56 protein-coding genes and 1 riboswitch (1 of these 57 running past the window's edge) are annotated in these 56,961 nt (G+C 44.3%); of the genes, 20 read left to right on the top strand and 36 right to left on the bottom strand.

Features of this window, described 5'->3' with window-relative positions:
- The 4 genes from HW45_RS12350 to HW45_RS12335 all read left to right on the top strand — a co-directional run.
- Positions 1–245, top strand: partial view of a dihydroxyacetone kinase subunit DhaK gene (locus HW45_RS12350; RefSeq protein WP_038227193.1) — the 3' end only. Its footprint begins 1,378 nt before the window's first position; the window shows 245 of its 1,623 coding nt (coding positions 1,379–1,623); its start codon lies beyond the left edge, outside the window; its stop codon occupies positions 243–245.
- An 86-nt stretch (positions 246–331) separates the two neighbouring features.
- On the top strand, positions 332–1,630 hold the full coding sequence (locus HW45_RS12345; RefSeq protein ID WP_051868036.1) for an MFS transporter: 1,299 nt from the start codon (positions 332–334) through the stop codon (positions 1,628–1,630).
- Positions 1,631–1,645: 15 nt separating this feature from the next.
- Positions 1,646–2,794, top strand: coding sequence for a zinc-binding dehydrogenase (locus HW45_RS12340; RefSeq protein WP_038227192.1), 1,149 nt, complete (start codon positions 1,646–1,648; stop codon positions 2,792–2,794).
- A gap of 52 nt (positions 2,795–2,846) precedes the next feature.
- A complete protein-coding gene (locus HW45_RS12335) occupies positions 2,847–3,674 on the top strand; it encodes a hypothetical protein (protein ID WP_038227191.1) in 828 nt (275 codons plus the stop codon).
- Between the two features lie 95 nt (positions 3,675–3,769).
- Here HW45_RS12335 and HW45_RS12330 read toward each other — a convergent pair whose 3' ends face one another.
- The 3 genes from HW45_RS12330 to HW45_RS28800 all read right to left on the bottom strand — a co-directional run bounded on the left by HW45_RS12330 (position 3,770) and on the right by HW45_RS28800 (position 5,572).
- On the bottom strand, positions 3,770–4,123 hold the full coding sequence (locus tag HW45_RS12330; RefSeq protein ID WP_038227190.1) for a RidA family protein: 354 nt from the start codon (positions 4,121–4,123) through the stop codon (positions 3,770–3,772).
- Positions 4,124–4,166: 43 nt separating this feature from the next.
- On the bottom strand, positions 4,167–5,354 hold the full coding sequence (locus HW45_RS12325; protein WP_038227189.1) for a hypothetical protein: 1,188 nt from the start codon (positions 5,352–5,354) through the stop codon (positions 4,167–4,169).
- A gap of 62 nt (positions 5,355–5,416) precedes the next feature.
- The gene (locus HW45_RS28800; protein WP_006074668.1) at positions 5,417–5,572 is read right to left on the bottom strand and encodes a DUF3012 domain-containing protein; all 156 of its coding nucleotides are present in this window, start codon (positions 5,570–5,572) and stop codon (positions 5,417–5,419) included.
- A 175-nt stretch (positions 5,573–5,747) separates the two neighbouring features.
- Here HW45_RS28800 and HW45_RS12320 point away from each other — a divergent pair, with 175 nt between their 5' ends.
- The 4 genes from HW45_RS12320 to HW45_RS29740 all read left to right on the top strand — a co-directional run bounded on the left by HW45_RS12320 (position 5,748) and on the right by HW45_RS29740 (position 8,990).
- Positions 5,748–6,335, top strand: coding sequence for a TetR/AcrR family transcriptional regulator (locus HW45_RS12320; protein WP_038227188.1), 588 nt, complete (start codon positions 5,748–5,750; stop codon positions 6,333–6,335).
- Positions 6,336–6,430: 95 nt separating this feature from the next.
- On the top strand, positions 6,431–7,462 hold the full coding sequence (locus tag HW45_RS12315; protein WP_038227187.1) for an NADP-dependent oxidoreductase: 1,032 nt from the start codon (positions 6,431–6,433) through the stop codon (positions 7,460–7,462).
- Between the two features lie 116 nt (positions 7,463–7,578).
- Positions 7,579–8,415 (top strand): MaoC family dehydratase, encoded by an 837-nt coding sequence (locus HW45_RS12310; RefSeq protein ID WP_038227186.1) that lies wholly within the window; start codon positions 7,579–7,581, stop codon positions 8,413–8,415.
- Between the two features lie 107 nt (positions 8,416–8,522).
- Positions 8,523–8,990, top strand: coding sequence for a hypothetical protein (locus HW45_RS29740; RefSeq protein WP_197498262.1), 468 nt, complete (start codon positions 8,523–8,525; stop codon positions 8,988–8,990).
- A gap of 54 nt (positions 8,991–9,044) precedes the next feature.
- Here the strand turns inward: HW45_RS29740 and artM are convergent, their stop codons facing one another.
- The 6 genes from artM to HW45_RS12275 all read right to left on the bottom strand — a co-directional run bounded on the left by artM (position 9,045) and on the right by HW45_RS12275 (position 13,517).
- Entirely contained in the window at positions 9,045–9,716 is a 672-nt protein-coding gene (gene artM / locus HW45_RS12300) for an arginine ABC transporter permease ArtM (RefSeq protein WP_006074674.1), read from the bottom strand.
- Positions 9,713–10,405 carry an arginine ABC transporter permease ArtQ gene (artQ, locus tag HW45_RS12295; RefSeq protein ID WP_038227185.1) on the bottom strand — a complete coding sequence of 231 codons (693 nt, stop codon included), beginning with the start codon at positions 10,403–10,405 and terminating at the stop codon, positions 9,713–9,715. The genes artM and artQ overlap by 4 nt, the downstream gene beginning before the upstream one ends.
- 1 nt (position 10,406) lies before the next feature.
- A complete protein-coding gene (locus HW45_RS12290) occupies positions 10,407–11,138 on the bottom strand; it encodes an arginine ABC transporter substrate-binding protein (protein WP_038227184.1) in 732 nt (243 codons plus the stop codon).
- A 48-nt stretch (positions 11,139–11,186) separates the two neighbouring features.
- Positions 11,187–11,915: an arginine ABC transporter ATP-binding protein ArtP gene (gene artP, locus HW45_RS12285; protein ID WP_038227183.1), complete on the bottom strand. Its 729-nt coding sequence runs from the start codon at positions 11,913–11,915 to the stop codon at positions 11,187–11,189.
- Positions 11,916–12,132: 217 nt separating this feature from the next.
- Positions 12,133–12,465 (bottom strand): DUF5329 family protein, encoded by a 333-nt coding sequence (locus HW45_RS12280; RefSeq protein ID WP_038227182.1) that lies wholly within the window; start codon positions 12,463–12,465, stop codon positions 12,133–12,135.
- The gene (locus tag HW45_RS12275; protein WP_051868035.1) at positions 12,462–13,517 is read right to left on the bottom strand and encodes an MBL fold metallo-hydrolase; all 1,056 of its coding nucleotides are present in this window, start codon (positions 13,515–13,517) and stop codon (positions 12,462–12,464) included. The genes HW45_RS12280 and HW45_RS12275 overlap by 4 nt, the downstream gene beginning before the upstream one ends.
- 154 nt (positions 13,518–13,671) lie before the next feature.
- Here HW45_RS12275 and HW45_RS12270 point away from each other — a divergent pair, with 154 nt between their 5' ends.
- Complete coding sequence (locus HW45_RS12270) at positions 13,672–14,283, top strand: TetR/AcrR family transcriptional regulator (protein ID WP_038227180.1); 612 nt, start codon at positions 13,672–13,674, stop codon at positions 14,281–14,283.
- Between the two features lie 12 nt (positions 14,284–14,295).
- Here HW45_RS12270 and HW45_RS12265 read toward each other — a convergent pair whose 3' ends face one another.
- From HW45_RS12265 to HW45_RS12255, 3 genes are all read right to left on the bottom strand, one after another.
- Positions 14,296–15,150, bottom strand: a complete 855-nt coding sequence (locus HW45_RS12265; RefSeq protein ID WP_038227179.1) for a hypothetical protein — start codon at positions 15,148–15,150, stop codon at positions 14,296–14,298.
- A gap of 6 nt (positions 15,151–15,156) precedes the next feature.
- Positions 15,157–15,891, bottom strand: coding sequence for an IclR family transcriptional regulator (locus tag HW45_RS12260; protein WP_038227178.1), 735 nt, complete (start codon positions 15,889–15,891; stop codon positions 15,157–15,159).
- 474 nt (positions 15,892–16,365) lie between these two features.
- Positions 16,366–16,935 (bottom strand): porin family protein, encoded by a 570-nt coding sequence (locus HW45_RS12255; protein WP_038227177.1) that lies wholly within the window; start codon positions 16,933–16,935, stop codon positions 16,366–16,368.
- A 372-nt stretch (positions 16,936–17,307) separates the two neighbouring features.
- Here HW45_RS12255 and add point away from each other — a divergent pair, with 372 nt between their 5' ends.
- Positions 17,308–18,297: an adenosine deaminase gene (gene add / locus HW45_RS12250; protein WP_038227770.1), complete on the top strand. Its 990-nt coding sequence runs from the start codon at positions 17,308–17,310 to the stop codon at positions 18,295–18,297.
- Positions 18,298–18,366: 69 nt separating this feature from the next.
- Here the strand turns inward: add and HW45_RS12245 are convergent, their stop codons facing one another.
- The 7 genes from HW45_RS12245 to HW45_RS12215 all read right to left on the bottom strand — a co-directional run bounded on the left by HW45_RS12245 (position 18,367) and on the right by HW45_RS12215 (position 26,642).
- A complete protein-coding gene (locus HW45_RS12245) occupies positions 18,367–20,541 on the bottom strand; it encodes a TonB-dependent receptor (RefSeq protein ID WP_038227176.1) in 2,175 nt (724 codons plus the stop codon).
- A gap of 115 nt (positions 20,542–20,656) precedes the next feature.
- On the bottom strand, positions 20,657–21,421 hold the full coding sequence (gene fecE / locus HW45_RS12240; protein WP_038227175.1) for a Fe(3+) dicitrate ABC transporter ATP-binding protein FecE: 765 nt from the start codon (positions 21,419–21,421) through the stop codon (positions 20,657–20,659).
- Positions 21,421–22,386, bottom strand: a complete 966-nt coding sequence (locus HW45_RS12235) for an iron chelate uptake ABC transporter family permease subunit (protein ID WP_038227174.1) — start codon at positions 22,384–22,386, stop codon at positions 21,421–21,423. The genes fecE and HW45_RS12235 overlap by 1 nt, the downstream gene beginning before the upstream one ends.
- On the bottom strand, positions 22,383–23,381 hold the full coding sequence (locus HW45_RS12230) for a FecCD family ABC transporter permease (protein WP_051868033.1): 999 nt from the start codon (positions 23,379–23,381) through the stop codon (positions 22,383–22,385). The genes HW45_RS12235 and HW45_RS12230 overlap by 4 nt, the downstream gene beginning before the upstream one ends.
- 6 nt (positions 23,382–23,387) lie before the next feature.
- A complete protein-coding gene (locus HW45_RS12225; protein WP_443083038.1) occupies positions 23,388–24,371 on the bottom strand; it encodes a Fe(3+) dicitrate ABC transporter substrate-binding protein in 984 nt (327 codons plus the stop codon).
- A 95-nt stretch (positions 24,372–24,466) separates the two neighbouring features.
- Positions 24,467–24,949, bottom strand: a complete 483-nt coding sequence (locus tag HW45_RS12220; protein WP_006074613.1) for a hypothetical protein — start codon at positions 24,947–24,949, stop codon at positions 24,467–24,469.
- 10 nt (positions 24,950–24,959) lie between these two features.
- Positions 24,960–26,642: an LruC domain-containing protein gene (locus HW45_RS12215; RefSeq protein WP_038227172.1), complete on the bottom strand. Its 1,683-nt coding sequence runs from the start codon at positions 26,640–26,642 to the stop codon at positions 24,960–24,962.
- Between the two features lie 260 nt (positions 26,643–26,902).
- Here HW45_RS12215 and HW45_RS12210 point away from each other — a divergent pair, with 260 nt between their 5' ends.
- A complete protein-coding gene (locus tag HW45_RS12210; RefSeq protein ID WP_051868031.1) occupies positions 26,903–27,481 on the top strand; it encodes a YceI family protein in 579 nt (192 codons plus the stop codon).
- 59 nt (positions 27,482–27,540) lie between these two features.
- On the opposite strand, the gene HW45_RS12205 is transcribed toward HW45_RS12210, so the two are convergent.
- The 6 genes from HW45_RS12205 to HW45_RS12180 all read right to left on the bottom strand — a co-directional run bounded on the left by HW45_RS12205 (position 27,541) and on the right by HW45_RS12180 (position 35,353).
- A complete protein-coding gene (locus HW45_RS12205) occupies positions 27,541–29,157 on the bottom strand; it encodes a methyl-accepting chemotaxis protein (protein WP_038227171.1) in 1,617 nt (538 codons plus the stop codon).
- 395 nt (positions 29,158–29,552) lie between these two features.
- Positions 29,553–32,063 carry a PAS domain-containing hybrid sensor histidine kinase/response regulator gene (locus HW45_RS12200; RefSeq protein ID WP_051868027.1) on the bottom strand — a complete coding sequence of 837 codons (2,511 nt, stop codon included), beginning with the start codon at positions 32,061–32,063 and terminating at the stop codon, positions 29,553–29,555.
- Between the two features lie 137 nt (positions 32,064–32,200).
- The gene (locus HW45_RS12195) at positions 32,201–32,494 is read right to left on the bottom strand and encodes an ArsR/SmtB family transcription factor (protein ID WP_006074618.1); all 294 of its coding nucleotides are present in this window, start codon (positions 32,492–32,494) and stop codon (positions 32,201–32,203) included.
- Positions 32,495–32,547: 53 nt separating this feature from the next.
- On the bottom strand, positions 32,548–33,291 hold the full coding sequence (locus HW45_RS12190; RefSeq protein WP_051868129.1) for a phosphatase PAP2 family protein: 744 nt from the start codon (positions 33,289–33,291) through the stop codon (positions 32,548–32,550).
- Positions 33,292–33,444: 153 nt separating this feature from the next.
- Complete coding sequence (locus tag HW45_RS12185; RefSeq protein WP_051868128.1) at positions 33,445–33,840, bottom strand: DUF2850 domain-containing protein; 396 nt, start codon at positions 33,838–33,840, stop codon at positions 33,445–33,447.
- A gap of 199 nt (positions 33,841–34,039) precedes the next feature.
- Positions 34,040–35,353, bottom strand: a complete 1,314-nt coding sequence (locus HW45_RS12180) for an ABC1 kinase family protein (RefSeq protein WP_038227170.1) — start codon at positions 35,351–35,353, stop codon at positions 34,040–34,042.
- Positions 35,354–35,485: 132 nt separating this feature from the next.
- Between HW45_RS12180 and ppnP the strand changes: the two genes are divergently transcribed.
- Positions 35,486–35,767 (top strand): pyrimidine/purine nucleoside phosphorylase, encoded by a 282-nt coding sequence (ppnP, locus tag HW45_RS12175; protein WP_038227169.1) that lies wholly within the window; start codon positions 35,486–35,488, stop codon positions 35,765–35,767.
- Positions 35,768–35,912: 145 nt separating this feature from the next.
- Here ppnP and HW45_RS12170 read toward each other — a convergent pair whose 3' ends face one another.
- Positions 35,913–36,761 (bottom strand): pirin family protein, encoded by an 849-nt coding sequence (locus HW45_RS12170; protein WP_038227168.1) that lies wholly within the window; start codon positions 36,759–36,761, stop codon positions 35,913–35,915.
- 260 nt (positions 36,762–37,021) lie between these two features.
- On the opposite strand from HW45_RS12170, the gene HW45_RS12165 reads away from it, so the two are divergent.
- The 5 genes from HW45_RS12165 to mepA all read left to right on the top strand — a co-directional run bounded on the left by HW45_RS12165 (position 37,022) and on the right by mepA (position 42,738).
- Positions 37,022–37,918, top strand: a complete 897-nt coding sequence (locus HW45_RS12165; RefSeq protein WP_038227167.1) for an ROK family protein — start codon at positions 37,022–37,024, stop codon at positions 37,916–37,918.
- A gap of 24 nt (positions 37,919–37,942) precedes the next feature.
- A complete protein-coding gene (locus tag HW45_RS12160; RefSeq protein ID WP_038227166.1) occupies positions 37,943–38,845 on the top strand; it encodes an ROK family protein in 903 nt (300 codons plus the stop codon).
- Between the two features lie 4 nt (positions 38,846–38,849).
- Positions 38,850–40,247: a glycoside hydrolase family 1 protein gene (locus HW45_RS12155; RefSeq protein WP_038227165.1), complete on the top strand. Its 1,398-nt coding sequence runs from the start codon at positions 38,850–38,852 to the stop codon at positions 40,245–40,247.
- A gap of 92 nt (positions 40,248–40,339) precedes the next feature.
- Positions 40,340–40,439: riboswitch (purine riboswitch) on the top strand.
- A 94-nt stretch (positions 40,440–40,533) separates the two neighbouring features.
- Positions 40,534–41,541 (top strand): adenosine deaminase, encoded by a 1,008-nt coding sequence (locus HW45_RS12150; RefSeq protein ID WP_038227164.1) that lies wholly within the window; start codon positions 40,534–40,536, stop codon positions 41,539–41,541.
- A 360-nt stretch (positions 41,542–41,901) separates the two neighbouring features.
- Positions 41,902–42,738: a penicillin-insensitive murein endopeptidase gene (mepA, locus tag HW45_RS12145; protein ID WP_038227764.1), complete on the top strand. Its 837-nt coding sequence runs from the start codon at positions 41,902–41,904 to the stop codon at positions 42,736–42,738.
- A 111-nt stretch (positions 42,739–42,849) separates the two neighbouring features.
- Here mepA and HW45_RS12140 read toward each other — a convergent pair whose 3' ends face one another.
- Positions 42,850–43,191 (bottom strand): helix-turn-helix domain-containing protein, encoded by a 342-nt coding sequence (locus tag HW45_RS12140; protein ID WP_038227163.1) that lies wholly within the window; start codon positions 43,189–43,191, stop codon positions 42,850–42,852.
- 468 nt (positions 43,192–43,659) lie between these two features.
- Between HW45_RS12140 and HW45_RS12135 the strand changes: the two genes are divergently transcribed.
- Positions 43,660–44,727 carry a GGDEF domain-containing protein gene (locus HW45_RS12135; RefSeq protein ID WP_231892960.1) on the top strand — a complete coding sequence of 356 codons (1,068 nt, stop codon included), beginning with the start codon at positions 43,660–43,662 and terminating at the stop codon, positions 44,725–44,727.
- A gap of 46 nt (positions 44,728–44,773) precedes the next feature.
- On the opposite strand, the gene HW45_RS12130 is transcribed toward HW45_RS12135, so the two are convergent.
- The 5 genes from HW45_RS12130 to HW45_RS12110 form a co-directional block, all read right to left on the bottom strand.
- A complete protein-coding gene (locus HW45_RS12130; RefSeq protein ID WP_038227162.1) occupies positions 44,774–47,647 on the bottom strand; it encodes an FAD-binding and (Fe-S)-binding domain-containing protein in 2,874 nt (957 codons plus the stop codon).
- 17 nt (positions 47,648–47,664) lie between these two features.
- Positions 47,665–48,330 (bottom strand): LutC/YkgG family protein, encoded by a 666-nt coding sequence (locus HW45_RS12125; RefSeq protein ID WP_038227161.1) that lies wholly within the window; start codon positions 48,328–48,330, stop codon positions 47,665–47,667.
- Between the two features lie 14 nt (positions 48,331–48,344).
- Entirely contained in the window at positions 48,345–49,778 is a 1,434-nt protein-coding gene (locus HW45_RS12120; protein WP_038227160.1) for a LutB/LldF family L-lactate oxidation iron-sulfur protein, read from the bottom strand.
- Positions 49,778–50,533 carry a (Fe-S)-binding protein gene (locus tag HW45_RS12115; protein WP_038227159.1) on the bottom strand — a complete coding sequence of 252 codons (756 nt, stop codon included), beginning with the start codon at positions 50,531–50,533 and terminating at the stop codon, positions 49,778–49,780. Before HW45_RS12115 ends, HW45_RS12120 begins: the two co-directional genes overlap by 1 nt.
- A 152-nt stretch (positions 50,534–50,685) precedes the next feature.
- Positions 50,686–52,377 carry an L-lactate permease gene (locus tag HW45_RS12110; RefSeq protein WP_038227158.1) on the bottom strand — a complete coding sequence of 564 codons (1,692 nt, stop codon included), beginning with the start codon at positions 52,375–52,377 and terminating at the stop codon, positions 50,686–50,688.
- Between the two features lie 168 nt (positions 52,378–52,545).
- Between HW45_RS12110 and HW45_RS12105 the strand changes: the two genes are divergently transcribed.
- On the top strand, positions 52,546–53,445 hold the full coding sequence (locus tag HW45_RS12105; RefSeq protein WP_006074638.1) for a LysR family transcriptional regulator: 900 nt from the start codon (positions 52,546–52,548) through the stop codon (positions 53,443–53,445).
- 35 nt (positions 53,446–53,480) lie between these two features.
- On the opposite strand, the gene HW45_RS12100 is transcribed toward HW45_RS12105, so the two are convergent.
- The 3 genes from HW45_RS12100 to HW45_RS12090 all read right to left on the bottom strand — a co-directional run bounded on the left by HW45_RS12100 (position 53,481) and on the right by HW45_RS12090 (position 56,022).
- Positions 53,481–55,085 carry an SgrR family transcriptional regulator gene (locus HW45_RS12100; protein ID WP_038227157.1) on the bottom strand — a complete coding sequence of 535 codons (1,605 nt, stop codon included), beginning with the start codon at positions 55,083–55,085 and terminating at the stop codon, positions 53,481–53,483.
- 7 nt (positions 55,086–55,092) lie between these two features.
- Positions 55,093–55,305, bottom strand: coding sequence for a hypothetical protein (locus HW45_RS12095; RefSeq protein ID WP_038227156.1), 213 nt, complete (start codon positions 55,303–55,305; stop codon positions 55,093–55,095).
- A 114-nt stretch (positions 55,306–55,419) separates the two neighbouring features.
- Positions 55,420–56,022 carry a hypothetical protein gene (locus HW45_RS12090; protein ID WP_038227155.1) on the bottom strand — a complete coding sequence of 201 codons (603 nt, stop codon included), beginning with the start codon at positions 56,020–56,022 and terminating at the stop codon, positions 55,420–55,422.
- 44 nt (positions 56,023–56,066) lie between these two features.
- Between HW45_RS12090 and HW45_RS12085 the strand changes: the two genes are divergently transcribed.
- Positions 56,067–56,357, top strand: a complete 291-nt coding sequence (locus HW45_RS12085) for a YnjH family protein (RefSeq protein WP_038227154.1) — start codon at positions 56,067–56,069, stop codon at positions 56,355–56,357.
- Positions 56,358–56,385: 28 nt separating this feature from the next.
- On the opposite strand, the gene HW45_RS12080 is transcribed toward HW45_RS12085, so the two are convergent.
- On the bottom strand, positions 56,386–56,685 hold the full coding sequence (locus HW45_RS12080; RefSeq protein WP_006074643.1) for a YfcZ/YiiS family protein: 300 nt from the start codon (positions 56,683–56,685) through the stop codon (positions 56,386–56,388).
- Positions 56,686–56,961: the final 276 nt, after the last annotated feature.

Below are 56,961 nucleotides of genomic sequence, written 5' to 3'. Positions count from 1 at the left end.
TGATGAAATATGGCGGAGCCAAACCAGGTGACCGCACCATGATTGATGCCCTTTACCCCGCTTTAAATCAGTGGGTAGAGCAAGGGTTCGATGCAGCAATTAAAGCAGCAAAAGCGGGCGCAGAAGCGACCGCTAATATGACAAATGCTAACGCTGGCCGTTCTTCATATCTGAATAGCGACAGCTTATCAGGAACCAAAGATCCTGGCGCATTTGCGGTCGAAACAGTATTTAACCAATTCTAATAATAAGTTAACTCCAATCCAATAATAAACGCGTCAATTAGTGCTGACTAATTGACGCTCATAACCGATGAACAAAAGGTAATAATATGAACAAGTCCAATTTGGCGCGATATTTCCAATTCGCGCTCGTAATATTAGCCGCCGGGGCAGTATTCCCCTTGGTTTATTTAAAAGCGCAATATCAAGAAACAATTCTTGAAGTGTTCCAAATGAGTGTTACCGACCTAAACAATATTTACTCCATTCTTGGTTTGGTATTTATCGCAGGTTATTTCCCTAGTGGTGTATTGAGCGATAAGTTCAGTGCTAAATCATTACTGGTCGTAAGTTGCTTAGGTACTGCAGCAGGTGGTTTTTGGTTTGCTCAAACACCTGAATTTGGTGGCGTAGTAGGGTGCTTTATTGTTTGGGGTATCTTCGCGGTACTTACTTTTTGGTCAGCTCATATGAAGCTCACCAAAATGCTGTCAACACCTGAAGAAGAAGGTCGTTTCTTTGGCTTCTTGGATGGAGGACGCGGTCTAGTCGAGGCAGCTCTGGGTAGTATCGCTCTAGCTCTGTTCACGACGACACTTGGTGAAAGTGTTGCGCTGGCAGATAAAGAGACAGCTCTGAAGTCTGTTATCTACATGTATGTGATTGCGTTAGTCGCTATTGCAGTGCTGGTGGCTTTGTTTGTAAAGCCAGCGGAAGATCGCAATGTAGAAGCTGGGGAAAACGAAAAATTCCGTATGGCTGATGTATCTAAAATCATCCGCAATAAGTTCGTCTGGCTCCAAGGTTTGATTATTTTCTGTGGCTACACGGTTTTCTGGTCAACTTATTACTACGGTGGTCACCTTCAGACAAACCTTGGAATGAGTGCCGTTACGGTAGGTTCAATGATGGTAGGTGTGCTTTGGATGCGTCCAATTGGCGGCTTCTTAGGCGGTTACCTAGCAGATAAAATTGGCAAAGCGACAACGGTCGCGTCTGGCTCAATCCTAGCTTGTATATGCTTATTTTCGCTAGCCATGGTTCCCAACTCTGCGGGCACTACAGTTATCGGCGGCCTAGTGCTTCTAACGGCGGTGTTTGTCTATGTTATTCGCGGCACATACTGGTCTTTACTTGGTCAGGCAAAAATCCCAACAGCACTTACTGGTACCGCAATCGGTGTTATCAGCCTAATTGGCTATCTACCAGACATTTTTATTCCTCAAATGAACAGTGTCCTATGGAGCATGTTCGGCAACGAAGGCGGCTATCGCGCTTACTTTGTGGTCACTGTTATCTTTGGCGTTATTGGCGCTGTCATCGCAATTGCGTTCAATAACATGACTAAGAAAGCAGAAGTCCAATCCAAAACTACACAAGCTCGCAGCGTTGAGCTGCCATCATCATGATTAGAGAGAAAACACATGAAAGTTAATTTACATATCAATAAAGACAAGAATCGTTTTGAAGTTAAAGAAGGCGACAAAACAATGAAGGCAGTGGTCACTATGGGCAATGGTGGCTACGAGATGCTGGAATACAAAGATGTTCCTATGCCGGTTATCAGTGAAGGCGAAGTGCTTATTAAAGTACTTGCAGCTGGCGTGAATAATACCGAAATCAACACGCGACTGGGTTGGTATTCACAGAAGGTGACACAAGGCACGAACAACCTATCTGATGATGAGCATGAGATTGGTGATGCGGCTGAAGAGAAAGACGGTGGCTGGAACGCAGAAACGCCATTCCCATTTATTCAAGGCACGGACTGCGCAGGTCTGGTCGTAGAAGCCAAGGATGAAGCCGACCAACACTTGGTTGGGAAACGTGTACTTATTCGCGCATGTATTCGTCACGAAGGCTTCGATTCAAAAGAGAATATCTGGATGGCTTCTGATTTTGATGGCGCGTTTGCTCAGTACGTGAAAATAACGGCAACGGAAGTCTTCCCTGTGGAATGCGACTGGAGTGATGCTGAGCTAGGCACAATTCCGTGTGCGTATGGCACGTCTGAAAACATGGTGCAACGTTCTGGTGTGAAAGCAGGTGACCGCGTTTATGTGGCGGGTGCTTCTGGTGGTGTTGGTTCTGCTGTAGTGCAGCTTGCGAAACGTCGCGGTGCGTATGTCATTGGTGCTGCCGAAGGCGAAGACAAAATTGAACGTGTACGTTCATATGGTGCGGATGAAGTGATTGATTTTGGCCGACATGCGCTTGAAGTTCTTGGTGAAATGTCGGTAGACGTCATTATAGATAATGTTGCAGGCGAAAACTTCGCAAATAACCTAAAAATGCTGAAACGTGGTGGCCGCTATGCATCTTCAGGTGCGATTGCTGGACCTTTGGTAGAACTTGATTTTCGCACCATGTATCTACGAGACCTAACGCTTATCGGTTGTACTGGTTGGGATGAACCTGTGTTTCCAAGTTTGATCGAAGCGATTGAAAAAGGTGAGATCAAACCCGCGCTCTCTAAAACATTCCCGCTTTCTCACATCGTTGAAGCTCAAGAGGAACTTCAGAGTCGCAAACATGTAGGTAAGCTTGTTCTTATCCCTGACCACGAAGATTAATTTATTCAGGCCGGGGCTCTCAATGCTTCGGCCTTTTTGAGAGGAAATCAAGATGTCTATTTTTGAGAAAGTTCACGAGCTCAAGCACCCAACTTTGACTAAGGAGAACTGGGGTGAAGAGCAGCCGCTTGTGCGATTCAATTTTCTTGGTAAAGAGCTGGATATTAGTCAGCCTTCATCAACATTCTGGGTATATTTACTTGGTGTGATCGTTACGCTAGTTGGTGTTCAATTCCTTGTTATGCAAGATGGTCAAATGTCCCGTATTTGGTGGGGTATTTCGATGATCCTTTGGGGTGTTGGCGCGATCATCGCTGGTACCAGTTATCAAGCATTTGGTTATGAGCTTAAGGCCAAACACAGAGAAGAGTGCTCTTGGACGACATGGTGGGAAGTAATCTATCTTATCTTCCAACAAGTTAGTATGAATGCAATGACGGTTGCAATTGCCTACACCTCAATACCTCCTGAGTCAATTTGGTTCGATATCTTCATTTGGTATGCCGCATTAATGACGGTTGGTTACACCATTATTACGTTCTGGGGAGCGTTTACCGCAACTAAGTCGGTCATCACGTTTGAGTTTATGATGTTCGCATCTTTGCCAAGCTTCATCGCTTTCATTTTCATCAATACTGTTAGCTACATCAAAACGGGCGCGACTTACGATTTGTTATGCATGATTTCATGGGCGCTCATTTATGCCTCTTACTACTTCTATGATAAGTACTGGAAAATGGGTATCGGTGAGGTTCTTTGGAAACAGAAGAAAATATGGTTCTCTGAGAATGATGTGCTTCATGTCATCCTTGTCGTCTGGTCGCTGGTTATGATTGCTGTTCCGTTCTATACATTGGATTACGCTAACTTGATTCAATAATCAGCTTGGTATACGACTAAACTAAAAACGCCTGATGAACGTCATCAGGCGTTTTTGCCAACTATGTTTATTTGAGCATTCAAATTCGAGCCAAGTTACTGACGCTCAGCTGCAACAAATGCAATCTCAACTAGCAAATTAGGGTCAGCGAGTTCTACTTTCACACATGCTCGACTTGGTGCAGTGCCTTCAGCAAACCATTCATCCCATACTTCGTTAAATGCATCAAAATTGGCAAAGTCAGTAAGAAAGATGGTGGCGGATAGAATGCGTGATTTATCGCTGTTCATTTGCGTTAACATCTGTTCTGCTTGTTCGAAAATCTGTTGTGTCTGACCTTTTATGTCGGCAGAGGTGTCCGCTTCTGCGACTTCCACAAAGTGACCGATTCCATTAAATACAGTGATATCAGACCAACGTTTACTTGGGTTTATTCTATTGATTGTCATGGTTTTTTCTCATATCAAAAAGGCGTTGTATTGTACTTTAAAGTTACAAGTAGGCTAAGCTAATTTCCTGCCACTTATCGTTTCCAATAATACCGGTGACTTGGTTTACAAAGGCATCCGGAAGGTTGAAGTCGTTGCCTGTTTGTAACAATGGGATGAGTGTATCGAGAGAGCTTTGATTCGCTTGTAGTTGCTCGTCGAGCGTTTGCCAGAACGCGGGACCTTTAACATAAAACAACGGGTAATATTGCATGTCGTTCTCGATGGATACTTTTTTACCCGCTTCTATCAATCCTACATTTCCAAGGTGCTGAAACTCTTTCGATGCCTTTTCCCAGTTTTTGACGGGCGAAGGCTTGTTGCTTAAGTCGGTAAATTGTAGGGATTTGATAGCGTAATATTCAGCTAACCCCTCTTCTGCCCATACGGGTAATGAGCGAGACCCCATGAAATGAATGGACTCATGGGCTGTCACTTTTGCAAGATGAAACATACTGTCCTTGGCAAAAGCCCCCTTGTCAGTGAGCACATTGCTTAAGAGGATATTGTATCCAGCCGCACCTGAAACATTGCGTTGGCTTTTATCTTTAGAGAAATAGATGAGCTGCCACTGATGCGGTTGTTTGTCGTTAAAGACGGAGCTCAGATAATCTAATTGTTGCGTCAAGTTTTGAAACCATGAACTGTTAGATTTAAGCAGTGGCAAGGCATTACTTTTCACTACGACGGTAGAAGAACCGATATTCATACGCTCATAAGGCATACCCCAAACCACAAAAAGAGGCGGCTGATCTGAGTTAGGCATTGCGCTGCAGACGTTGTTTGGGTCGCAAACTTCAATGTCTTGCCCTTGAATGGTGGGCAGTGAGTTCCATTCGCTCAAAAAGTGCCAGCCTTCATTTGGCTCATAGGTATTAACTTGTTGTGCAGGTTCGAATTCGTCAGATGTTTTTGCTTCAAATCTGACAATCCAGGATATTTGGCGACAGGAAATAGGAGAGTCAAAACTGACGGTTGAACTTTGTCCATTGTTGGAGAGGCAGCGGATGTCAGAGAGATCTGACGAGCTGGTGGTTCGTGGCTTGGAAAGTTGGAATGTTCCAATGTCAGAGGTCTCCGCCTGAATCGTGACTTGCTTTGGGTCGGCGTCGTGAGTAGTTATTTGATACTTAACTGCGGCATGAGTAGAGAAGGAGAGCCACGCTAAGGTGACAATAAGTGAACGTATCATTTTGAAGTCCCATTGTTTTTTTAATGGGACTATCTAAGGCTATTTTGGTTCAGTTAGATTGACTAAAAGATACAATGTTTAGCGTAATCACTCGCTTCGTTCGCTGTCCAGTCGCCTTTTGGTTTTTCTTTCATGTCTTTACACCACGCTTCGCTGCCGACTTCAGTACAAGCCATCAGCGGCAAAGTGAGCAAAAACATCAATACAATTTTCTTCATCATTCCCTCGTTTTTCTGAAGATGCCAGATTGAAAGGGATTGTAACTCAAAAAACAAAGGTAAGTCATGCTTGGGTCACTGTGGTTGCAGTAACAATACGTTTGTACCGAACTGTGAAAGATGATTACATTACAAATCACTAGACGACTGGTCTAATTGTTTGTATGGTAGCGGTATGAATGCAAAAACAAACGAAACAAGACAGCATATCCTTGATGTGGGGTATCAGTTAATACTATCGAAAGGCTTTACTGCGGTGGGTTTGTCGGAGTTATTGAAAGCAGCAGATGTACCGAAAGGGTCTTTTTATCATTACTTTAAGTCTAAAGAGCACTTCGGAGAAGTTTTGATTGCCTCTTATTTTGAAGGCTATATGGAACGTATTGAAGCTCTGTTCTGTAGTGAAAACGGCACCGGTTATGAACGTTTAATGAGCTATTTTAATCGTTGGCTTGATGTTGAATCAGGACGCTGCAATGCCCATAAGTGCTTAGTAGTTAAATTAGGTGCTGAAGTCTCTGATTTGTCTGAAACCATGCGTTCGGAGCTACTGACTGGAGCGGAGCGAATCGTTGCAGCAATTGCAAAGTGTATTGAGTTAGGTACCGAGGATGGCTCTATTGCTGTTCAAGATAGCTTAAGCACTGCCAGTACCCTCTACCAACAATGGTTAGGTGCAAGTCTGCTGAGTAAGCTCAGCCAAGACACGGCACAGTTAAGGGTAGCACTATCAATGACCGAGCAGCTGTTAAAGCATAAGTAATTAATTTATAGCCTGTTTATACAACAGGTTTTTTTATCAAACAAAACTAGACGACTGGTCTAATATTAAGAGCAAAGGAACAAAAGGGAATCAAGATGTCACAAGAAAATAACCGAAGAATTGTCTTAGCTTCACGCCCTGTGGGTGCACCAGTAAACGAGAACTTCCGTTTGGAGTCGACGGTAATTCCTGAGCCAAAAGGTGGGGAGATGTTACTAAGAGCGATTTATTTGTCTCTTGACCCTTACATGCGAGGTCGAATGAGTGCTGCAGAGTCATATGCGGATCCGGTTGCCTTAGATGAGGTCATGGTGGGCGCAACGGTTTGTCAGGTTGAGCAATCAAACCATGAAAACTTTGAGCAAGGTGAGTGGGTTCTGGCTTATACAGGATGGCAAGATTACGCCATATCTAATGGCGAAGGGCTAGTGAAACTGGGTAAGAACCCAAGTCATCCTTCATTTGCACTTGGTATAATGGGTATGCCTGGTTTTACCGCTTACATGGGCCTTTTGGATATTGGTCAACCTAAAGCGGGTGACACTGTGGTTGTGGCTGCCGCAACTGGGCCAGTTGGTGCAACGGTAGGTCAAATCGCGAAACTGAACGGTTGCAAAGTCGTCGGCATAGCGGGCGGCGCTGAGAAGTGCCAGCACGCAAAAGAGGTACTAGGTTTTGATGAGTGTTTAGACCATAAATCAGATGACTTGGCGCATCAACTCGCTGAAGCTTGTGGTAATGGCATCGATGTCTATTTCGAAAACGTTGGTGGTAAAGTATTCGATGCGGTGTTGCCGTTGTTAAATACGGGGGCGCGCATCCCTGTATGTGGCTTGATTTCTCAATACAATGCAACGTCATTACCTGAAGGGCCTGATCGCATGTCAATGTTGGTAGCAACTTTGCTGATTAAGCGAATCAAGATGCAAGGCTTCATCATTTTTGATGACTACGCACACCGTTATGATGAGTTTGCATCTCAGATGGGACAATGGCTTGCAGAAGGTAAAATCAAGTATAAAGAACACCTAGTTGATGGTTTTGAAAATACACCAGAAGCTTTTATGGGCTTATTGGAAGGTAAAAACTTCGGTAAACTGGTTATCAAGATGAACGAGCCGAAATAATCATTCGGCAATCAGGTATGGCATCTAGCGCCTCTCATATTGGAGGCGCTATTTCATTGGAGCAAGACAAGGTAAACTAGGCTCAATCAGTAACTGCCACGTTTACGGTACTTTCAATGCACATTGATGCTTCTCGCTCCAGTCGATATTCCACTCTACTATTCAAAGCCTTACTGAAACGGATTGATTTCGATGCTATTACTTGTATTGGGCCGCTATCGCTAACCAATTCAAACTTCCATTTTGATACAGAAAAGCTTCAGCGTTATAAGGACTATTTCGGCTTTAGCAAAGGCTCCGTACCATTACCGTTTCTATTTGTTGCCACTCAAAATGAGCAATTGCAACTGTTCACTCATCCAAATACTTCTATTCGCCCTCTAGGGTTAGTTCATACCTATATAGAGTTTGAGCAGTTTGATGCGCTCGACGGTGAACAAAGTTACGAGTTTCAATTGGATTTACAAGCAGAGCGAAAAACTGACCGTGGATTGAGTTTTGAATTGCATGGAGCTTTTTATCGCTCAGGGCAGATGATTGCGAGGTATCGATCTGGTTACTTGATGCCGACTAAACGAAAAAACGTGAGATCCAAAAATACTCCTCCTGTGCTGTCGACTCCGTTGCCTGAGCTATCCACGTTTACTGTTAGTGTCAGCCAAGCACGCGAGTACGCAAAACTATCGGGAGACTATAATCCAATTCATCTAGCTCGATGGTCAGCTAAACTGTTTGGATTTAATAGGCCGATCATTCATGGGATGTATATGGTGGCTAAACTTTTGACAACTGGAGCCGATTCAACCGCTCTTCGTAATGTGGGTTTTGCATTCAAGAAGCCGATTTTAATGCCAACGGAAGTACAAGTGGTTCAAGATAAAGAACAAATCTTATGTATTAACAGCGAAGGAAAATACTTTATTGAAATGGTGCTTAACAAGACATGTAAATAGTCAATGTTAGTATTGATAGTAGCGACATTAACATACAATAACAGACAATAAACCGAGTAGACTTTTTGTAGCATAGCGTTCCCCATGTTGTATTCGGAAAAACTGGTATGGTACGCCGCATTGTGTTGCTCATTGTTCTTATCGCAACTAGCTTTACTGTGTTTGCGATAGAAAAATCTGTCAAAGAAGAAAATCATAAGGCTGATGAATGGAAAGGTGATGTTGACGTTACGTTTGCGGGTTGGACTGAGCACTTAACGTCTACGGGCAGAAACCAAGATAACTACATCGTTGGTGTTCGATACAAAAGATGGGAAGCATTTACGCTACTAAACAGTTTTGATACGCGTTCGTATATCTTGTCTTACCACCCTCAGTTCGACTGGACGCCTTGGGCAAAAGTTGGCATAAGATTGGGGGGGATTACAGGATACACAAAAGAGCAGAACAGCGTACAGCTTGGTGGCATCACTCCCGTTGTTGCTCCGACTCTAACATTACATTATAAGCATTTGGGATTTGAAACTGCCCTGTTTACAGATGTGTTGGTATTCTCTCTGAAAGTCATGATTTAAGTGGAGCGCTTGCTCCACTTTTTCAGGTGATATTCTTTTTCAGCGCCAGTGGATTTAGCGTGCCGCTTCAAAAGCCAGAGCTTTTTTCTCAACTTGTCTAAAGATCAAAGTAAGAATGCCATTTACCCCAAGATAGAAAAGCCCTGCCACGCTAAAGACGACGAGTGTATCGTAAGTTTGAGCATTGATACGCTGTGCGTAGCCCATGATATCCATGATAGTGATGGTACTGGCCAGCGATGTGCCTTTAAATACTAAGATTACTTCATTCGAGTAAGCAGGGATCGCTCGGCGAATCGCAAACGGAAGCAAGACACGTAGCGTTGCTTTCATATCCATCCCTAGTGCACGACATGCCTGCCATTGACCTGATGGAATAGCATTGAACGCGCCTTTAAATAGTTGAGTACTGTACGCCGCGGTGTTAAGTGCAAGGGCAAGCATGGCACAGAACCAAGGTTGGCTTAGCCATGTCCACAAAAAACTTTCTCTAATGACTTCAAACTGCCCCGGTCCGTAGTAGACCAGAAAGATCTGAACCAATAGCGGTGTACCAGTAAAAAGAGTGATGATACCACGCGTTAGCCAGTGAACTACTGGCGTTCGAAGAATCAAGCTAAGTGTCATCAGCAACGCAAGTAGGCAGCCTACGATTAGTGCTACAACAGTAAGCTGTAGGCTTGTTTGCAAGCCATCGACCATTTGCCAAACATGTTGTTGATTCATGCTGTGACTCCTTTGCTACCGACGGCCATTTCTTTTGAGGAGAACTTTTTATCTAGTACTTTTACTGCTTTTTGAGTAATCAATGTGATGACAAGATAAATCGCCGCTGCGGTCGCATACCAAGTAAACGCTTCATGTGTCGCCGCAGAGGTTAATTGTGCTTGTTTCATTAAGTCTGTAACGCCAATTAGTGAGACTAAAGCAGTATCTTTTAATAGTACGAGCCACTGATTGGTGAGTCCGGGTAGGGCATGCTTAACCGCTTGTGGCAGCACTATTCTAAAGAAAACACGTGCACGACTTAGGCCTAATGCACTGCCAGCTTCTCGCTGGCCACTGGGTACTGCCTTTAGTGCTCCACGAATGGTTTGTGCTGCATAAGAGGCAAAAATCAACGAGAGTGCGATGACACCTGCTAAGAACGGGCTAACCTCAATGAAATCTCCCGTAATCAAAAACAAGACTTGTGTAGAACCAAAGAAGATAAACAGAACGACTAGAAGTTCTGGCAAGCCACGAATAATGGTGACAATTGCCGTGGTTGGCCAAGAGATGATTTTGTGACGAGACATTTCGCCACCAGCAAAAATGATCGCCAGTACTAAGCCAACCAAAAGGCTGACGAAAGCAAGTTGGATGGTTACCCAACTTGCCTGTACGAGTGACGCTGAGTAACCCGTTAAACCCATATTAATTCCCGAAGTACTTATCGAAGATAGCTTGGTATTCGCCGTTTTCTTTTACTGTTTTAAGTGCTGCATTTAGCTGGTCAACCAATGCTTGGTTGTCTTTGTTTACAGCGATGCCGAAGCCATTACCAAAGTATTTTTGGTTAGTGATTTGGTCACCAACATAAGCCAGTTTGCCATCTTTCTTAAACCATTCTGCGACAACTGCCGTGTCGCCGAATACGGAATCAATACGACCATTTTGCATATCGATGAACGCATCTTGGTAACTGCCATAAGGTACGGCTGTTACGCCTGGCATTTGCTCTAAAAGGTAGCTTTGGTGTGTTGAACCGTTTTGAACACCTACACGCTTTCCTTCTAATACTGCTTGTGATGCAACCTTACCTGTCATCGCTACGAAAGCCGCTGAGTTGTCGTAATAAGCATTGGTAAAGCTTACCTGCTGCTGACGGGCTTCAGTAATGTCGATACCAGAAATCGCTGCGTCGTAGCGTTTGAACTTAAGTGCAGGAATTAAGCTATCAAAGGCTTGGTTATGGAAGCTACATTTGGCTTCAATCTGTGTACATAGCGCGTTAGCAAGGTCGACATCAAAACCTTGGATCTGGTTATTTTCATCGACATATTCGAATGGTGCGTAAGTCGCTTCCATTGCAAATTTGATTTCTTGTTGTGCCATTGCGCCGGTAGAAGCCAGACCAATCAGTGAAGCAAGTAACATTTTTTTCATAATAATTCTCCATGTCAGATTGCGATGAAACGCAATCTCCATTGTTATTCAGTGTGTTAAGTAGTCAGCAAAAGCTTGAGTAGCAGGTTTTTTAAATGCGTCTTTTGTCCCATGTTCGATGACTCGGCCTTTTTCGAGATAAAGAACATGACTGGCAATTTTTTTAGCAAAATCAACTTCATGTGTAACCACCACTTGGGTGATGCCCGTTTCGCTCAACTCATTGATAATATTGACGATCTGAGTTGTGATCTCAGGATCAAGCGCCGCTGTTGGTTCGTCAAAGAGCAAGACTTCAGGTTTCATCATCAATGCTCTTGCAATAGCAACACGCTGTTGCTGACCACCTGATAGTTGTAGTGGCCACGCATCGGCTTTATCAGCGAGTTGAAGTGTAGAAAGCATTTTTAAGGCTTCTTGTGTGGCTTGCTCTTTCGAGACGCCTGCAACCTTAGTGGGTGCTTCAATTAAGTTCTCCATTACCGTCATATGCGGCCAAAGGTTGTACTGTTGGAAAACCATCCCGACTTGCTTGCGAAGCGCTAGACCTTGTTTTTCAGATACTTGATGATCGAAATCGTAGTTATTATTCGCAATACTGAGCGCACCGCCATCTGCCATTTCCAGCAAATTTAACAAGCGAAGTAGAGAGCTTTTACCAGCACCACTCGGACCTAAGAGAACCAAGGTTTCCCCCTTGCCGCAATGAAAGCTGACATCGTGCAAAACTTGCGTCGTGCCGTAGAACTTATTGAGGTTGTTTGCTTGAATACCCATGCTGATTTACTGCATTAAAAATCATTGTGTGAACTATACTATCAGAGGTGTTATTTATGCAATAAAAATGTATAAAAATTTTAATTGTTAAAATTATGTATCGATTTTTGGTTGAAAATTAGACATCTCTATTGTGTGGGTCAGGGTGAATATCAGGGAGGAGGGGCATAAGAAAGGCGCTTGGTTTTCAACCAAACGCCTAGGCATCAAAAGAATGTTACTTCAGTTTTAATTGTTGAGTTAGCCAGTCAACACTTGTAGTTTGTTTACCTTGGCAGATAACGTAGTAGGGTGTGCCGGTGAACCAACTTTTCGACGCTACTTCTTCAACAAATATCTGAATAGAGGCTACATCATCCTTAGCGTAGTTCCACTTTCGGGTTAAGTGTTCTGCTGCTTCTTTACCGTTATGGCTATCACCGTTACGTATAAAGTCGCAATCAGATTGTCGCATTTGATTGATCAGGTATTGTACATCTTCCTCAGTATTGGCGAAGGCGTTGGAGCCTATCAGCAGTCCACCTATCAGAAGTGAGTGAATTAGCTTCATTGATTCCACCATTGCTTAATTGGCATTGGATTGTGAATTTCCAAACGCTGTCCAATTTCTGGCGAGACCATAGTGACCCCGCGTTCCTGGCTTATCTCAAGGGCTCTGTTCATCGGTTCATGCCAATCGTGCATGGACAAATCAAAAGTGCTGTTGTGAATAGGCATCATGACCTTACCTTTAACGTCGATATGGGCTTGAACGCTTTCTTCAGGGAACATGTGGATTTGTGACCACAACTTGTTGTAGGCGCCAGTTTCAATCATAGTAAAATCAAAAGGTCCATATTTCTCGCCAATCTCAGCAAATCCTCCAAAGTAACCAGAGTCTCCAGAAAAGAACACCTTGGCTTGTAGACTGTTAATGACCCAGCTACCCCAAAGGGTAGAATCACGGTCCGTTAAGCCACGACCAGAGAAGTGCTGAGTCGGTGTCAGGGTATATGTGATACCGTTGACCTCATGCGATTCCCACCATGCAAGTTCGGTAATCTTGTTTTTAGGTACTCCCCATTTCACAAGATAATCACCTACTTTTAGTGGCACAACAAAGTGATTAACTTTATCTACCAGTGCTTTGACTGAGGCTTTGTCTAAGTGGTCGTAATGGTCGTGACTGATGATAACCACATCTATCTGCGGTAAATCTTCTAGGGATATTGGCGTCTTATGAAAGCGTTTAGGCCCAGCCCATTGCACCGGAGATGCTCTATCGCTGAAAACTGGATCTGCCATGACCAACTGGCCATCTAGCTTCATAATAACGCTAGAATGTCCTAGCCGATAAACCACATCTTGTTGCTCACCCAACAATTGTTCTGATGTCATCACATGTACCGGTAAGTCGAAGGTCGGAGTTGGGGCATCGCGCTCAGTGGTGAAATAAGACTTCATGATCTTAACGATGTCGCTAAAGCTCGATTGGTATTCCAACTCAGTATTGACGTATTTATCTGGATAACGCTCGGGGTCTTTCTCTGTGTTGCTGCAAGCGGTTAAGGCAGTGGTACTCATTGCTAGAACTCCTATTGAGGCGATTAGTGACTTTCTCATGATATTTCCTATCGCGACTAAAAGACTGGCTGTAAAGAGAACGATAGCTAAAGTCTCTTTGTAAACTATCCAGTGTAGTTTACTTTTAAAATGTGAAAAGTAAACTGATTAGTGTAAAATACGGAAAGAAAAATTTGAGTTGTCGAGTAACCCAATGACAGAAAAGAAAAAAACGCGAAGCGAGATGAAGCGCGAAGCGATTATTGAGGCGGCTAAACACGCGTTTCACGAGTTTGGTGTACATAATACGAGTATGGATAAACTCGCGGCGATGGCCGGTGTCTCGAAGCGAACGGTATATAATCACTTCGAGTCAAAAGAAGTATTAGTTATGAGTTTGCTATCGGATTTGTGGCGACAATCTATGATGGATGTTGACTTGCAACCTTTGGCGTCGATGGATCTCAAACAACAGCTAGTCTATTTACTGTCGCATGAGATAGGCATCTTGAACAATCCTGCTTATATTGATTTGTCGAAGGTTGCGTTTGGACATTACTTTTATCGACCAGAGGAACTGAAAGCCCAAGCGGACAAAATGTCGAAGCAAGAAACTGCCTTATACAAATGGTTAGAGCACAAGAATGATCAACAACAACTGACTATTCCAGATATTAGTGTGGCAAGCGTTCAGTTGCATAGCATAATTAAAGGTAGTTGCTTCTGGCCACAATTAATGGGAATGACGGACACGTTGACCGACGAAGTTGCTCAGCAACTTGCGCTATCTACTGCTGAGCTCTTCTTGGCTCGCTATCAGGTATAACGATTGATATATCTAGGAAAAGAACAGCCCTGTTTCTTGGACAAGAAGCTGGGTTGGTTTAGAGTAAATGTGTTGTTCCTTAGCACCCACAAGCTGAACTAATAGCACCTTATCTGAAGCTAAACACTGACGTAGCACTCGCAATACCATAGCCACATCGAGCTTGTGCTTCTCTAGGTTTGAGTTGTGTCTCGAAATAGAAGGCAGATCGATGGTTACAACCAGTCTGTCGCAGTGACTGATAAATCGCGCAAGCTGCTCTTTTATCATTGCTCGATTTCTGTACACCACTTCATTTGAAAGAAGCCAATCACATCCCATATCTTCCGCGTACTCTAACTGTTTTTTGTTGCAGCGATTATTGTCGATGCCGATATGAAAAGCGCGGCACTCATTATATCGGTTAAGTGCGAAATGCAGCATTGAACCGACTGTGACATCAAGACATTGATCGAGTAGCAATGCTGCGTTGATGTTTACAATACCAATTTCATCTTTGTCGATCAGTAGATTGGGAATAATGTCGAGCAAGGTTTCGTGGCAATTGGTAATGACGAGCGGCATTGCACCAACCGCAAGTTGCTGGTTGAGTTGACCAGTGAAGTCGCGTTTCGCAACCGGGCTTTCGAAGTAAGGTCTTTCGGAGCAGTAACTACCCAGAATCGGATAATGGCCAATTTTTCTCATTGAATGAGAATTTTGTTGTGAGCTTAACCAGTCGTAGGCGGTTTCTAGGAGGGAGTCAGCGTCTTCAAACTGGGCATTATTCATAGGCTTGATAGCTTCAGATACCGTGAATACGGAAAGTTGGCTCTCTAAAGCAGGATGATAACGACGTTTCCAGATTTGTTTGAAGACGTTGAGCATGATGAATTACCTTTCTGGTGGCAGCGCCCTTGCTGCTTGCAATACATGTAGAATGAATCTGTCCTTGTTGGCTTCTACACGATAGGCAGGAGCCATAATGGAAACAGCACCAATTAATTTCGAGCCTTTCATTACTGGCGCACTGATGCCCGTTACCCCGGGGTCGAACTCAGACGTACTGATGGCAAATCCCTGACGGCGAATCTGCTCCAGATCCTTATTCCAATCAGTGACGTTTTCGTGTTCACCAAAATGACGCAGTATTTTTTCGCAACGAGATTCTGGTAAATAAGCCAGCATCACTTTAGATGAAGCCCCGCGAAGCAAAGGTTGGCTCTGTCCTCTTACATAGCTGCAGCGAAGTGCTTGCGCACTCTCTTGCAAGCTGACACATAGAGCACGATAGCCAACTGGTACCATGTAAGCTGACATCTCACCAGTCTGCTTTTGTAGTCGGAACAATATGCTCTCTATTGCTTCTAGGTTGTGTGTACTCGACTGATAGCTGTGCATCAACATCAGAGCAGCTGGACCAACAATCAGTGTTTTGTCGTGTGGACTCTCTTCAATAAGGTTCCACTCTTTAAGCAGCTTTATATGACGATAAAGACTGCTGAGAGGAACGCCGAGTTGAATGCTTAAATCTTTTGCTGAAACAGGCGTATCAGACACGGCAACTTGCATTAAAAGTTGCAGTGGCTTTTCATTAACCTGAGTAGTGGGTTGCTGTGTATTTCCCATATCTGTGTTATCTATTATCAAAACCAATTACGCAATTTATATTCCTACTGAATAAGAAAGGAAACAAAAATCTTGCGGCTCATTCTCATTAGGTGATAAATGCAGGGTCTGGCAAGGAATGGAAGTTTGCCTCACGTCAAGTTAGGTCAAGTACGGGCAAAGAAAGGTCCAGATGAGCCAATATAGGCACACCACATTCGTCACCTATATATTTTTCAGTAGATGACTATGACCGTTTCTTCTTCCCCAATACTCGGTTTCGCTATCTGGGTGTTACTCCCAGCGTGGATTTTATTGTCGAAAATGAAGGCTGGGCCGGAAGTGTAGGCGTTAGTCAGATTCTTCAGGTTGATTGAAGTGGGGCTACATCTATCTTCAAAGCGGGTTGGTCTTTTTAGGCCGGCATAAATAAAAAGCCACTTCGAGGGAAGTGGCTTTGATCGTTGTTAAGCTAACTGACGTGTTTTGGATAGCTTAGAATTTGTATGATGCGCCTAGGTACAGAGAACCAATGTTAAGTGTGTCACTATTATGTTCCTGAACGCTCTCGATTTTGAATGCGTCAGCTTCATAAGCTAGACGAATACCAAGACCTTCAACTTGTGCTGGCATGTATTCAACACCGATACCGTAACGGAATGCTGTACCTGTATCACTAGTGAATAGTTTGCTGCCTGCCTCGTTTAGATCCAGGTAAGATAGACCAACAGTAGCAAATGGACGGAAGCCGCTGTCAAATGTGTAGCCAAGGTTTGCAGTTAGCGCTAGAGCAGTTGGATCCCACGAGTATCCGTTATCTGCTTCCGCTTTACCATATTTAGTGTATGAACCTTCAAGAGAAACGATACGGTTAAAGCTGTAACCGCCATAAGCTCTTAGGGCGTGGCCTGCATCAATTGAGCCTTCATTTTTCTCGTCTAGATTCTTGATTTTACTTTTTGTTAAACCATAACCACCACCCACGTAAAAACCTGGATCTGCTGCGCCTGCAAATGCGCTAGTTGCGAATAGAGCTGTTAAAGCGAGTGCCACTGCCTTTTTCATTCTGATACCTTAAATAGTCTTGTAACTTGTTTCGGGGCGTACTCTAAAGAGTTTCGAATCTGACGTCTGTGTAGGAAATGTCGTGAATTGTGTGGGAACTGTCTGGTTGTGTGGAGCATGAATATCTATGAACTCCACTTTTCAAAAGCAAACGTTTAACCGCAAAAAAGTGAACTATCTCACTAAAAAATAGGCAGTTGAGGTGGCTTTGTATTAGATTAATCAGTATAAATGCTCTCCATTTCCTTGAGCTCTTCGACGTGGCTCATGTATGTTTATGTAACAAGTGCATACACTTGTCGCCTTTCTGCATGGAGCCGGAATGAGTAAATGGAAGAATGAGGCTTATCAATGATTCCAAGAGAGGTAACGATGAACTATAAACAACTACCCAAAATCGACCTTCACTGTCACTTAGATGGCAGCGTGCGACCTGAAACCATCATCGAACTTGCCTCTATCCAAGGTGTTGATATTCCCTCTCAGGATATTGAAGTTGTTCGTGACTTGATGATTGCCCCTGAGACGTGCCCAAACTTACTCGAGTATTTAAAGCGTTTTGATCTACCTTTATCTGTGATGCAGACCAAAGAAGCCTTGGAACGTATCGCCTTTGAAGTCTATGAAGATGCGGCACTTGAAAATGTTAAGTATATGGAAGTTCGTTTTGGCCCTCTCTTACACAGAGAGCAAGGTCTGAATATTGAAGAAATCATCAGCTCAGTAGTGGCTGGTATGAAACGAGCAGAAAAAGTACACGGCATTAAAGGCAACATTATTCTGTCTTTGCTACGCCATATGCCAACCGATGAGATTAATGATGTTATTGATGTTGGTGCTGCGTACCTAGGTAAAGGAGTAGCAGCATTTGACCTCGCGGGTGGAGAAGAGCTTGGATTCTGTGAGAAATTTGTTCCGTTTGCGAAATATGCAAAAGAGCAGGGTTTGAACGTCACGATTCACGCTGGTGAACAAGGCGAAGGGCAGAACGTTTACGATGCCATTACCATGTTAGGTGCAGAGCGTGTGGGACATGGCATTCATATCGCCACTCATCAACAAGCGTTTGACTTAGTGCATGAAAAACAAGTGGCGTTAGAAACGTGTCCGAGCAGTAATGTACAGACAAAAGCGGTGGAAAGCATGACTGTACACCCGATTGAGGATTTCCGTCAGCGTGGTATTCCAGTCACCATCAATACTGATAATCGCACCGTATCGAATACGACAATGACGAAAGAAGTTCAGTTGGTAATTGAGCAGTTTGGATTGTCCGAAGAAGACTATATGCATATCTATCGCAATAGCGTTAATGCTGCTTTTACTGACGATGCGATTAAGCAACAGCTATTAGCTATATAGTTGCCGGTTCGAATGTAAAAAGCCCGCTTCATTGAAGCGGGCTTTTTTATTGCTCTGTGTTGCCAGTGATTAAAAATCGATTTCGTAACCTAGACTGAATGTTCGACCACGGCCAGAGAAGTAATACGCATTGTGGTGGCGTATCTGGCTAAAGTAGTTAATGTACTGCTCGTTCAATAGGTTTTCAATACCGACACTGATACGACCGTAACGCTGCATATCGTAGAACATAGACACATCCATCAAGCCATAGCCGTCAAACTGCTGTGCACTACCGGCATCGTTTTGCTCTTTACTTCGAGAGAACATATGGTTGTATTGTAGGCGACCATTCCAACGGTCAGAGAAGCTGTGGTTGACCGCCATCAATAGGCGATCAGGAGACAGGTTCTTAAGATCCATGTCGCTATCCACCGAGCCATCTTGATTGGTATCTACTTGACCTTCTACGTGAGCATACAGTGCCTGAATCTGCGTCGTAGGCAAAATATTGTAGGTCGCGGTGAACTCGTAACCTTTAATATCGGTGCGTTGGCGCACAACATCATAAGTACCGCCGCTGTTAAGGCTTAGGTTCGCACCATCTTTAGCGATAGACATATAAGTACTACCACTAACAAACCATTTGTCATCGCTGTAGCTTAGCCCCACTTCGTAGTTATCCGTTACAACAGGTTTCACCGCCGGCATGGTGTTGAAGTCGATAGGTGCACCGCCTACAGGAGCAACGACGGTTGGGCCTCCGATCCAGTTACCACGCAGTACGCGTCCAATGTCTGGCAAGCCGAAGCCTTGGCTAAAGCCAACGAATGAACTGATGTTTGGGGTAAAGTCATAAACAGCGCCAGCATTAAAGACGGCTTGAGAAAAGTTTTGCTCTCCGCCAATAATATCAACCTGACGATGCCCTGCGTTACCATAGCCCCACAAGGTTTGACCATCTGCAACCGTTACTTTGGTATTCTCAAAGCGAACACCACCTGAAAGGCGTAGAGAATCGGTGACTAGCATATCGCCCTGAACAAAGGGAGCTAAGCTCTGGTACATCATATCTGGAGTTACATCTTTACCAGATTGAGTGAGTTTTTGCTTAGTGGTATCTTCCAGACCGTCTAGACCAACGACCCAGCTGTCATCCCAACCTAGAAGATCGGTTTTGACATAACTTAGCTTAAAGCCTTTTTTGGTCGATACGATAGCGCCTTGATCGTATTGTTTGCTTGCGGTGGGCCACCATGATGCTTCACCAAATACCGCTTCAAAGTCTTGGTAAAAGGCTTGGAATTTCAGCTCGCCACCAAAGAAGTCATAGTGGTCATAACCAAAGTTATACAGTTCCGCATAGTTTGACGTAGGATCGCCAGAAGGTGTGCCCGGAACTACGGTTCCCGGAATGCCATTTTGCCAGTCGCCAGGAACACTAACGTAGTTCTGGTTGCCTTTTAGTTGGTAGCGACTAGCACTGAAGCTGACGCGTTGATTGCCGCCATCAAAGTTATAGCCGCCTTTAGCGAGAAAGTTTGTGGCATTGGAATCTTGCGTTTCACCTTGGATAGAGTTCATGCCGATTGGGTTGCCATTACCATCGTAATACAACCCTTGTTGCTCCCACGCACCGCCAATAAAGAGATCGTAATCTTCGTCATACTGACTTAGATTGTAATAGACTTTACCACCTGTACCATCTTCCTTTAGGTTTGAGGTTACACGTGTTCCAACGGTCTGCTTCCAATGGTCGCCTGGTTTAGCACTTTTTGTCACGTAGTTAATGATACCGCCAGTGGCGCCGTTACCTTGTACGGCACTTGCCCCTTGAACCACTTCCACACGCTCAAGCATTGAAGAATCTACGGTGTAACCGTTACGGTTACCATTGCGAAGTGGGTTATTTTGCGGAACACCATCAACCATAATAAGTGCAGTACGTCCACGAAGGTTTTCACCTTGGGTAGAGAGCTTTTGTCGACTTGGCGTCATGCCCGGAACTAGGTTGGCGATAACACTGGTTAGGTCATCGGATACCGCAGTTTGTTGTTCCAGTTCTTTTTCTGAAATGACATGAACTGAGCCTGGAATTTTATCTGTATCTTGACTATAGCGGGTCGCAGTAACGACCATATTTTCGTCAGTTTTTTGTTTGTTTGTTGGCTGTGATTCGTTTACCTCTTCTGTCGCAAATGCTTGTCCGATTGACAGAGCGAGAAGCGAAAGGGAGACGACTTTCTTCCCAGTTTGATTTGCCATGTGTCCTGATTACCACTGTGTTTCTCATTAGGGTGGCGATATTAATGCTTTTGATAATAGTTATCAATAACGTTATTATTATTAACGAATGGCGATCTATAACCTATTGATATAATTATCGTGCTACACACATAGGTGAACCAGAAATAGGGTCTTCAATCACCAACGCATCAAGGTCAAAGACTTCTTTTAATAACGATTGGGTAAACACGTCTTTTGGAGTGCCATGGGTTACGAGTTGCCCTTGCTTTAGCACCACCAAATGGTCGCAGTAACGACAGGCTTGGTTTAAATCGTGCAGTACCACAATCACCGTTTTTCCTTGTGCATGCATATCTTGCATCATCCGCATGAGCTCAATTTGATGAGATAGATCCAAATAAGTCGTTGGCTCATCAAGCATCACAATTTCAGTATCCTGAGCGACGATCATTGCGATCCAAGCACGTTGTCTTTGACCTCCAGAGAGCGCATCAATTGGGCTTTGTGCAAGTGTATCTACACCAGTTGCTTGCATTGCATTAGCTACAATCGCTTTATCTTCAGGGGACAATTTGCCCCAGTGAGAGGTATAAGGCGCGCGACCATACTCCACTAGTTTTTGAATCGTGATGCCTTCCGGGCTGGTATGGGTTTGTGGGAGCATAGAAAGACGTCTGGCCAATGACTTGGAGCCGTACTCATCTAAGGGCGTAGAATCAAGTAGGACTTTTCCAGATTTAGGCTTGTTTATCCGAGCTAACGTTTTCAATAACGTGGACTTTCCACATCCATTAGGACCAATAAGCGCAGTAATTTTGCCTTTCGGAATCGTCAAATTCAGATTTTCAATAATAGTGTTGTTGCCATAGGCAACGTTCAATTTCTCGACAGACAGCATTACCAGCCCTTGTAACGTTTGAGTAGGAAGATGAAATAGGGTGCGCCAATGACAGAGGTTAGAACGCCCGCAGGAAGTTCGATCGGCGGCGAGATCCCTCGAGCGATGGTATCGGCAGTAAGGACAAGAAGTGCACCAATAACAGCGGAGCCCATCAGCAAAGCTTTATGATTATGTCCGAACAGTAGCCTAGCGAGATGCGGTGCGAGAAGACCAACAAAGCTTATCGTTCCGGCGATAGACACACTCAAACTGGCAAGCATGACGGCGCAAATCAGCGCCATGGCTTGTACTTTGTTAAGTTCGACACCAAGGGAAATGGCAGATTCATCGCCAAGACCAATAATGTCTAGTCGCCATGCGAGCCACAATGAAAGAGGCAGTAAGATCGCAAGCCCCATCCAGATATAAGGCATCTGCTCCCAGCCTCGTCCCCATAGACTGCCGGTGAGCCAAATCATTGCAGTATTGATCTCGATGGGGTGTACCACTAATAAATAATCAATGCCGCTAGCAAGAAAGGCGCTAATAGCAATCCCCGTAAGTGCCATTCTGGCTGGGGGTAGTTGAACTGAGCGTGCGATGATGATCAGCAATAACCCTACAGATACTCCACCAATCATAGCGGCAACTGGCAGCATCCAAACTGGTGCATTGGGGAATACTGTCAACAAAAGTGTGGCAACAAACCCAGCACCAGCACTTACGCCGATTAAATCTGGTGAGGCGAGAGGGTTGCGGATCACACCTTGGACTAACGCCCCAGATATTCCTAATCCAGCGCCAACACCAATGGCGAGGAAGAGGCGTGGAAGTCGATAGTGATTGACAACGAAATCGTACTCGCCACCTTTGAAGGCCGTCATGGTTATTTGCGACAACGATAAGTCAGCGACTCCTATTAACAAACTGAAAACAGACAGGGCGAGGGTAGTCGAGATAAGGACTAGCCAAGTTCTACTCATGAGCTCAACCGACTTTTTATAGAAAGAAAAATGAAAAAGGGTGTACCTATCAGCGCAGTGACGATACCAACCGGCGTTTCCGTGGGAAAGGCTATACCTCTGGCAAGTACGTCTGAACACATGACTAAGAGTGCTCCCAATAATGCGCTAGCGGGAATGAGAGCGAAGAAACTGTGTCCGACAAGTTTGCGTGCAATATGAGGAATTAACAGACCGACAAAGCCAATAGGGCCTGCAATGGAAACACTGATACTGGTTAGTAAAATAATAGCCACGAAAGCCAGTAATCGAATCAAGCTGGTATTTACGCCCAAGCCTGTAGCGACATCGTTACCAAGAACTAGCAGGTTGAGAGGATGAGCAAGCGCCCACGCTAACGCTAACCCCACAACACTAATTGGCAATAACTGGTGTAGGGCAGGCCAATCTAAGTTACTAATTGAGCCAATGAGCCAAGATTGCACGCTATAGGCTTGATCGTCAGCAAGAATAATCGTTGCGCGTGTGAGTCCAAGCAGCAAAGCGTTGATAGCGATGCCCGCCAGTACCAGTTTCACAGGGTGTGGACGATCATCAAAAGCGCCACCAAGAAACATAACTAAAAGACCACTAAACGCGCTGCCTATCGCACCCATTACCGCGGTTGGCACGGATAAAGATAGGAAGCCAAAGCTACTCAACACGATAAATAGTGCCGCTCCAGAATTGATAGCAAGCACGGATGGTGAAGCGAGGGGGTTACGAGTCAATCCTTGCATGAGAGCGCCTGCAACAGCGAGGTTAGCTCCAATTAATGCACCGCTGAGTACACGAGGCATTCTTAGTGTTGCGATGATTTGATGTTCCATGCTGGCTGAATCAAAGTGTAGCCAGAAGCCCTGCAATGATTGAAAAGATAGGTCAAAGCTAGACCACGCCACTAAAGAGAGATTTAGGCTCAGCAACGTACCAGCAATAAGTGCAAGCCAGAGCTTGCACTGTGTTGATTGAAGCATATTGAATTAGTGCTGTTGATTAATAATATCAGAGAGGTTTTTGGCGATGCCTTCAGCTGCCAAAATACCTCGGTTTAATGACCAGAGCTGTGGAGAAACCTTAACGGCGTGCTCTGTTTTCTCTACCTTCAGCATTTTGCTTAATGGATTTGATTGCCAGTCATCATAAACAGTGTGAGGCTTGTAAGGGCCAAGCAGCAGCCAATCAGGGTTGATTTTTAGTAGTTGCTCAAAGCTGACTTCAATGTAGGCTTTATCGGTTTTTGGGACCGTTGGACCATGTAATCCAAGCGCAGTAATCACCCCCCCTGCATATGAGTTTGGGCCATGAAGCCACATACCTTTATCGGTTACAACAGCAAACTGAAACGACTCATTCGAAGAAAGCTTAGCCTTGTATCGGTCCATGATTTTATGGTGTTTTTCGATACGTGCTGCCATTTCATCGGCTTTATTGACTGCAATGCCAATTTTCATCGCAGACTGTAAATTCTCTTGGTAAGTTTCGCCGCGACTTTTCAACAAGATCGTCGGTGCGATGGCCATAAGATCGTTGTAAATCGTGCTATGACGCTCAGCATCAGCAATGATGAGATCTGGCTTTAATTGTGAGATAGCTTCTAGGCTTGGTTGAGGTCTTACGCCCACTGATTGCCAAGGTTTAATCAGTTCGCGTATCTCCGGAAGAATTCGCTCAATGTTCTTGTCATCAGCTACGCCTACCGGTGAAACACCAACAGCAGCTAACGCGTCCACAAACGAGTATTCAAGTGCGATGACTCGAGTTGGTGTTCCTTTGATGGTGATACTGCCTTGTTGGTCGGTTATGACGCGTTGGCTCTGTGCATGTACAGATGCACCCATAAGAGCGAACGAAAGTAGAAAAACCGTGCTTAATCCTTTAGCGAGTAGTGATTTCATTGATTGGCTCATTCTGAAAGGGAGAAACAAAAGAGCGCAATCGTATCTCAAACAATAATGGTTATCAATACTATTATCGATAGCCTATGGTGATGAATGAAGTGTCAAACCAAACCAAACGTTATATGGGCTCAGGGATTGAGCCGAGCCCAATACAAGCTAAGTTAAAAAGCGAGATGGTAAGCGTTCTGGGTTTGGTTCAAATCAATAGTCCAGGTTTGCTCTTCTTCACTACTTGTCATTGGCACCCATTGAGCGTAAATCTTGGTCCAATTGTTGTTAACTTGCAATGTGACTTCATCGGTTTCGGCTGGATAAATGGTCGTCACTCGTGAAGTTGGCTCAGCAGCGACATCTCCATTTTCAAAAGTGTGTGCGGCTTGACTATAGATATGCAACGCACCTTTACCTGCGTTGCCTTTGTCAATTGACAGTGTGATGATCTGGCCTACATCGAATGAAAATGTTCTATCTGCCACTAGGTCTGCAGTTCGTTCAATTGGTGTTTCAGTCGGGGTTTCAACGGGTTTTGCCGGAGTGGTGTTCGCAGTATCTTGACCGCCACCGCCACCGCCACCGCCACCGCCACATGCAACAATTGAGGCTAGGACAGCGAAAAGAGTGAGAGGTTTTATTGGGTTTATCATAGGACACTCCTTACTGTTCCGAACTTGAGATTACTTGGTTTGCGCTCGCGTATTGATACCAATCGCTATCTTGTTCTCCAGCACTCGTGACCCAGTTAGGAAAGTTAGGGTAGGCGACAGTAATATCAACCAGTTCTTTTGGGTGGTCCCATTGGTCACGAATATTAATCACCCAAGGCATATTGTTTTCTGATAGAAACGATTGTGCTCCGCCAGAGCGGTCATCATGAAGCCCGAATAAGGTGGTATCCATAAAACTTGTACCACCGAACGCCTTCATGTGTGTTTGCCAAGTCATCCCTGGTGGTGTTTGAACAAAATCGCCATGATATTCTCCTTCAGAGGCAAATATAAACGGATCATAGGGTGGATAACCAATTAGGTCGCGCGACACAGAATTGGTCAATTCAACAGTAAGTTGATAAGACAAGCTAATGTCCTGTTGCATTGCCAGACACGTGCTGTCTGTTTTGAAAAAATGACAACCAAGAGGCAGTCCCCCTAGCGCGGATAACTCTGCTCGTAAGTCTTCGGCTATGATTAAGATAGTTTCGTCGTTTGACGCTTGTTGAACAGTATGGCTGACGCTTTGTCCATTTCTTGTTAATGTAACCGAAGCAAGGTTGTTTGGATCGACGTTAGGTAATTGGAGCGCAAACCCATTAGAGTAGCCAGCACCCATAGCTTGCAGTGTGTAGTCGATGGTGATGTTGGTCAGCTCGCGTTGTCCATTGATTTGCTCGGTAATCTTATAGCTCCACACCACATCATTGAAATCGTAATCCCCCATTAATGGCCAGCGGTCTTCAAAAGCGATAGTGGCCATAGAATCTGAACTGGGATAGACCGAGGTGATAGAAATGTCAGGATCGTTTTCTTGCACAAGGGTTTCATATTTGGAGTCGGTCGTGCCATCATTGTTTACGCCATCAATGGCTTCAAAAGGAGTGACTTCAACGGTAAAGATGAGATCGTTGAAGTCGTTATCGCCAGATGGACGTTTTATATCTTCAAAACTCAATACCAAAAACTCATTTTGAACATCAAGGAAAGCAACGTTATGCCTTCTGTGTTCCATGGTAGTTTCTGGATTCAAAGCTGGGTAACTATAAAAAGGTGTTCCCCAATTCCCAAAGTTAGCAATATTGTTGTAGCTCCCCTCCCAGCCCCAGCCGTTCGGAATCAAGAAGAAGGCGAGTGTTTGATTGGCAGTCAGTTGCACGCCGAGGTCAATCGTATCCCCTTCTTGCATTTCTCCTTCTCCAGGTTTTGAGGCATTGGGAAAGACAATAATGTGGGCATCAATATCATCTTTATCTGTAGGAGGGTTGTCAGTGTCGAAAACAAAATAGCCAAGGCTGTTTCGATATCCAGCACCTTCGTTAAGGAAGGTAATACGGGCGGTTGCATATTCTGCCCCGTTTAGTTCATCGTCAATATCGATGCTTGAGTATTTATCTGGTGCAATGAAAGCACTGTTGACGACACTACCCTCTGGAAGCATGGAGTAGACATTGGTTAATACGTCTTGAGGTAACGTGTCTGCAACAGAATATAAATTACTCGGCTTTCCCTTAGCTGAATAATTTGATGCCTCCGCGCCAGACTCGAAGGTTAAATCTGCTACAGAAAGCGCATAAACTTGCCATGGTAGGAGTAAACTGGCTAGTGTGATGACGTTCCTTGTTCTCATCGCTTATTCCTCTATTTTTATGTTTAAAGGCGAGTTATTCAGAGGTAAGCAAATTCGATGCCTAGTAATAATCCTATATATTTCAGTGTAATAGAATTAACTCTCACGATATTCGCAATGTGAGAACCATCGTGGGAATAGTGAGAACGACGGAACAATGAGAGATTGTGGTGATTATGCAGGTTCGTGGTAAGCAAAATGGCGTTTCTCGGTAGGTTAGACTAAACCTAACTAGGTCAGTGATCAGTTAGGAGAAAAAAATGATAGTCAGAATGGTAACCATGTTGTTGGCCTTCATAGTCGTGCTGCCAGTGCAGGCCGAATGGATGTTAGATGGCAATAACTCGTCATTAAAATTTGTGTCGACCAAGAAAAACAGTGTGAGTGAAGTGCATCACTTTTCCTCAATGACGGGGACCATCAGCGATGATGGTAAAGCTACGGTAGTCATTGACCTATCAAGTGTTGAGACCAATATTCCTATTCGTAACGAACGCATGCAAACGATGTTGTTTAATGTCGCAGAGTTTGCCAAAACGACGATCACCACTGTGGTCGATATGAGTCAACTGGACAACAGCCAAATTGGTGGAGTGTACTCAATTGTTAATGACCTTACCGTGGATCTACATGGCGTGCAGAAAACTTACACAGCCAAACTAACGGTGATGCGATTGACTGAAAATAAGATTGCCATTGTCTCGACGGATCCTGTGATTGTGCAAGCATCAGATTTTGGACTTGAAGCGGGCATTGAAAAGTTACGTGAGGTTGCAGGATTGCCATCAATAGCTACATCAGTGCCCATCACTTTTATCATGGTGTACAACCAAAAATAACTGAGATTATCAATTGATAATGAAAAACGCTCCATCTTAGATGGAGCGTTTTTTTGGCTTTAGACCCGGAAGTAAGAGAGTTTGTGATTTAGCTCGTCAGATGCTGCTGCCATAGATTGAGATTGCTCCGCAAGGTTCTGACTCGCCTGACGTATTTCACTAATCGACATATGAACGATGCTGACATTTTCGTTCACTTCATTCGCAACTGTTCCTTGCTGTTCCGCTGCTGCCGCAATTTGTGCCACCATGTCATAAGTATCGTTGAGCTTAGCGACAGCAGTATCAAGTTTGTCTTGAGTCTGTGAGGCAAGGTCCACGCTCTCTGTCACTTTGGTTTGGTTTGAAGCCATAACAGACAGCACGCTATCTGTACGTTCGTTGAGTTTGTCGATGGTAGTTTGTACTTGAGCTGTTGACTCTTGGGTTCTGCTTGCCAAGTTTCTGACTTCGTCTGCTACTACCGCAAAACCGCGACCTTGCTCGCCAGCGCGTGCTGCTTCAATCGCGGCGTTAAGCGCGAGTAAATTGGTTTGCTCTGAGACCTCATGAATAACATTGACGACATTACTAATATCATTGACGCCTTGTTTCAACGCTTCCATTAACTGGTAGGTACTGGAGATGTCATCGGAGATCCCGGCTATGTTGTTAAGTGTATAACCCATGCTTCGGCTACCTTGAGCAGCAAAGTCTTTGCTTTCCTCTGTGGTTGCTGATGTTCTTTCAGAGTTACCCGCGATATCTTGAATAGTTGATGACATTTCATTCATCGCGGTAGCGAGTTGCTCAAGTTGTTGGCTTTGTGAATCTATGCTCGTTGAGGTTTCTTCACTTGCGGCCGCAATGCTACTGGATAATTGACCAGAGTAGTCCGCTGAACGTTTGGCTGCGCTAATGGTTTCTTTGAGCTTATCCATCATTCGACTCAGTTCGTTACTCAAATAACCTATTTCGTCACGACGCTCTGTTTGCATATCGACAGTGAGGTCGCCATCTGCGACTTTATGAACCTGTGTTACGAGTGATTCAATGGGTTTGATGATGTTACGTGCAACAAGCAAGCAAATGACGATGAGCACAAGTGCTGCTACGGAGTCTACGATAAGCTCTTTTATAAGCTGGCTCTGAAACGCTTTATCAATATCAGAGGTTTGAACACCTGAACCAATAATCCAGTCCCATTCCGGGATATAGTTTACGAATGAAATCTTTTCGGACTCCTCACCGTCCGGGCCTAGCCAATAGTAGGTAAGAAAACCACTGCCAGTGCTTTTGGCAATGGATGACATTTCTTGCCAAAAGTGATTGCCCCTAGAATCTGTAAGTGTGTTTGTACTAGTGCCATTTAGTTGTGGCTGCGTAGGGTGCATTACAATTGTATTAGAAGCACTCGCTATCCAGAAATAGTTACTGCCGTCGTATCTAATTTGGCTAATTGCATCTATCGCAGCTTGTTGTGCAGCTTGTTTGCCAAGCGTAGATTCGAGCTTTTGATAATGTTTCGCAATCTCGTAGGTGATTTGAACATTTGAGCGAACTCGATCTTTTCTTTGATCGTAGCTAGCATCTTTTTGTATTAATAGATTAAATGTTCCAAGAGAAAATAGAATTAAAACTGCGAAGACGACAATAGCTTGCAGCTTGGTACGAATAGACAGATTGTTCAGTTTCACTGAAGGTTTCCTCTCCAACTTATAATTAGACCAAATTCCATTTGGCTGACGAATGAAAGTAGATTATTAATATTATTTACATGCATCTTAACGAACTAATAGATAGATTTCTCATTAAATATAATGTCTTACGTGTTAGTTGCGTTATTTTTAATCAATGATGAGTTATGTATGTGATGTAAGTTAAATTTTCTGTAGATAAATATAACCGCATGACTTCAGAGGTAAATGCACCTGCTGATAATATTGTTGTTAATTTGGAAGGTATTAAATAGGACAGAATATCATGCTATATGTGGATTATTGATAGAATGAGTCCTTTGCTATTAACCTAAACCTAAGAATATTTGACGTTACATAACATTCAGACTCGGCTATTTTATAATTTGTCGAAGTTAATCTTTATAGCGACTATGCTCTTGAGTATCAGAAAATTGCATAATGGCATCACATAGTTCATCTTTCTTTAGTGGTTTGTGCAGAACACAATCGGCGCCAGCATCAATAAACGCTTGTTTTGAATCAGCGAAAACATCAGCGGTCCAACCAAAAATAAGTAAACCAGATCCAAACTGTTTGCGAATGCGTGTACAGGCTTCCACGCCATCCATAACTGGCATGTGATTGTCCATCAGAACAAGGTCGTAATGTTGTTCATTCAGAGCTTCTAATGCTAGAGCGCCATTAGTTACGGTGTTGGTAGTATGTCCCTCTAGTCCCAGCAGTTTGCAAGCAACAATAGCGTTTACGCGATTATCTTCGACGATAAGAATATGATGAGGACGAACCGCTGACGGGTAATGCTGTTTATTGCCGACTAGTTTAATATATTCACCATCGGTCACCGGCAGTTTAATCTCAAACTCAAACCGAGTTCCTTGTCCCAGCTCGCTAGTGGCATCAATTGTGCCCCCCATCTTCTCGACGAGTTGCTTCACAATAGCTAATCCAAGACCTGTTCCACCATATTCTCTTGTTGTTGAGGCATCAGCTTGTACGAAGGGTTCGAAAATTCTCTCCAAAGCACTTGTTTCAATACCAATACCACTATCCTGCACTGAAAACCTGAGTAATGATGGAGTGGTTGGATTATTGGTTATTTCTACTGTAACTCCACCGCGTTCAGTAAACTTAATGGCATTGTTGAGAAGATTGTACAGAACCTGCCTTACACGATTGCGATCGCCTAAAAAAGTCGTATTCGCATCAATATAGCATTCAATATTGAGTCCTATACCTTTCTCCTGACAGACAGCTTGGTAAGTAGAGCGTAGCGGAGCAATGATCTGCTCGATGTTAAAAGGACTACTTTCAAGCTCTATTTTATTCTGCTCCACTTTGGTTAGGTCGAGAATATCATTAAGAATAGATATGAGGTGATTGCCTGATTCTAGGATGAGTGAGAGGTTTTCCTTTTGTTTTTGCTCTTTTGCCTCGGACAACATGACTTGAACCATCCCAAGGACGCCGTTCATCGGGGTTCTTATTTCATGGCTCATGGTGGCAAGGAATTGGGTTTTAGCGATATTAGCAGAGTCCGCCGCAACTACTGCATTTTCAAGCTTTCTCTGAAGTTTCTTCGTTGCGGTTATATCTCTTTCTACGGCAATAAACTTATCTAATTCACGATGAGAATTGAAAACTGGAGAAATCTCGATATCAACCCAATAGGGCTGCTTAGTTCGTGAAAAATTAAGGATCTCAACTCTTGTAGGTTGGTGCTCTTTGACTGCTTTTCTCAGTTTCTCAATCGCTTTTTCATTGGAAGCTTCACCTTGTAATAGTGTGCCTGGCTTAATTCCTAAGATTTCATCCTTACGGAAGCCAGTCATACTTTCGAAAGCTTGGTTGACCCATTCGATACGGCCTTGTTTATCGGTGATCAATACTGCGTCTCTCGTATGTTTCACGACGTTGGCCAATCGAGTTGCTTCACGCTCTTTATTCATCAATAACTCAGCTTGTTGTGCTAACTGAGTTCTAGATTGCTCAAGCTTTTGGAAAGGATTGATAATTAACCTGCGACCAAAAAGATAGACAATAATTGAACTGATTAAGAGTGCGATAATAAGAGCAATAGCAAGACGACTTAGTAGCTCTTCTCGTTGCGTATTTGACGCATTGTTATTAATTGCAAAAACTAATGAAATGTTAGATTTAGCCAACTGAATACTCTCGACTTTCCAGTTGTCTCCTGGAGGTGTTTCTAGCCATTTTGAACCGGGTTGTGTTAGAGAAAACCAACGAGAGTTATTGCTATTTAGCTTGCTGAAGAAGCTATCATTGTAAAAGGGAAATGCACCTACGACAACGCCTTGAAGGTGGTCTTTGACATAAATGGGCTTATAGAACTTTATGATTTTCTGATCGTTTTGTTCTCGTAAGAGATAAACGGTTTCGTTGGTTGAGCTGGACTTAATAAGCCTTAACAATTGGAGACGTTGTTCAATAGGGCCTTCTTGAGGAAGTGTATTAAACACAACGATACCTTCTGAGTTAAACAAGCAAAATTTAACTTCAACATTTGAGAGGTGAAACTGATGAAGATGTTTGAAAACATCCGTGCCGCTTTGGTGTCCATGACTACCGTGTGAGTGGTTAGTGTTATTATGGGCTTGATGCTGATGGCTATTTATTTGTGCACCACCGCTTACGGCTCCAATGATGGCTGGTTCTTCGACAAGATGAGAGATGTGCATATCTGTCGCAATAAAAAATTGATCCATAAAGTTTTTAGCCGCTTGGATTTCAGTCTGTGCACTATTGGACTGTAGTTTAGCAATAGTTTTCTCGGCTTCACGATCGACAACCATCAGCACGACAATCGCAGTGATGCTAAATGTTATCACCATAAATATAATAAGAAGCGCTCGACCGGAATAACCGGCCGCCTTTGAGGCTTTCATCGACACATCTCCCTGAGGCTATAGTAAAACTGTACGAACCATTGGGAAATATCGCTAAGTTGCGAAGCCGCTAATAAGGGGAAGTCTTAATTATAAGAAGAAAGGCTTTACGTAAACGTAAAGCCTTGAGTTGGGTTTTAGCAAGATTCGTCGATACAACATTCATCTTGTAAGAAACTAATCACACCTTCTAAGTGTTCATAGTTGGCAACGCAATAGAGCGTTCTTCCTTCTCTGCGTTGTTGAATAAGGTTCGCCGAAGCTAGGCTTGAGATATGGTGTGACAACGTAGACCCTGGGATATTCAATCGGTCTTGAATCTCACCGACAGGCGTCCCTTTGTGTCCAGCCCTCACAACCTGTCTGTATATCGCCAAACGAGTAACGTGGCCAAGTTCTTTTAGGGCTTTCGCAGCGACTTCTATTTGCATACAACTCTCTCCAAAATCAGTATTTCGATAATAATGGAAATTTATAGCAGTCTCTAGCGATTTTTGACCTTGAACAGCACCTTGTCCAGTATGGGGTAGTGAGAAGGTATGATGATATAGAGGACAAGCCCAAATAACATCGAAGCAAATAGGTCGACAGGTCTATGCATGCCTAACCACAAACGGCTTGCTGCAACGCCAACACCCCATACTATGACCAGTGAAGCGAGTGCATAACGGCCTTGGCTTGCAAAAAGCCCACCAAAAAACAGCACGCATACAGAAACGAAAATCGTGTGGCCTGATGGAAACGAATAGTCAGTCTCTCCAATCCAGTGCTTAGTACGCCATTCACTAACCTGTTCATCCACTTGATGAATCCTGTCATTTTTCTCATCAACGGTGAGGTTGTAGAAACTCTGTGGTGAGTCGATGACATGAAGCTCAGTCAGTGTTTCTGTGTAAGGTCGCGGGCTTTGGGTAAACTCTTTAAGGAAGGTTTTTGCTCCAAAACTAAGAACAAGCAGCAATCCTAGCTGAATCAATAGATGTAGATTGTTAGTTGTGTGACGACGAAGCCATGCACTAAGTCCAACAAGGATAGCTAATGAAATCAGAAAACCTTGATGCCCAGCAGAATAGGTAAGGTTTTGCATCAGCGCTCCAATTGCCTTTGTAACAATGGAAGTGAGGTGACTCGGAAAAAACACCAGCGAAATGATGAATGTTAGGGAAGCAAATGCTGCAAGACAGAGCATGCCTGCGATCTTAGATTCTTTTATGGACGTTAACTTCATATTATAGGCTGGGTCGATTATAAAGGGCGCTATCATAGTAAATTATCAAGCGTTGTAATTCAGGGTTCTGTCATAATGTAATGCAAAGGCATTGTTTTTCACAGGCTTAGAGCGTTTAGGAGAAAAAGTTTCACCGATCCTGCTGCCCAAGTGCTATTTAGTTGAGAAATGCTCCCTAAGCGCCGAACGTCGATTTTGCCCTGGGTTATAGCCGTCCATCGGGACGGTGTGTTCATAGCCTTCAAAAATGAATCGTTGAGGGGGTAGAGCAGGGGTGATTCTGCGTAACTGCGGTGACCTAGGTGTGCCCACTCGTTCATAAACCCAAAGTCCACTGCCTGTTTTCAACTTGACGACTCGACCATCAAATTCGAAAGAAGTTGCGATCGATCTGTGGTTACGCAAAGCTCCATAATCCGTAAAGGTCAAAATTTCGGTGTTTTGTTTGGGAGCTCCGATTTCTATCCAATTACCATACACGCGGCTAGGCGAGATATGATTTTGATGGCTAGTGTAGAAAGCATACCCCAAAGCAGATGCCAGCATCATCGAAATCACCAAAATGACAATTAATACTAACGAGTCATTGTTGCTGGATGTCCTGCCTAATTTTGTCATTCAAGCACTTCCTTGTGGGCTTTCAAATGGTATCGGCAATTGTGACGATTACTTAAGAATAAAACGCGCCGTTTTACAAATGTATCGATCGTTTGTAACACATTGTTGTTTGTGAGTTGGCTCTTTAAAACTACTTGAGAATGTAAGGCGAAAACAAGCTTTGCACGTCCACCCTTGCTTTCAATCTGGCGGCTAACAGATAGAGCCCACCAATTTTACGGTGCAAAAATAAAGCGTCAGCAGGCGGCGTGTGCCAATAGTCTTTTTCCATGCTAAGTACCGTACCAGCTTGACTCAAGCGCTGCGCTAAATTACTAGAACCAAAGTCATAGAGGCCAAATGCCATTAACGGTTCACAAGCTAAGATGACGAGGTCAAAGATGGCACTTTTCTGCTCTGGAAGAATGTCTTGATTGAAGAAACCAATCTGCTGCAACGCAGCGTCCAGTCGAGGGGTATCAGCGTCTAAAATCGCACTGAATGCATGGCGATATCCATTGCTAATATTGTCGCCATAGCTTCGAGTAGCACCAAAATCGAGTAACACGATTTTTTGTTGCTCCGAATTAAACATAAAGTTGGCAAAGTTTGGGTCAGTTTGGACCAACTTAAATTCAAATATCTCTCTGAACAGCAATTGCAACAGTAGCCGCATGGCTCGGTCACGCGTGTTTTGGTCTGCATTGATAAGAGACTCGATGGGCACACCTGATACATGAGTCATAGCCAGTACATTATCAGTGGTGAGGTTTCTTTGCACTGCGGGTAAGATAAAATCTGGATTGTCACCTAAATAGTCTCGATAGCGTTCTAGAAGCTCAGCTTCCAGAAGATAGTCTGCTTCAGCATGCAGCTGCTTTTTTGCTTCTTCAAGTAAGCCACGATAATCGACGCCTTTCGGGATCAATCCAACGACATTGAGTAGAGTGCCTACGTTGTCGACATCACTATCGATGCTTTTTTTAATGCCTGGATATTGGACCTTGATAGCCAGTTTAGTGCCATCATCAGAGTGAGCTTGATGAACTTGGCCTATGGAGGCACTGGCTATGGGTTTAAAATTAAATTCAACAAAATTGTGTTTCCAGTCGCTCCCTAGCTCTTGAGTTAGCACAGCTGCGAGTTGTTTGGCGGGCATAGGAGAAGCATCGGAACGTAAGCGAGCAAGAATTTCTGCAAGCTCAGGGCTAATGAGATCACCTGCATCCATAGACATGAGTTGTCCTACTTTCATCGCCGCTCCTCGCAAATGCGCTAATTGGTCGGCCACTCGCTTAACATTGCTTGGGGTAAGCAATAAATCCTTTGCGACAGGGCGCTTACCTTGGGCTAATTGTTTAGCACCTTCCGTCACCATTGCTCCTGTCACACGTGTGGCCAAAGACGCCAACTTACTGAATCGACTTATGCGATGAGTGGGTACTCGAGTTGCTTTGTCCGACATATCAGAACCTTGTTAAATCATGTTACTCGTTTATACCAATTGATCTTAGCAATTGATCATTCTCTTGTTTTACGGCAATTTGTGAGGTAAAACCATGCTTTTACGATGATTAACTAACAAGGAAGTCAAAAAATGATTAAAGAAAACACTTATTTCGAAGGCTCTGTGAAATCACTGGGTTTTACCCAAACGGATGGCGACAGCAGTGTTGGTGTGATGGCTGCAGGTGAATACACGTTTGGGACGGCTGCCCCTGAAAAAATGACGGTAGTGAAAGGCGCGTTAACAGTGCGCCTTGCTGGAGAAGAAGAATGGAAGACATACTCGTCTGGTGAACATTTTAATGTGGCTGGTGACTCGAGCTTTGATCTTAAAGTGGAACAAGCGACTGCATACCTGTGTGAATATCTATAGAGATTTACAATGTAAAGCACCAGTATCGCTGCTTCTGGCTCGATATTAAAATGCGTCAAAAAAAGAACGCATCGACGATCTCGTCGATGCGTGACACACAGGCAGTGGATTGGGGTGTCAAATTTAAATCTTCAACTCGGATTGGTTAGTAAGTATCGAATACGCCCGAGTTATAATCATTAATCGCCTGCTGAATCTCTTGCATGCTATTCATGACAAAAGGTCCGTAGTGAACGACGGGTTCATTTATTGGCTCACCAACAAAGACTAATACCCCGGACTCAGAACTTGCTGTCATCTCCATTGCTTCTCCTTTTGAAACTAGTGCAAGTTCGCCTTCTTTCAAACTTTTATCCGCAACACTCACCGCTCCTTTGTAAACGTAAAGCATCATATTGTGTTCTGAAGGGACGTTTAGTCTGACCGAATCTCCTCGATTGCTGCGCCAGTCAGCTACTGTTGCAGGGACTCCAGTTTTTGTCAGTGGCCCAGCGAGTTGGGAGCCATTTACCCTGATTTCACCGGAGAGTAGACGAATTAAGCCACTTCCTTGTTGTTCATATTCAGTAATGGTCTCTGGTTGAAAATCATGGTATTGCGCCGGTGTCATCTTGTTTTTGGCCGGCTGATTGATCCAAATTTGAAATCCGTGCAGATCACCTTCCTCCATTATTGGCATTTCACTATGGATAACACCGCGACCTGCTGCCATCCATTGCGCTCCGCCTGAGCGTAATTCGCCTACGTTGCCCATGTGATCTTTATGTTGAAAGTGACCTTTCATCATGTAGGTTAGCGTCTCGATACCTCGATGTGGGTGGGGTGGGAAGCCGCCCACATAGTCTTTTTTGTCATCGGACTTAAGTTCATCGATCATTAAAAACGGTGAAAATGCCGCATTATCGAAGCCGTGTACTCGGCGAATTTTTACACCATCACCATCTGATGTGGCATGAGATGGAATGACTTGTTCAATTGTTCTAACCAGTGTCATCGCTGACCTCCTTTGTTGATATCTACTATAGGCGGGTAATGAAACAATCTAGAGGGGGAAAACATGAAAGAGACGTTCAATAACTTCGAATGAGTATACCTTATGAATATCTATATAGTTTTAAAAATAAAAAGTATATAGTTTTTGTGACGACGCCGAGGTTTTAACAGACACGTGCTTTAGATCCGCAATGAAATTTGATTAAGTAAAGTAAATCGCTGGGTTTAACTCGGCGCAATCTACTTTAGAGAGAATCCATCATGATTGTAGGACTGGATATTGGCGGCACTAAAATTGAAGGTGTTGCACTCGATTCTGCTAGTTATCAAACCATTGTGAAGCATCGTGAACCGACAGAGACGGGTTCGTATGAAGGCTTTCTCGCGTCCGTAATGTCGGTAATTAACAAAGTATCAGAGAAGGGCGAAATTGAGTCTATTGGTATTGGATGTTGTGGCTCAGTCGGTAATGACGGGCTAATGCAAGGCGCGAATGTCACTGTGCTAAATGGCCATGACTTTATCGGTGACATCCAAAGACAAATCGATGTACCAGTTGCCATTGCTAATGACGCTGATTGTTTGGCGCTATCGGAGTTTAAGGATGGGGCAGCCAAGGAGGCCAAGCACTCTTGTGTTGCTGTAATCATAGGTACTGGCTGCGGTTCAGGCGTTATTATCAATAATGGCATTGTCACTGGGTTAAATCGATTAGGTGGCGAAATCGGCCACAATCCACTGCCTAATTACAGTCCAGAAGTTGATGGTCAACCGGTTAAATGTTATTGCGGTTCGATGAACTGCGCTGAGTCGTTTGTTTCCGGTACTGGGTTTGGTCGCACTTTCTCAGAAAAGTATTCGTCAGCAGATTCAAAGCAAATCATGGCGTTACATGCATCGGGTGATAGCAGAGCCATTGCGCACTTGGAGCTCTACTGTGACCAGTTAGCAAGGACACTCGCTAACGTGGTGAATTTTGTTGATCCTGAGGTCATAGTGCTAGGTGGCGGAATGTCTAATGTCGATGAAATCTATCCTCTTGTCCAAGATAAGCTAGCTCAGTATACATTTACTAAATCGATAAAAACCAAGGTAGTGAAGAGTGTTCATGGAGACTCTTCCGGTGTTCGTGGCGCTGCTTTTTTACATTCGCTGTAATGCTTTGATAGGAAGAATTCGTTGATGACAGAACGCTATTATCTGGTCTTAGACTTTGGAGGCACATCGGTAAAGTGTGCGGTGATGAATCAAGAAGCAAAGATTTTCGAACGCTTCTCTTTGCCAAGTCGAGTGGCGTCTTATGACGTTTGGCTGGACTCTTTAGCTCCGAAGTTGCAACAGCTGAAACAAGATTACGCGATAGCAGGTATAGCTGTCAGCACTTGTGGTGCTGTGAACGTTGAAACTGGCGTGATCGAAGGCTCAAGTGCACTTGATTACATCCATGGTTTTGATGTTAAGTCGCTATACCAAGAACGCTTTGGGCTACCGACAGAGCTTGAGAATGATGGTTGCTGCGCTGCACTAGCAGAAGATTGGTTAGGCGCAGCCAGTGAGTCAAACGACTTTTGTTTATTGGTACTAGGCTCTGGTGTCGGTGGTGCCATTGTCAAATCTGGTCATATCCTAAAAGGACATCATCTTCATGGTGGAGAATTCGGCTATAGCATCTTGCGTTTTGAGCAAGGGAAACCATTAACATACTCTGATTTGGCCTCAACGCGAGGCATCATTGAACAAACCGCTCGCGCTAGAGAAATATCATCAAATGAGTTAGATGGCCTTAAAGTTTTTGAGCTATATGAACAAGGTGATGAGGCAGTTATCGCTGCCGTTGAGCAGTGGTACTTTGACTTGGCAACCGTACTTATCAATGTTCAATACTCAGTAGACCCGCAATACATCCTTTTAGGCGGCGCTATCAGTCGCAGTTCGGGTTTGATCGACAAGCTTAATCAAAAGCTGGATGCCATCTTGGCGCAACACCCTATAGCAAAAGTCCGCCCAAATCCAAAACTGACCCAATTTGGCAACGACGCCAATTTGATTGGGGCACTGAAACATTTTTTGAATACACAAGGTTAGTAATATGACTACGTACACTTTTCCACAGAATTTCATGTGGGGCGCGGCTGCGTCTGGCATTCAGACAGAAGGCTCTACCAATAAAGCAAACGACTCTATTTGGGATCTTTGGCATCAAAAGAGCCCAGAGCGTTTTTACCGTGGAATTAGTTCAGAGACGGTGACGGACACGTACCATAGATACCAAGAAGATGTTCAGAACATGAAGAAAGTTGGCTTTAACTCGTTCCGAACTTCTATTCAGTGGTCTCGATTGATCAAAGATTATGAAACGGGCGAAGTGTGTCAGGACGCAGTGGCATTTTATAACAACTACATAGATGAAATGATCGCGAATGGCATCGAGCCAATGATGAACCTATATCACTTTGATATGCCTGCGGAACTGCAAGAGAAATTTGGTGGTTTTGAGTCGAAAAAAGTGGTCGATATGTTTGCAGATTATGCTGAGACAGCGTTCAAACTGTTCGGCCATAAAGTGAAGTACTGGATCACGTTTAATGAGCCTATTGTTCCGGTAGAAGGCGGCTATCTGTATGACTTCCATTATCCATGTAAGAAGGATGGCAAGTTGGCGGTGCAAGTCGCGTTTAATATCATTCTTGCTCATGCTAAAGCCGTTCATCGTTTCAATGCGCTGGAGCTTGAGAACTCAAAGATTGGAATCGTGCTTAACCTAACGCCGTCCTACACACGCAACGACAGTGAAGAAGACAAAAAAGCGGCTTGGTATGCTGATTTGCTGTTTAACCGCAGTTTCCTTGACCCTATGGTTAAAAATGAGATTCCTAAAGAGCTTTGTGAAGTTCTGGCGGAACAGGGCGTAACACCGGAAACGACGCCAGAAGAGATAGAACAGATCACGACAGCAAAAGTTGAGTTCTTAGGAGTGAACTACTACGTTCCACGTCGCGTGAAAGCACGTGAAGCGCTCTATGACTTGGATTACTTTACGCCAGAGGCTTATTTTGAAAACTATGTGAATCCAGAAGGCCGATTTAATCCCTATCGTGATAATAACGAGATCTTACCAACCGCCGTTTATGATATTGCTAAAAATGTTCAGGAAAACTACGGTAATATCCCGTGGTATTTAGCTGAAATCGGTATTGCTATGGACGTTGAGTCTGAAGGGGAACCGGGGGAGGATGGACTGATTGACGATTCATTCCGCACAGGGTTGATGAAAGAGCACTTAGTTCAGCTGCACAGAGCGATCCAAGAAGGTTCAAACTGCTTTGGTGTTCATCAGTGGACATTCATTGATAACTGGTCTTGGTTGAACTCGTTTAAGCGTCGATATGGCTTCTATCGTTTGGATTTGGAAACAGGTGATCGAATTCCGAAAAAACACGGTTTGTGGTTCAAAGAACTCGCGACAACAGGCAGCTTTGAAGACTAAGCTCATTGGTAGCAAGTTGATGAAAAACGGTGTCCAATGTGACACCGTTTTTGTTTGTCCGTCGCGACTATTGAACGTAAGTGACGGTCGTGTACAATACCAATCGTTTGCTTCGTATAACCCCAATGATATGGTTTGGGGGTCTCTACCAGCTCCCGCAAAGTGCTGATTACGAAGAGTCAAGATCACATTAGTGTCTTGCTCTTTGTATTGGCGTTCGAAAATTACCTCAAACTATTCCTATACTTAGAGTAAGTGCACCCACAACAATCATAATAGGTGGAATATGAACGCATTTATTCAAGATCTTCCCAAAGTAGAGTTGCACCTCCATATCGAAGGGTCATTAGAGCCAGAGCTTCTATTTAAACTGGCACAAAGAAACGGCATTTCACTCCCTTACTCATCACCTGAGGCGCTGCGAACCGCCTACGACTTTGAAGATTTGCAGTCGTTTCTTGATATCTATTATCAAGGTGCGAATGCTCTTATTACCGAGCAAGATTTTTACGACTTAACATGGTCCTATTTGGAGCGCTGTAAAGTAGATAATGTTATTCATACCGAGATCTTCTTTGACCCTCAAACACATACAGAGAGAGGGATAGCCTTTGAGACTGTGATTAAAGGTATTCACCGTGCACTGCAAGACGGTGAAACGACGCTGGGTATTACCTCACAAATCATTATGTGCTTTTTAAGACATCTTTCTGAAGACTCTGCCATCAAGACACTCAAACAAGCTTTGCCACACAAAGAGCTGATTGTAGGGGTGGGGTTAGACTCGTCTGAGCAAGGCCATCCACCAGAGAAGTTCGCGCGTGTGTTTAAAATGGCTAAAGAACATGGCTTTTTGACGGTTGCTCATGCTGGAGAAGAGGGGCCAGCTCAGAACATCGTTGATGCTATAGAACTATTAGGCGTAAGCCGGGTTGACCATGGTGTTCGCTGTGTGGAAAGTGACGAACTCGTTGCGCGTCTTATTGAGACGAAAATGCCGTTAACCGTCTGCCCACTATCAAATATCAAGCTGTGTGTATTTGATGATATGTCGCAGCACAATATTGTGAGCCTACTTCGCAAAGGTGTCGCGGTTACTATTAACTCAGACGACCCAGCTTATTTTGGTGGTTATATGACAGACAATTTCAAAGCGGTAAGTGAAGCGCACGATATGACCCACCAAGAACTGGCGCAATTGACAATTAACGCCATTGACGCAAGTTTTATTGATGAGTCAACGAAGCGAGAGTATCGCAGCAGAGTTGCTGATTATGTGGCACGTTTTAGTTAAAGGGATTAATCGGTAGGAAAAGCAAAGTCGTCACTCCCGAAAAAGGTGGCAGCCTCAAAAAAGGAATGACGACTTATACAGTTACTCAATTGTCATTAGGGTAATTGAGTTCCTTATTTTTAGCGCGTTACTCTTTTGGCTTCAATAATAACTAGCACAATAACGCTGTTTTTCTTTACATTTGTGAAACATTTCAACTTCTGTATATCAAATTCGCTCCACTACTCGGATTGAGATCACGAGCCAAGTCTTTTCTCTAATTTACTCGATTCTCGAATATGAGCAGGCAATCGTATCGGGTTCACACTATGCTTTTAGTGGTCTGTTCTAGTTTCACATGGAATGTAGGGGAACATGATGATGAAATATGGACTGTTGCTGTCGTTACTAATACCAATCAGCAGTTATGCGCTTGACCGTTCTTGGGATGAAATTACGGTCCCTAGTAAAGGCGCTTCCTCATCAATTGGCAGCTACGCCAACGGATGTTTAGCTGGGGGAGAAGAGCTCTCTCTAGATGGCACTGGATATCAGGTCATTCGTGCTCAGCGTAACCGTTATTACGGGCATCAAGATATGATCCACTATCTAACCGATCTAGCTAGCAAGGTCGATCGGCTGGGCATGGGGCAACTTCTGGTGGGGGATATTGCCATGCCACGAGGGGGGCGATTCACATCAGGACATGCCAGTCATCAAACTGGGCTGGACGCCGATATCTGGTTGCGACTACCCAATGAGCCACTTTCAAAGCAAGAATTGCAAGACCCAGAACCCTATCCGGTGGTCGACATCGACAAGTATCGTTTCAAAAAGGATAAATGGACCAGTAATCACTCACTATTGATTCAGGTTGCGGCGGTTGACGATCGTGTCGCGAGGATTTTCGTTCACCCACTGATTAAAAAGCAGTTGTGTGAAGTATCATGGAAAGAACGAGACTGGCTGCGAAAGGTGCGGCCATGGTGGGGACACTATTATCATTTTCATGTAAGGTTGCATTGTCCGGAAGGGGATGAGCAATGCGTAGCGCAAAATGCGCCTCCACCTGGAGATGGCTGTGGTGCAGAACTCGCTTCGTGGAAACCGTATATTCCCGCGAAAAAAGCTTCGAAGCCCGAGAAAGTGGTAGTGAAGAAAAAGAAAACTCCTCGACCCAAATATAACGAATGTGTTGCGCTGCTTAGTGAGCCATAATGCAGAGTCAGGTTTCTAACTAAGCAGGTTGAAGGGGAGTGATCCCCTTCGGTGCTTGTTCCAGCCAGAAGACGGCTGGACATTAGTGCGTTGGAAACATTTAAATAACAATTAGATACGGTACTCTATCGTTACTTGATTTCCATCGACACGAATGTTGGTAATGTCGCCATCTACGGTAAGGCGAGTATTGAAAAGGCGATCAGAGCTAGACGCAGTCTCGACTGAGCCGCGAAGCGATGGCAGGTGGTAAGTTGGATCAATGTGTAGAAGTTTACAAAATCGCTCTATAAAAGTGGTATCTAGTGGCACATTTCCATTAAGGCGGTTGGATAGTTCAAGTTGACTCAAATTCAAACGTTTAGCCACTTCCATTTGCGTGATGTGCATCTTTGCCTTTTGAGACATCCAGACCCGATAAAGCGCTTCGGTATCCTGTTGCGTAAAATTCATTATTTGTTTAACCCCTGCAATGCCGAGAAGGTATGTTCCCTCTTCATTTAATTGCCGCCTATTCAACCTGAGATGCCTAAAACGGTTGTCAATAATGTGCAAGCCAAGTAAATACTGCGTGCGAATAGTGAAAGGATTCTGCAATTTCGCCAGAAAGTGGATGCCGTATCAAAAGTCGAAGCAATAATTCGATCAATCTAATGACATATTTATTAGTGAGGTGGGTCTCATTTCTTACCAGTCGCAGACAAAACTGGACTATTTATTCTAGTATCCCTGAGTATATTCAATTTGTTTGGTGAATGAATTGATGTTGATTGATAAGGGACGGTAATTCGGGCGGTGGTTATGGATGCGTTTTCTCTCGATATGAGAACGCTTAATTTTATCATTATACTTTTTAGTTGTGTCTACTGTATCGGGCTCCTGCTCTATCAGCGTTCACAGCAAAAGGTTGCGGGTTTGACCATGTTTTCATTGGCTTTGTTGGTGATGGGGACGGGACCGCTTTTGATAAGCTTTCGTGGTCTTTTGCCAGAGTTTCTGACAGTCATTACGGCTAACATGCTGATTGCCTGTGCATTTCAAATGATACTGCACAGTCTATGTGAGTTTAGACAAGCTAAGCTGCAATACTCGTATTGGTGTATGACGATGATTCCCTTGGTGTTTTTGTCTTTTGTTTATTTTACCTATTACCAAGCGTCAATTGAGAACCGAATTGTGGCTATAACGAGCTATTTAGCTTTGGTTACTTTAGTGTCGGCGAGGGTTATGTCAGTAGGAAAGCAACAAGACTTACCTCTCGCAGTAAGAACCATGGTGTTGACGTTTGTGCTGTATGGCAGCTTCATGGTTTATCGAAGTTACTACGCCATTTCGGGGGAGGCGATCGCTCAGTTTATGGACGCTGGGTTTGTACACTCGATGGCTTTCTTACTTAGTATTTTTCTCATCGTTTCTATTAGCTTCAGTATGCTGTGGATGATCAACGGTAGACAAGTGAGTGCTATTAACGCGCTTTCTTATTTTGACCCCTTAACTCAGCTTGGTAATAGGCGAGCTCTTGAAGTTTACATTGAAGAAGACTTACCAAAGCAGCTTGCTCAGGGAACCAACGTGAGTGTCATTATGCTTGATATTGATTTCTTCAAGATGATCAATGACAGATACGGGCATATCGCTGGGGACAAAGTGATTCGCAAAGTGTCAGACATTATTCAAGATTCATTAAACGGCAGCAATACAACGTTTCGTTTTGGTGGGGATGAAATTATGGTGGTGCTTTACGATATGGATTTGCATCAAGCGCGTGCATTAGCTGAACAGTTGCGCAGTCGAGTGGAACAGTACGGAAGCATCAAGGGTGAAGATTTTTCCATTAGTTGCAGTTTTGGTGTTGCTCAGCTAGTTGATGATGAATCTTGGGACTCATTGGTTGGGCGAGCAGATAAAGCGCTTTATGAAGCTAAAGAGTCCGGGCGAAACAAGGTGTGCTCATGCACTTTGACGTCTTTGGACATGCGCTATGCGTAGTGGAATATAATTTAAAAAACGCCCCTCATTAGTGAGGGGCGTTTTGCTATTTAGTTTGGGCAACTTCATCCACCAAATAGAGGATGGATTGATAAGGAATACCGCTGTGATGAGACAGGCCAATTTCACAAGTAATACTGTTGCTAAAGCCTCGTGTGCATCCACTTGGAACTTGCTGCTTAAGCGGAGCAACCGCTGCTTCATTAAGCTCTGGAGTGGTAAACCCTTTGTCTCCTGCCCAGCCACAGCATTGAATGTGTTCGGGTAACACCACATCGCTGGCACAAGCCTTAGCGAGATTTAACATTGATTGCTCTAAACCCATACGTCTAGAACTGCAGGTAACATGAAGCATCACAGTTTCGTCTAACGGTGCCAATGCCAAAGTATCTAACAAATAATCGTGGGTAAACTTGACTGGCTCAACAATAGTCATAGGTTTGGTGAATTGCTCAATACTGCGTTTTGCGCATGGACTGGTGTCCATGAGAATAGGGTATGTACCGTTTTCGCTGGCTTCCCATAACGCGTCTTCAAGTTGAAGACTCTTTTGTTTTGCTATATCCACCATGCCTTTACTGTCGTAGGGCATACCACAACATTGGTCACTCAGCTTTTTAGGCGTAACCAATTCAAATCCAGCCTTTGATATAAGTGACAGCGTTACTTCCTCTAGCGAGCGTTGATCCTTTGCTGCGGGTTGAGTTTGCATATTGCGACTTGCGCACGATGGGAGATATACGACTTTCTTTAATGTTGAATTTGAAGCAGGCTTGTCATCGAGCGCTTTTTCAAGATCGAAGTTACTTCCGTTTGGTGTCTCGGCGAGCCATGCAGGTGTGGCGTCTTTAGTGATTGAGCGCATTCCTTTGGCGATGTTCGCGACTCGCTGCGCCCCAAGGAGATTAGAGGCGACGTGACCGCTTTTAAGGCCAAATCTAGCGATAGTGGTTGTCGCACTAAAGTGAGCAGCTGTCCATTTTGCAATGGGTCGAAACTTCTCATATTTAGGAGCACGTAGTTTCTTCACTAGCTCCCCTGTATTGATACCCACAGGACAGCGATCAGCACATAAACCAGTTGCTGCACAGGTATCCAGGCCTTGGTACTCAAATACTTTTTCTAGCTCACTAGCTTGAGTCGATTCGCCATTGGCTCGGCGACGTTGCAGCTCACGGAATAGAACAATACGTTGTCTAGGAGAAAGGGTGAGGGTACGTGATGGGCATACGGGTTCACAGAAGCCACACTCGATGCAACGATCAACAATATCGTCGGCCGCGGGCATAGGTTTGAGATTTTCGATGTGCGAATGCGGGTTGTCATTGATGATTACGCCCGGATTCAATAATCCTTGAGGATCGAACAAGGTCTTGATGCGCTGCATTAAGGCATAGCCTTCTTGTCCCCATTCAAGCTCGACGTAAGGCGCCATGTTTCGCCCTGTACCGTGCTCGGCTTTTAATGAACCTTGATACTTTACTGCGACTAAATCAGCCACATCATCCATAAAACCACCGTAGCGCTCGATTTCTGATTGGCTATCGAAACCCTGAGTGAAGACAAAGTGCAAGTTGCCTTCAAGCGCATGGCCAAAGATGATGGCTTCATCGTACTGATATTTGTCAAACAGTTGCTGTAGATCTCGAACTCCTGCGGCCAAATTTTCTACTGGGAATGCAACGTCCTCAATAATGACGGTGGTACCCACTTCACGCACAGCACCAACTGCAGGGAACATGCCTTTGCGAATACCCCAGAGCGTTGCGACAGTACTCGGATCAAGGGTAAATGGCACCGACTCAATAATGGTGTAATCCGAAAGTGATGCCATCACTTTCGTAGTGTGAGCATCCAGTGTGGTTTTGTCTGAGGCGTGGACTTCGATAAGCAGAGCGGTTGCTTCTAGGTCGAGTTGCTGAATAAAGCTTGGCATACCCGGTTTGTCGGCTACTGAGCGCAGCGCTCGACCATCCATCATCTCCACGGCAGCGACTGGGGTACTCGATAGCGTTGTCACAGCTTGGCTTGCTTCTTCAATGTTAGAGAAGACCAGCAAAGTAGAGGCTTTGAACTCATGTTCTACAACAGTGTTGTAAGTAATTTCAGCAATGAAACCTAATGTACCTTCTGAACCAATCATAAGGTGCTCAAGGACTTCGATAGGATCAGAATAATCGACGAGTGCGTTTAAAGCGTATCCAGTGGTGTTTTTTAATCGATACTTGTGGGCAATTTTACTAGCCAGTTCGTTATTGGCTTGCGTTTCTTCGGCTAATGTTTTGAGTCCTTCAATCAAACTCGGGTTGGTCTGTTTAAAACTCTCAATACTTTGTTGACTCCCCGTATCCAAAATTGAGCCATCTGCGAACACTAATTTCATGCTTTCAACAGTACGATATGAGTTTTGTGCCGTACCACAACACATGCCGCTGGCATTATTAGCTGCAATTCCGCCGATTTTACACGTATTGATCGACGCTGGATCTGGCCCGATTTTTCGTTGGAAAGGCAGTAGATATTTATTCGCATCAGCGCCAATGACACCAGGTTGCAGTTTTATTTGTGCGCCATCATTGATAATGGTATGACCGCGCCAGTCGTCAGTAAGAGCAATCAATACGGAGTCAGATACCGCTTGCCCTGAAAGGCTAGTCCCTGCCGCACGAAACGTGAAAGGGACGTTGTGTTCTTTGCAGCATTGGATAGCGAACACCACCTCTTCGAGATCTTTGAGTCTCAGAACGATCTGAGGAATGAGTCGATAGAAACTGGCATCGGTACCATAAGCCAGACGTTGTGCATCGTCTGTGATGATGCGTTCGCTATCAATTTTGGTGGCGAGTTGCTGTTTTACTACTGAGTAGCGTTGTTCTTTGCTATTGAGTTCTTGTTGTGTCTTAGCGTCTACATGGCTCATTCCAGTGTCCTTTGTTCTTATTCGTCTTCCAGCAGTAACACGATCAGCTGGCTTGGTCCGTGTGCGCCATAGGCGAGCGTTTGTTGGATATCTGCAGTTTTCGAAGGGCCAGATATTAATAGCGCGTTTGTCGGCATGTAATGATTCCAGTTGTTCTCTTGCATCACCTGCAAGAAATGACCATACAATGCTGATTTCTTAACGACAGCAATGTGGCTCGGAGGCACTAGCGATAGTGTTCTAGGCTCATGCTCTGTAGGCCAAAGTATCAAAGCACCAGTATCAGCGATACCTCCAAGGGTGTGTGTGATACCTACATCAATATCGTTAAACAGTTCAGATTTCCATTGCTCAATTTCTTTATTGAATGTGGTAACGTTTCGTGTGCTGGTGGCGACTTCAAAATCGTTGATGTATTCACCAGCCGTGCCAATTGCGATGTTCTGAAATTGATATTGCTCCATAACGGATTGTAAAGTAGGGCTTAATTCCGCTCTTGTGGTGACTCGAACATCGGCGTGGTTTGCTGTCATCATGTCAAAGAAGCGTTGGGCTTTATCATCTGCCGTAATATCTGGGTGACTACCCCAAGGAAAAAACGCCATCTCTTCGGCTGTTTTGGGGGTTCGCTTTGCCTGTTTTAGGCGCCCAAGAATGTTATCTTTCGCAAGTCTTGTATTCATGCTCATTTCCTCTGTCACTTCTTAGGCTCGGCCTTATTTTTCTCAACCATAATTTGATGCAGTGTTTTCTTAGCCGGTTTAGGACTGGTTCGACATTGTGTCCAGGCTCCCAGTTTATTTGGAATTAAGCTCTGCAGTTTTGTCGCCATAAATGTCCCTGCATGGTAGAGATGGGATGAACTTGCGGCTAAAGCAAACCCTTTCATCGCCGCAGACTCCATTTTGCTGTGTGCTGCGTTCTGTCCGTTGAGTTCTAGGTTATCTTTACTCGCTTTGTTCTTTGCTTCTTTACGCAGGCGTAATAGCATTTCTGGAATAGGGATGCGTACTGGACACACTTCACCACACGCGCCACATAGACTTGAAGCCGTCACGAGATCTTTAGTTTTATCGATTCCCAATAGGTGAGGAGAAATGATCTTGCCAATTGGGCCAGGATAAACGGTGCCATAGGCGTGGCCACCAATCTTGGTATAAACAGGGCAGTGATTCATGCATGCTCCACAGCGAATACATTGCAACGTTTTGCGTAGCTCTTCGTCTTGGAAGGCTTGGCTACGGCCGTTGTCGAGCAAAATTAAGTGGACTTCCTGAGGTCCGTCTTTCTCTCCTGCTTTACGAGGAGAGCTGATCATATTGAAGTAGGTCGTAATTGCCTGCCCAGTGGCAGAACGAGTCAACGCGCTATACAAAGGCGGCACGTCTGCGAGGTATTCAACGACTTTTTCGATACCGGTAATCGCGATGTGGACGTTAGGTACTGTGGTAGACATCCTGCCATTGCCTTCATTTTCTACCAAACACAGCGTTCCCGTTTCAGCTACGGCAAAGTTCACGCCCGATAAGCCGATGTCGGCTTCAAAGAACTTTTGTCTCAAGCGAGTACGTCCGGTCTGAATCAAGCTATCAACGTCGGTGGTAGGACTAAACCCCTCAAGATTTGCTTCGAATGTGTCGCTGACTTCTTGCTTATTTTTATGGATAGCCGGCATGATGATGTGCGATGGTTTGTCACCATCAAGTTGCACTATGTACTCGCCCATGTCGCTTTCAAGACATTCGATACCCAGTTTTGCCATCTCATGGTTCATCTCAATCTCTTCACTGACCATAGACTTACCTTTGATGATGCTTTTGGCGTTATGCTCGGAAGCAATAGAGGCGATAATCGCATTAGCTTGCTCTGGATTTTCTGCCCAATGGACTTGGATACCGTTTCGATAACAGTTGAATTCCAGTTGTTCGAGCAGCTCCGGCAACTTACTAAGACAGCGCTGACGAATGGCTTCGGCCAGGTCGCGGGTCTGCTTCTCTTCATCCAAATCAGAGAAAGCTGTTTTACGTTTATCGCGCAGGTAGTCCATTGCGCCACGAAAATTAGCTCTAAGCTGCTTATCGGCTAAAGCATCTTTTGCTAGGGCGTGAAACTGTTCAGGAGTCTGGCTCATTATGATTCTCCTTGGGTTCGTTCTAGCAAGAATGAGGCTAAATGGCGGCCTTTGATGGCCTTACCTTGATATTCAAAAGCGCCGTTAATATTGAGTAAGCAACCCCAGTCAGCACTGACTAAAGTATCTGATGCTGTTGCTTCGATATGTCGAGTTTTGTCTTCAACCATCGCTTGGGAAATATTTGGATGTCTGACCGAAAAGCTGCCACCAAAGCCGCAACAATCACTCTCGTAATCTTGCATTCTCAGTTCGACATTGGACAGTTGGCTGAGCAAGTCTGTGGCGGTAACGTGGACGTTCATTTCTCGCCTAGCAGCGCAAGAAGTATGCATGACAACACTCGTTGGTTGACCTTTATCATCTAGCCTCACACGGCAAACATTTACCAAGAATTCAGTGAGTTCAAAGACGCGGTCACAAAAGCTATCCACTTGAGCTTGGTTCTTATCGCCTTTGAATAATCGACGATAATGATGGTGCATCATTCCTCCACAGGAACCGGATAATACGATCACAGGAATCTCTTCTGATAACAGGTCCATTTGGCTTTGCGCGACTTGCTTAGCTTCATTTTCATAACCTGAGGTATAGGCTGGCTGGCCGCAGCACGTTTGTTTTTCAACAAACTCTACATCGATACCTTGTTGCTTCAGCAATGTCATCGCATCAAGACCCGCTTCAGGGTCAAATACATCGACGAGGCAAGTGGCATAAAAATAAACTTTGCTCGGTTTTGAGGGATAGATTCGCATTGCTTTGCTCCAGCACCAGACCCATTTTTATGGGTTTATATTCTTATATAGACTAGATGTAACATTCTGAAAAATAAGCGCACTTACCTTCTTGAGATAATTCACAACTTCACTCAAAAAACGAGGTAAGTGCGTGGTTAATTGAACCTAAATCAGTTCATCAAGGCATCTGTGAAATGGAAGCCGTAAACCAGAGCCAATCCAATGAGACCGGTAACGACTAAGTAATAGAATGTGGGTATAACCGTCCTGCGTAACGTTAGGCCTTCACGTCCCAGTAGTCCTACGGTGGCAGAGGCAGCGACGACGTTATGAATAGCGATCATATTACCGGCAGCTGCTCCTACAGCTTGCAATGCAATCACAGCAGTGGTTGAAATAGTAAGAGTCTGTGCAACTTCGAACTGGAACTGGCTGAACATCATGTTAGACACCGTATTTGAGCCCGCAATGAATGCTCCTAAAGCACCGATTGTGGCACTGAGCGCAGGGAAAGCTTCGCCAACCATGGCAGAGGCTAAGTTAGCCGTGGTCACAGGCATGCTCGCTAGATCGGCACCGTTTACCCCAGAGTTAATGAAGATACGAACCATCGGGATGGTAAATACAAGAACAAAGCCAGCTCCTATAAGCGTTTTGCTCGATTCACCAAAAGCGGCGGCCAGTGGTTTCGCACTGCGTGATTGAATAATGACTGCCAACAAGGCAACGAACACTAGGATTCCGCCCGGTAAATATAGAGGTTGAATAGCGGTGCTAATACCAGTCTCTCCGAGAATATTGCTGAACGATAGACTCACACTGGTCAGGAAGCCTTTAAACTCAGAGCTGACTCGGCTCGCCACCAAGATGACGGCTAATAGCACATAAGGTAGCCAAGCGACGGCCATTGACATTGGCTTTCCGTTTGATTCGGAAAGATCCATTTTCAATGAACCTAGCCACTCAGTTGGCCATTTATCTTCGCTTTCAAAATCCCATTTTGATTTCGGTACTAGGAAGCCTTTTTTTGCCGCACTGACTACGATGGCTAGGCCGACAAGCCCACCAATGAGTGATGGGAACTCAGGGCCGAGAAGAATGCCTGTAAGCGCATATGGAATAGTAAACGCAACACCAGCAAATAGTGCAAATGGCAGGATGTCTAGACCTTCTGTCCAGCTGCGATTCTTACCAAAGAAACGGGTTAACATCATTGCCATGAGCACTGGCATGAGGGTTCCAACACAGGCATGAATAATGGCAACGTTAGCCGTAATTTGCTGCAAATACATGTCCCATGAAGCGCCGTGAGAAACCAAAGACTCGGTGATATTGTGGGTATCTAGACCTTTGTTTACACCGACTATGATAGGGGTACCTACCGCGCCAAAAGAGACGGGTGTAGATTGAATCATCATACCCATTAATACCGCAGCTAGCGCAGGGAAGCCAATGGCGACAAGCAACGGTGCTGCAATTGCCGCAGGGGTTCCAAACCCAGATGCGCCCTCAATGAAGGAGCCAAAACACCACGCGATGATGATAGCTTGCACTCGACGGTCGGGGGAAATGTCGGTGAAACCGTTACGAATTGTGGTGATGGCTCCTGTATGTTTGAGGGTGTTGAGCAAGAAAATTGCACCAAACACTATCCAGAGTACTGAGACGGTAATTCCAAAGCCTTGAAATACCGACGCGAGAACGCGAGTGACCGACATATCCCAAGCAAATAGGGCAATAATTACGGTAAGTCCAAATGCAACAGGCATAGCTTTTTTTGCGGGCCAATTGAGACCGACCAGTAAGATGGCCGCGACAACGATAGGCGAAAATGCCACGAGGGCTAATAGAGTTTCAGACATGGGTTACTTCCTTTTGTCTTAGCTCATCCACTCCAACTATGTGAATGGGCGAAGTTGTCTTTATTATTTTTGTAATAGGGTTGTTAAGGTGGGGTGAATTTATCCCTTTATTTTTTGTTGATATAGAGAAATAATGAAAATGATTATTTCCAAAATTGGCATAATGTGATGCGAGCAGATGACTTAATTCTGTTCTACCAGGTGGTAGAAACAGGTGCTTTTAGCCGAGTGGCAGAGCAAAATAACCTTACAAATTCAGTAGTTAGTAAAAGAATTGCGCGTTTAGAAGAAGAATTGGGTGTCCAATTATTATATCGAACAACGCGTAAATTAACGCTCACAGAGGCTGGTAAAGCACTTGTTCATGGTGCGAAAAATGTGAAGCAAGCCACCCAAGAGGCTATGGAATCAGTTTCAGGGTATGGTGAGAATATTAGTGGTCACATCAAAATGTCCGTGCCGTCTATCTCCGGTGATTTGATCTTAGCCGATGCTGTGGCCGAATTTTGTAACATGCACCCCGGTCTCACCGTTGATATGTCGTTAGATAATCGATTTGTAGACTTGGTGGATGGAGGGTTTGATCTTGTTATTCGTACAGGATATCTAGAGGACTCAAGCCTGATAGCGCGTCATATCTTGGATTCTCAGTGGGTAGTTTGTGCTTCTCCTTCCTACATTGCGAAAAACAGCAAACCTCTCAAGCCTGAAGATCTTACGCAGCACAATTGTTTGCAATACGCTTATCAAACCACCGGAGCTTCAGAGTGGGAGTTTAAGGCAAATAAAGGTAACTATATCGTGCGCGTTTCAGGCTCATTTTCTACTGATAATGCCACTGCACTGCGAAAGGCGGCATTAGGTGGGCATGGTATCGCGTATGTCCCACGCTGCTTGGTATACCATGACATACGTAATGGTCAGCTGGTGGATATTTTTCCTGACCAAGTGGGTAAGCGTTTGGGAATCTATGCCGTTTACCCTTTTACTCGACAACCGCCAAACAAAGTGAGGCTGTTGATAGAACATATCCGAACCCGTTATTTAGCGATATCTCACTACTTCTGATATCTCACTATTTTGGAGTAGTAGCGAGTATTGACCTAGTGAGAACGTATTATTCTCTGTTTGATCCATAGCTTGGAAAAGTCGCACCACCCAATAGAGTTGATTTCCACGCCTCGAATACGAGAAGGGATACTCAAACAAAGATCTTCAGACTTAATAATCGTCAGTACATGGTTTTTGTGTAGCCAGGTAAGTAACGCGTCGAGAATCTGCTTTTGCTTTGATGTATCCGCCTCCGAGCGAGCGGCCGACAAGGTGTGCTTCAAATGGTCTTGTTGTTTCCAAGTTAGGTTTGCTTGCCAATATGGGTAGAGCTTAAAAAAAGCTATTAGGCTAGTGGTTCTATCTCCCTCTAAGCGAATGCCACCAATGGCTAGGTCTTGTTTAGGTACTGGATGACCATAGACGACTTGAGTACCGGTAGCGGTAACGTTTTGTTGCTTGAGTGCACTTACGAGTTTGCGCGAAAACCAACGGTTTTCGTTGTTGTTTTCAAAACAAAAGTCGACATGCCTATCGCAGGGGATCGGTGAGTCTAGTTGATCTTTAAATAACCTCTCCAAGCTGTGCTGAAATGACGAATTCTGTAGAGCTCTGTTATTGATGAGCAGGAAAAAGTAGCCAATATCAGAGGTTGACGCTGTGTATTGGACTTGCTCATCGCTAAGGAAGAAGAAATTTTCAGCGCATTTCTTATCTTCCGCCCACTCCTTGTGAATCCAAAGTTCGATATGTTCGACCAGAGCCGACTGACCACAAAAGTTCGGATTGCGTTTCAAGCGAAGCAGCTTCTCAGAACTCACGTCCACCATAAAGGGACCTGAGCCTATCGGTTTGAAATGACTCTCTGCACGGTAGATAAATTGCTTAGGCATAATGGATGCCTCGGCTCTACTCAGCAGCTTAGGTAGATGAGGGTCAGGGTGCTTAAGTGTTATCTGGATTTGGTTAGCAGCATGACTAGTAATGTCGGCGATATGATCGTACAGCGCACGCCAGTAAGGTGAGAGAGTTAGAGCTTTTAGGCTCTCTACTACTTCATTGCTGGTGACTGGAGACTGATCGTGAAAGACGACGCCGCTACGCAGATAAAAGACCCAGCTAGTCTTCTCATCATCGCTTTCCCAGGCGTGGGCGAGGTTACCACTTAACTCAGTTCCTCTGAAATTTACTAGGGTCTGAAACACCTCGTGAATGAGGTGACGTTCAGTACGCTCCATAGTGTGATGAGGGTGCAGCCAACTGAGCTTGCGATGAAAGGGAGCAAAAATGGTATCTTCGCTGGCTGTTGTCGCGTGCGTTAGGTACTGCTTGAGGCCACTAGCGACATTGCGATTGTTGAAGCCAATCAGCTTATGCGCCATATCGTAGTTGCCTTCTACGGTCGCTTGTTCTACCTCTTTGTAGCAGGCTTCAATAGGTTCTTGTAGGCAGACGAGTTTGCCCTTCATTCCTCTGCCACGAAGAGGAGTCCAGGACAGCCATTGCTTGGTTTCCATTTGATTAAGTAGCGTTCGCGCGTGTCGCTCGCTGCATTGAAAATACTCCGCAATTGTTCCGATAGTAATACGATGGTCTCCCGGACCTAATTGCTTAAAAAGGTTTTCGTAGAGCTCAAGTTTACGCCTGTCTGCTGCCATTGATTATTTAATCTCGTTGTTCCGGTTTTTCTGTGATGGAGTCTTTATGTCGCTCTGAGTATGTGGATATCCCCCAAAATGCATCAGTACCAAACAGCTCATTAAGTCGCTCGGCACGCTCTGCTGGAGAGACGTAAAACAGCTTTCCAAGTAAGCTATTATTGTCCTCATATTTATAGGTGGCTTGAAAGTAATTAGCAACGAAAGTGAAAAATGTCATAGTGTAAAGCCTCTGTCGTTTCGGTAGTAAAAGCTTACACTTGGTAGAATTTGAAAAACCGGAACAGATTTTTTCACTGTTCCGGTTTTATACATTAGTGGTTAAGTTAAGACATTAACGAGCGACGGCACCACCCAAGGTTAAGTCGTCTGGCCATTGAGTAATGGTGTTACCGCCTAGATAGATATTTCCTTTGACTGTGAGCTTTTTAGGAAAGATGGTTATTTGCGAACCACCCAGATAAAGGTTGCCTTCAACGACCAAACCATTAGGCAGCTCAGTTAATTTAGTGCGGATGACACTTAGGTCGCCTTTGACATACATACCATTTGGTAATTTGGCTATGGGCGTATCTGTGAGGTTGATGTAGCCACCGGGAATAACACCAGCTGGCCAAGCTTTTAGCTGGCTTCCGAGAAAGTTAGCGTATCCTGTGATTTTGGTTCCTCTTGGCATGAATTCCACTAAACTATCTGAGGCATCTAAGCTACCTTTGATTTCAAGATTATTGGGTAGCATTTTAATAGGTGTCTTGGCGATATTGAGGTTGCCTTTTACGATGAGACCGTCGGGAAGTGTTGTATACGGCTTATTTCTCAGGTCAAGGTTGCCATAATTATCAAGATGGTTAAGTAGCTTATAATGATCGAGATCTTGTGCCACAGAGAAGGTGGTGAACAGAAAGGCTGCCGTAATTGCAGCAAAAAAACGAATCATAATAATGAGATACCATACAATCAGAGCGACGTAGGTAGTTTGCAATGGAAATTAAGAGAAAACAATGGAAATCACTGGGCCTTGTGACCGCGATAGTGTGTGCTTTCGCCGTGCCCTCGTCGGCTAAAACCATCACCACGCCAGGAGCAGATGTTGGAGCTGCGGTATTATTATCGGATTCCAAACTCGGTAAGCGAGTCTGTTATTACAACGACAAAGCGTATTCGTTAGGATCGGTGATTAATGTCGAAGGGGTAGTATTGCAATGTGTAGCGGAGCAGGACTTTGAAATGAATGGTCAGCTTAAGTGGAAGCAATTAAAAAGCGAGCAATAATGCTCGCTTGATGTTACGTAAGCTCTAGTTACCTAGCTAGAGAACGTGTTTTCAGTTCGAAGATCAGTTTTTCTGCACTGACTTCGAACTTGAATCGAGCAGTGAGCTCTTTTGAGCTTTCTTCAAGTGGTGAAACTTCAAACTCAACGTTCTTACAGACCGCTTGGGCAAGCTCAACATATTTTTGAAGTTCAACTTCTAACTGTGCTTTTGAATCACTGAATAGCTGTACCTCGGCGACGTCGTCGCCTTCTTTGATGATAAAGCCCATTTCACCAGCTACACCACATGCATCGCATACGGTTGGCTCTTCATATGTATTTGACATAACGATACCTCTTACAAAATCTGTGTTTATTCTATATCTGTGGAAATAAGGTATCCAGTAATAAATACATGATCAAAGGATTAGGTCATTGCGTTAAGATACGGTTTTGTAACAGAAATTTTCTAAACGTTAACTATTTTTATCTAATTAAGCGACAAGTGATATATCGAATTACTATAAGTCATTGCTTTTTAATATTTTTTTATTATGCAAGTAATAGTGCATCTTTGTGATCGAGTTCTCATAAATGAGACTTGCGCACTAGTGATGTAGTAC

It is taken from the genome of Vibrio sp. ER1A (assembly GCF_000733315.1).
GTDB classification, from domain to species: Bacteria; Pseudomonadota; Gammaproteobacteria; order Enterobacterales; family Vibrionaceae; genus Vibrio; species Vibrio mediterranei.
This window is presented reverse-complemented; position numbering and strand designations above follow the sequence as displayed.

What these genes read in the sequence shown, in the direction of transcription:
- HW45_RS12345 (WP_051868036.1), top strand. Translation starts at nt 332, where the DNA reads ATGAACAAGTCCAATTTGGCGCGATATTTCCAATTCGCGCTCGTAATA.
- HW45_RS12340 (WP_038227192.1), top strand. Translation starts at nt 1,646, where the DNA reads ATGAAAGTTAATTTACATATCAATAAAGACAAGAATCGTTTTGAAGTT.
- HW45_RS12335 (WP_038227191.1), top strand. Translation starts at nt 2,847, where the DNA reads ATGTCTATTTTTGAGAAAGTTCACGAGCTCAAGCACCCAACTTTGACT.
- HW45_RS12330 (WP_038227190.1), bottom strand. Translation starts at nt 4,123, where the DNA reads ATGACAATCAATAGAATAAACCCAAGTAAACGTTGGTCTGATATCACT.
- HW45_RS12325 (WP_038227189.1), bottom strand. Translation starts at nt 5,354, where the DNA reads ATGATACGTTCACTTATTGTCACCTTAGCGTGGCTCTCCTTCTCTACT.
- HW45_RS28800 (WP_006074668.1), bottom strand. Translation starts at nt 5,572, where the DNA reads ATGAAGAAAATTGTATTGATGTTTTTGCTCACTTTGCCGCTGATGGCT.
- HW45_RS12320 (WP_038227188.1), top strand. Translation starts at nt 5,748, where the DNA reads ATGAATGCAAAAACAAACGAAACAAGACAGCATATCCTTGATGTGGGG.
- HW45_RS12315 (WP_038227187.1), top strand. Translation starts at nt 6,431, where the DNA reads ATGTCACAAGAAAATAACCGAAGAATTGTCTTAGCTTCACGCCCTGTG.
- HW45_RS12310 (WP_038227186.1), top strand. Translation starts at nt 7,579, where the DNA reads ATGCACATTGATGCTTCTCGCTCCAGTCGATATTCCACTCTACTATTC.
- HW45_RS29740 (WP_197498262.1), top strand. Translation starts at nt 8,523, where the DNA reads ATGGTACGCCGCATTGTGTTGCTCATTGTTCTTATCGCAACTAGCTTT.
- artM (WP_006074674.1), bottom strand. Translation starts at nt 9,716, where the DNA reads ATGAATCAACAACATGTTTGGCAAATGGTCGATGGCTTGCAAACAAGC.
- artQ (WP_038227185.1), bottom strand. Translation starts at nt 10,405, where the DNA reads ATGGGTTTAACGGGTTACTCAGCGTCACTCGTACAGGCAAGTTGGGTA.
- HW45_RS12290 (WP_038227184.1), bottom strand. Translation starts at nt 11,138, where the DNA reads ATGAAAAAAATGTTACTTGCTTCACTGATTGGTCTGGCTTCTACCGGC.
- artP (WP_038227183.1), bottom strand. Translation starts at nt 11,915, where the DNA reads ATGGGTATTCAAGCAAACAACCTCAATAAGTTCTACGGCACGACGCAA.
- HW45_RS12280 (WP_038227182.1), bottom strand. Translation starts at nt 12,465, where the DNA reads ATGAAGCTAATTCACTCACTTCTGATAGGTGGACTGCTGATAGGCTCC.
- HW45_RS12275 (WP_051868035.1), bottom strand. Translation starts at nt 13,517, where the DNA reads ATGAGAAAGTCACTAATCGCCTCAATAGGAGTTCTAGCAATGAGTACC.
- HW45_RS12270 (WP_038227180.1), top strand. Translation starts at nt 13,672, where the DNA reads ATGACAGAAAAGAAAAAAACGCGAAGCGAGATGAAGCGCGAAGCGATT.
- HW45_RS12265 (WP_038227179.1), bottom strand. Translation starts at nt 15,150, where the DNA reads ATGCTCAACGTCTTCAAACAAATCTGGAAACGTCGTTATCATCCTGCT.
- HW45_RS12260 (WP_038227178.1), bottom strand. Translation starts at nt 15,891, where the DNA reads ATGGGAAATACACAGCAACCCACTACTCAGGTTAATGAAAAGCCACTG.
- HW45_RS12255 (WP_038227177.1), bottom strand. Translation starts at nt 16,935, where the DNA reads ATGAAAAAGGCAGTGGCACTCGCTTTAACAGCTCTATTCGCAACTAGC.
- add (WP_038227770.1), top strand. Translation starts at nt 17,308, where the DNA reads ATGAACTATAAACAACTACCCAAAATCGACCTTCACTGTCACTTAGAT.
- HW45_RS12245 (WP_038227176.1), bottom strand. Translation starts at nt 20,541, where the DNA reads ATGGCAAATCAAACTGGGAAGAAAGTCGTCTCCCTTTCGCTTCTCGCT.
- fecE (WP_038227175.1), bottom strand. Translation starts at nt 21,421, where the DNA reads ATGCTGTCTGTCGAGAAATTGAACGTTGCCTATGGCAACAACACTATT.
- HW45_RS12235 (WP_038227174.1), bottom strand. Translation starts at nt 22,386, where the DNA reads ATGAGTAGAACTTGGCTAGTCCTTATCTCGACTACCCTCGCCCTGTCT.
- HW45_RS12230 (WP_051868033.1), bottom strand. Translation starts at nt 23,381, where the DNA reads ATGCTTCAATCAACACAGTGCAAGCTCTGGCTTGCACTTATTGCTGGT.
- HW45_RS12220 (WP_006074613.1), bottom strand. Translation starts at nt 24,949, where the DNA reads ATGATAAACCCAATAAAACCTCTCACTCTTTTCGCTGTCCTAGCCTCA.
- HW45_RS12215 (WP_038227172.1), bottom strand. Translation starts at nt 26,642, where the DNA reads ATGAGAACAAGGAACGTCATCACACTAGCCAGTTTACTCCTACCATGG.
- HW45_RS12210 (WP_051868031.1), top strand. Translation starts at nt 26,903, where the DNA reads ATGATAGTCAGAATGGTAACCATGTTGTTGGCCTTCATAGTCGTGCTG.
- HW45_RS12200 (WP_051868027.1), bottom strand. Translation starts at nt 32,063, where the DNA reads ATGAAAGCCTCAAAGGCGGCCGGTTATTCCGGTCGAGCGCTTCTTATT.
- HW45_RS12195 (WP_006074618.1), bottom strand. Translation starts at nt 32,494, where the DNA reads ATGCAAATAGAAGTCGCTGCGAAAGCCCTAAAAGAACTTGGCCACGTT.
- HW45_RS12190 (WP_051868129.1), bottom strand. Translation starts at nt 33,291, where the DNA reads ATGAAGTTAACGTCCATAAAAGAATCTAAGATCGCAGGCATGCTCTGT.
- HW45_RS12185 (WP_051868128.1), bottom strand. Translation starts at nt 33,840, where the DNA reads ATGATGCTGGCATCTGCTTTGGGGTATGCTTTCTACACTAGCCATCAA.
- HW45_RS12180 (WP_038227170.1), bottom strand. Translation starts at nt 35,353, where the DNA reads ATGTCGGACAAAGCAACTCGAGTACCCACTCATCGCATAAGTCGATTC.
- ppnP (WP_038227169.1), top strand. Translation starts at nt 35,486, where the DNA reads ATGATTAAAGAAAACACTTATTTCGAAGGCTCTGTGAAATCACTGGGT.
- HW45_RS12170 (WP_038227168.1), bottom strand. Translation starts at nt 36,761, where the DNA reads ATGACACTGGTTAGAACAATTGAACAAGTCATTCCATCTCATGCCACA.
- HW45_RS12165 (WP_038227167.1), top strand. Translation starts at nt 37,022, where the DNA reads ATGATTGTAGGACTGGATATTGGCGGCACTAAAATTGAAGGTGTTGCA.
- HW45_RS12160 (WP_038227166.1), top strand. Translation starts at nt 37,943, where the DNA reads ATGACAGAACGCTATTATCTGGTCTTAGACTTTGGAGGCACATCGGTA.
- HW45_RS12155 (WP_038227165.1), top strand. Translation starts at nt 38,850, where the DNA reads ATGACTACGTACACTTTTCCACAGAATTTCATGTGGGGCGCGGCTGCG.
- HW45_RS12150 (WP_038227164.1), top strand. Translation starts at nt 40,534, where the DNA reads ATGAACGCATTTATTCAAGATCTTCCCAAAGTAGAGTTGCACCTCCAT.
- mepA (WP_038227764.1), top strand. Translation starts at nt 41,902, where the DNA reads ATGAAATATGGACTGTTGCTGTCGTTACTAATACCAATCAGCAGTTAT.
- HW45_RS12140 (WP_038227163.1), bottom strand. Translation starts at nt 43,191, where the DNA reads ATGAATTTTACGCAACAGGATACCGAAGCGCTTTATCGGGTCTGGATG.
- HW45_RS12135 (WP_231892960.1), top strand. Translation starts at nt 43,660, where the DNA reads ATGTTTTCATTGGCTTTGTTGGTGATGGGGACGGGACCGCTTTTGATA.
- HW45_RS12130 (WP_038227162.1), bottom strand. Translation starts at nt 47,647, where the DNA reads ATGAGCCATGTAGACGCTAAGACACAACAAGAACTCAATAGCAAAGAA.
- HW45_RS12125 (WP_038227161.1), bottom strand. Translation starts at nt 48,330, where the DNA reads ATGAATACAAGACTTGCGAAAGATAACATTCTTGGGCGCCTAAAACAG.
- HW45_RS12120 (WP_038227160.1), bottom strand. Translation starts at nt 49,778, where the DNA reads ATGAGCCAGACTCCTGAACAGTTTCACGCCCTAGCAAAAGATGCTTTA.
- HW45_RS12115 (WP_038227159.1), bottom strand. Translation starts at nt 50,533, where the DNA reads ATGCGAATCTATCCCTCAAAACCGAGCAAAGTTTATTTTTATGCCACT.
- HW45_RS12110 (WP_038227158.1), bottom strand. Translation starts at nt 52,377, where the DNA reads ATGTCTGAAACTCTATTAGCCCTCGTGGCATTTTCGCCTATCGTTGTC.
- HW45_RS12105 (WP_006074638.1), top strand. Translation starts at nt 52,546, where the DNA reads ATGCGAGCAGATGACTTAATTCTGTTCTACCAGGTGGTAGAAACAGGT.
- HW45_RS12100 (WP_038227157.1), bottom strand. Translation starts at nt 55,085, where the DNA reads ATGGCAGCAGACAGGCGTAAACTTGAGCTCTACGAAAACCTTTTTAAG.
- HW45_RS12095 (WP_038227156.1), bottom strand. Translation starts at nt 55,305, where the DNA reads ATGACATTTTTCACTTTCGTTGCTAATTACTTTCAAGCCACCTATAAA.
- HW45_RS12090 (WP_038227155.1), bottom strand. Translation starts at nt 56,022, where the DNA reads ATGATTCGTTTTTTTGCTGCAATTACGGCAGCCTTTCTGTTCACCACC.
- HW45_RS12085 (WP_038227154.1), top strand. Translation starts at nt 56,067, where the DNA reads ATGGAAATTAAGAGAAAACAATGGAAATCACTGGGCCTTGTGACCGCG.
- HW45_RS12080 (WP_006074643.1), bottom strand. Translation starts at nt 56,685, where the DNA reads ATGTCAAATACATATGAAGAGCCAACCGTATGCGATGCATGTGGTGTA.